Origin of the sequence: Pseudomonas sp. NCIMB 10586 (assembly GCF_023127895.1) — a bacterium.
GTDB lineage: Bacteria > Pseudomonadota > Gammaproteobacteria > Pseudomonadales > Pseudomonadaceae > Aquipseudomonas > Aquipseudomonas synxantha_A.
This window is the reverse complement of the sequence record NZ_SPKQ01000042.1, coordinates 718421-766542: the sequence shown is the minus strand read 5'-3', so window position 1 is coordinate 766542 and position 48122 is coordinate 718421. Positions and strand designations below refer to the sequence as shown.

At 62.6% G+C, this 48122-nt stretch carries 26 protein-coding genes and 2 pseudogenes (1 of these 28 cut by a window edge); 15 read left to right on the top strand and 13 right to left on the bottom strand.

The window, feature by feature from the left end:
* The 4 genes from E4P01_RS18925 to E4P01_RS18910 form a co-directional block, all read left to right on the top strand.
* Positions 1–673: RHS repeat-associated core domain-containing protein (locus tag E4P01_RS18925; protein WP_248130106.1), on the top strand; the 673-nt coding region annotated here is incomplete at its 5' end.
* A 2-nt stretch (positions 674–675) separates the two neighbouring features.
* Positions 676–1032: a hypothetical protein gene (locus E4P01_RS18920; RefSeq protein WP_216091596.1), complete on the top strand. Its 357-nt coding sequence runs from the start codon at positions 676–678 to the stop codon at positions 1030–1032.
* 44 nt (positions 1033–1076) lie between these two features.
* Positions 1077–1361 (top strand): hypothetical protein, encoded by a 285-nt coding sequence (locus tag E4P01_RS18915; protein WP_187432797.1) that lies wholly within the window; start codon positions 1077–1079, stop codon positions 1359–1361.
* Positions 1355–1771: a hypothetical protein gene (locus tag E4P01_RS18910; protein WP_057703179.1), complete on the top strand. Its 417-nt coding sequence runs from the start codon at positions 1355–1357 to the stop codon at positions 1769–1771. Before E4P01_RS18915 ends, E4P01_RS18910 begins: the two co-directional genes overlap by 7 nt.
* Positions 1772–1926: 155 nt before the next feature.
* On the opposite strand, the gene E4P01_RS18905 is transcribed toward E4P01_RS18910, so the two are convergent.
* The 3 genes from E4P01_RS18905 to E4P01_RS18895 all read right to left on the bottom strand — a co-directional run bounded on the left by E4P01_RS18905 (position 1927) and on the right by E4P01_RS18895 (position 4974).
* A complete protein-coding gene (locus E4P01_RS18905; RefSeq protein ID WP_078821560.1) occupies positions 1927–3156 on the bottom strand; it encodes a M20/M25/M40 family metallo-hydrolase in 1230 nt (409 codons plus the stop codon).
* A 46-nt stretch (positions 3157–3202) separates the two neighbouring features.
* Positions 3203–4261 (bottom strand): diguanylate cyclase, encoded by a 1059-nt coding sequence (locus tag E4P01_RS18900; RefSeq protein ID WP_216091597.1) that lies wholly within the window; start codon positions 4259–4261, stop codon positions 3203–3205.
* Between the two features lie 80 nt (positions 4262–4341).
* Positions 4342–4974: a LysE family translocator gene (locus E4P01_RS18895; protein ID WP_078821562.1), complete on the bottom strand. Its 633-nt coding sequence runs from the start codon at positions 4972–4974 to the stop codon at positions 4342–4344.
* Positions 4975–5146: 172 nt separating this feature from the next.
* Between E4P01_RS18895 and E4P01_RS18890 the strand changes: the two genes are divergently transcribed.
* Both E4P01_RS18890 and E4P01_RS28300 read left to right on the top strand, forming a co-directional pair.
* Entirely contained in the window at positions 5147–6583 is a 1437-nt protein-coding gene (locus E4P01_RS18890) for a PLP-dependent aminotransferase family protein (RefSeq protein WP_216091598.1), read from the top strand.
* Positions 6574–6678: pseudogene (locus E4P01_RS28300) on the top strand (outer membrane lipoprotein carrier protein LolA); the annotation flags it as partial. The gene E4P01_RS18890 and the pseudogene E4P01_RS28300, both read left to right, overlap by 10 nt.
* Before the next feature lie 29 nt (positions 6679–6707).
* On the opposite strand, the gene E4P01_RS18885 reads toward E4P01_RS28300, so the two are convergent.
* Positions 6708–7178, bottom strand: a complete 471-nt coding sequence (locus E4P01_RS18885; protein WP_005788981.1) for an Lrp/AsnC family transcriptional regulator — start codon at positions 7176–7178, stop codon at positions 6708–6710.
* Between the two features lie 123 nt (positions 7179–7301).
* Here E4P01_RS18885 and E4P01_RS18880 point away from each other — a divergent pair, with 123 nt between their 5' ends.
* Entirely contained in the window at positions 7302–8546 is a 1245-nt protein-coding gene (locus E4P01_RS18880; protein ID WP_032880742.1) for a methionine gamma-lyase, read from the top strand.
* 228 nt (positions 8547–8774) lie between these two features.
* Positions 8775–9446, top strand: coding sequence for a helix-turn-helix transcriptional regulator (locus tag E4P01_RS18875; protein WP_177327439.1), 672 nt, complete (start codon positions 8775–8777; stop codon positions 9444–9446).
* 131 nt (positions 9447–9577) lie between these two features.
* Here the strand turns inward: E4P01_RS18875 and E4P01_RS18870 are convergent, their stop codons facing one another.
* From E4P01_RS18870 to E4P01_RS18855, 4 genes are all read right to left on the bottom strand, one after another.
* A complete protein-coding gene (locus tag E4P01_RS18870) occupies positions 9578–11536 on the bottom strand; it encodes a MacB family efflux pump subunit (RefSeq protein WP_032880741.1) in 1959 nt (652 codons plus the stop codon).
* A 3-nt stretch (positions 11537–11539) separates the two neighbouring features.
* A complete protein-coding gene (macA, locus tag E4P01_RS18865) occupies positions 11540–12691 on the bottom strand; it encodes a macrolide transporter subunit MacA (protein WP_005788987.1) in 1152 nt (383 codons plus the stop codon).
* An 885-nt stretch (positions 12692–13576) separates the two neighbouring features.
* Positions 13577–24904: a non-ribosomal peptide synthetase gene (locus tag E4P01_RS18860; protein ID WP_216091599.1), complete on the bottom strand. Its 11328-nt coding sequence runs from the start codon at positions 24902–24904 to the stop codon at positions 13577–13579.
* The gene (locus tag E4P01_RS18855; RefSeq protein ID WP_216091600.1) at positions 24901–37818 is read right to left on the bottom strand and encodes a non-ribosomal peptide synthetase; all 12918 of its coding nucleotides are present in this window, start codon (positions 37816–37818) and stop codon (positions 24901–24903) included. Before E4P01_RS18855 ends, E4P01_RS18860 begins: the two co-directional genes overlap by 4 nt.
* Positions 37819–38507: 689 nt before the next feature.
* On the opposite strand from E4P01_RS18855, the gene E4P01_RS18850 reads away from it, so the two are divergent.
* From E4P01_RS18850 to E4P01_RS18830, 5 genes and pseudogenes are all read left to right on the top strand, one after another.
* Positions 38508–38759, top strand: a complete 252-nt coding sequence (locus tag E4P01_RS18850; protein ID WP_078821567.1) for a DUF3077 domain-containing protein — start codon at positions 38508–38510, stop codon at positions 38757–38759.
* A 263-nt stretch (positions 38760–39022) separates the two neighbouring features.
* Positions 39023–39967 carry an aliphatic sulfonate ABC transporter substrate-binding protein gene (locus E4P01_RS18845; RefSeq protein WP_078821726.1) on the top strand — a complete coding sequence of 315 codons (945 nt, stop codon included), beginning with the start codon at positions 39023–39025 and terminating at the stop codon, positions 39965–39967.
* A gap of 65 nt (positions 39968–40032) precedes the next feature.
* Positions 40033–40116 (top strand): annotated as a pseudogene (locus E4P01_RS18840) (hypothetical protein); the annotation flags it as partial.
* Positions 40117–40160: 44 nt separating this feature from the next.
* The gene (locus tag E4P01_RS18835) at positions 40161–41156 is read left to right on the top strand and encodes a helix-turn-helix domain-containing protein (protein WP_216091601.1); all 996 of its coding nucleotides are present in this window, start codon (positions 40161–40163) and stop codon (positions 41154–41156) included.
* Between the two features lie 112 nt (positions 41157–41268).
* The gene (locus E4P01_RS18830; protein ID WP_216091602.1) at positions 41269–42468 is read left to right on the top strand and encodes an NAD(P)/FAD-dependent oxidoreductase; all 1200 of its coding nucleotides are present in this window, start codon (positions 41269–41271) and stop codon (positions 42466–42468) included.
* A 124-nt stretch (positions 42469–42592) separates the two neighbouring features.
* On the opposite strand, the gene E4P01_RS18825 is transcribed toward E4P01_RS18830, so the two are convergent.
* From E4P01_RS18825 to E4P01_RS18815, 3 genes are all read right to left on the bottom strand, one after another.
* The gene (locus E4P01_RS18825) at positions 42593–43774 is read right to left on the bottom strand and encodes a sugar transporter (protein WP_216091603.1); all 1182 of its coding nucleotides are present in this window, start codon (positions 43772–43774) and stop codon (positions 42593–42595) included.
* Positions 43775–43886: 112 nt separating this feature from the next.
* Entirely contained in the window at positions 43887–44249 is a 363-nt protein-coding gene (locus E4P01_RS18820; RefSeq protein WP_216091604.1) for a type 1 fimbrial protein, read from the bottom strand.
* An 86-nt stretch (positions 44250–44335) separates the two neighbouring features.
* The gene (locus tag E4P01_RS18815) at positions 44336–45334 is read right to left on the bottom strand and encodes a bile acid:sodium symporter family protein (protein WP_005789002.1); all 999 of its coding nucleotides are present in this window, start codon (positions 45332–45334) and stop codon (positions 44336–44338) included.
* Between the two features lie 85 nt (positions 45335–45419).
* Here E4P01_RS18815 and E4P01_RS18810 point away from each other — a divergent pair, with 85 nt between their 5' ends.
* The gene (locus E4P01_RS18810; protein WP_216091605.1) at positions 45420–46208 is read left to right on the top strand and encodes a helix-turn-helix transcriptional regulator; all 789 of its coding nucleotides are present in this window, start codon (positions 45420–45422) and stop codon (positions 46206–46208) included.
* 92 nt (positions 46209–46300) lie between these two features.
* On the top strand, positions 46301–46732 hold the full coding sequence (locus E4P01_RS18805; protein ID WP_216091606.1) for a hypothetical protein: 432 nt from the start codon (positions 46301–46303) through the stop codon (positions 46730–46732).
* Positions 46733–46761: 29 nt separating this feature from the next.
* Here the strand turns inward: E4P01_RS18805 and E4P01_RS18800 are convergent, their stop codons facing one another.
* Together E4P01_RS18800 and E4P01_RS18795 are read right to left on the bottom strand one after the other, a co-directional pair.
* Positions 46762–47880, bottom strand: a complete 1119-nt coding sequence (locus E4P01_RS18800) for a carboxylate-amine ligase (protein ID WP_216091607.1) — start codon at positions 47878–47880, stop codon at positions 46762–46764.
* A 6-nt stretch (positions 47881–47886) separates the two neighbouring features.
* Positions 47887–48122, bottom strand: partial view of a class I SAM-dependent methyltransferase gene (locus E4P01_RS18795; RefSeq protein ID WP_216091608.1) — the 3' portion only. 709 nt of this gene lie beyond the right edge of the window; 236 of the gene's 945 nt are visible here — the last part of the coding sequence; its start codon lies off the right edge, out of view; its stop codon occupies positions 47887–47889.

Below are 48122 nucleotides of genomic sequence, written 5' to 3'. Positions count from 1 at the left end.
TCGCTACTACAATCCGGATGTTGGTCGTTACCTGACGCCGGATCCGGTGAAGCTGGCGGGTGGGATCAATGGTTTCCAGTACGTGCCCAATCCGACGGGATGGGTAGATCCGCTAGGCTTGAATACATGCCCAGGTGCTGACGGGTGTAAACCCAGCACCAGTGCTCCAAACCCTGCGGAGAGTGTTAACCACGGAGAGCCTGCCTTACCGCAACTGACCCGCGCGCAGCGGCAGGCGAGAATTGATGAGCTAGCCGAGGCAAACGCCTACAGACGTTTGAAAGAGATCGAACAAGCATTCCCAAGAGCACATTTTTTGGAGAAGCACGGCGCGCAGACAACCCCCGACTCCCAACTCGAAAGAGTAAGATCAGGTAAAAACCCAACAACAGAAGAAATCGAAAGATACATTGGTGGAAGAAAAGATGGTGAACCCAAAATACCTACTGCAGCCACTAGATATTTCAGCCACCGGGACCAACTCAACGCCATTTATCGCGCACAACTTATATTTAAATATACAAATCTACAAACATCTCGCAGACCAATGCACATGGGAAAAATAATTGGAGAAGGATATAAAAAAAATAATTTTGAATACGGAAGACAAAGCAAAGCTATTGTAATACTTGATAATGATGGCAATCCGATTACTGCGTACACGGAATTCTAAACATGAAGCTCAGACCAGAACTATCAACACTCAGAAGCCTACTATTCACCTACAGCATTGAAAACTACGACGACCCTGAAAGAGAGCGCTTCATCGCTTCAAAAAATGTCAACAACGAAACAGAACTCGCCGAGCTTTTTGAAAAATTGACTAAACCAGAATTTCTATCATATAAGCCTGAAATCCAACAATGGCATATCGACACACTTCACTACTATTTAAATACAGATGAAAACTTTGATTCTGTTTTTTATCTTTTCGACACCTATTTTGATGACGAAATAATTGATCACCGGCAATTCATGGCTGTGCTGTTACGCTGCTTACAGCACTACAAGATAGAGTCCGATGCGAGCTAACGACCCTAAACAAATAAACAACCCCCAGTAAAAGGAAAAACCCAATGCAGCTAAGCACACAATTTAAAAGTCATCGAGCGCAATTCGCTGTATTAAATGAGGCGACCACAAGAGCGGAACGCAATCTACCGCCTTTTACCGGGGAAGATTACTACGGCAACCCAATTGTCCGAATCGAAATGCAGGGTTGCGGAAGAGGATATATACCAAACCCTACTGATCGGAACAATCCAATCCTTGATGAAAATATCGATGCAGCGATCGCGAAATTCGATCGCGAAACCAAAGAACTTTATACCGTATTTCCTGTGAGCAATGACCAATGCTGAAACACCCTTTTCTAGATATCCCTTACGCACCGAAACTTCGCCATTTACTCAGCCCGTTCGATATTTATGATCGCGAAGAGACTGTAGGTGAAGAGCTTGCATGTTACGACATCAATCTTGACACAGATAGAGAGCGGCTGATCAAAAAATACATAATTGAGAAATCTTCAGATCTAAGCTATCGACATCGCAAGGTCTTATGCGACAAATTGGGGGCTGCACTTAGCGACGAAACTTATAATTTTTCGCACTTATTGAGACAGGCTCCCGGCTATTACTGCACCCTGCCTTGGGGATGGAGTGACATGGACAATCCAAAAGGCTTTTTCGAAGAAATTTATAGATTAGCTAATGAGTGGTGGAAAGAAGACCTCCAAAAAGCCAGCCTCGAAGACCCTGCCACATGGTGACCCGAGTCTTGGATACACTGAATATCCAATGTGGGAGGGGGCTTGCTCCCGATAGCAGTGGGTCAGCCAATGCATATGCAAGCTGATCCACCGCCATCGGGAGCAAGCCCCCTCCCACATTTGAATCTCCTCAGTACGGCAATCCAACGCTCCGATCAGCGCTTGGCCAGCTCCATAATCATCCGGCTCAACAGATAAACCCGCGGCACCACGCTCTCCACCTCGGCATATTCCTCCGCCGTGTGGATATTGCCCCCCACAATCCCAAACCCATCCAACGTCGGCGTCCCTACCCCGGCCGACAAGCTGGCATCTGCCGCGCCGCCACTGCCTTCGATGGTCAATTTGCGCCCCAGCTCGCCATAAATACCTTGGGCGATCGCCACCAACTTATCCGATTCGGCCGTTTGCGGCATTGGTGGCAAACCACGTTGCAGGCTGGTTTTCACTTCTGTGTCGGGGATCAACTTGTTGGCTGATACCCGCGCCAGATCCTTCTCGATTCGATCGAACTCTTCCGGCACCGCCGCACGTACGTCGGCCTTGGCAGTGGCCTGGTCGGGGATAACGTTAGTGCGGTCACCGGATTTGAGCACGGTGAAGTTGATGGTGGTCTTCTTCTCCTCATCGCCGAGCTTGCCCAGTTGCAGGATCTGGTGCGCGGCCTCCATGGCGGCGTTGCGTCCCAGTTCCGGGGCGACGCCGGCGTGGGCGGACTTGCCTTTGACTTCGACCACCGCGGTCGCGCTGCCTTTGCGCCATACCACCAGGCCGTCCGCTGGGCGGCCGGGTTCCAGGTTGAGGGTCACGTCATGGCCCTTGGCGGTTTTACGGATCAGTTCCGAGGCAGCCTCAGAGCCGGTTTCTTCGCTGGCGTCGAGCAGGAAGGTGATCTGTGCGTAGTCCTTGAAGCCCTGGTTTTTCAGGACTTTCAGCGCGTAGATGCCGGCGACGATGCCGCCCTTGTCATCCATCACGCCGGGACCATAGGCACGACCATCCTTGATGTGGAACGGGCGCTCGGCGGCCGAGCCTTCCTTGAAGACAGTGTCCATGTGCGCCATCAGCAGGATCCTGGCCTTGCCGGTGCCTTTGAGGGTGGCAACCACGTGGCTGTTATTGGCCGCCTTGTCCGGTACCAATTCAATGCTGAACCCCAATTGCTTCAACTCATCCACGGCGATGTCACGCACTTGGGTCAGGCCCGGCTCGTAACCTGACCCCGAGTCGATATTTACCAGGCGCTCCAACAGCTTCAGGGCCTGGGCCTTGTACTGCTCGGCATCCGCCTGGATCTGCTTGTGAGGTTCGGCGCTGTAGGCCGGCATGACGAAGGACAACGCCAGGGTGGCGGCCAGCAGGGTACGCGGGAAAGTGAAGAGCATGGAGCGATCCTTTTTTGTTGGAATGGGCTCCCCACACCCTATCTCACTAGACCGACCGCAACCAACCCTCCTGCACGGCGTTTACCCGGTTGCGCCCGCTGCTCTTGGCTTCGTACAACGCCTGGTCGGCATCGTTGAGCCAACCGATGGAGTCAGCGTGGGTCGGCTGGTACGGCGCCAGGCCGATACTCAAGCTGACGCGCAATGCCGGGTCCTGGGCATAGGCCAAGGCGTTGAAGCGATCGCGCAAGGCCTCCATCACTTCGGTGGCGCGATTGAGGGGCATGTCCGGCAGGATCACGCAGAACTCATCGCCGCCATAACGCCCGGCCAGATCGGTGGCGCGCAGGTTCTGTCGCAGCACTTTGCTCAATTGGCGCAGAACGATATCGCCGGTCACATGGCCGTAGGTGTCGTTGATAGTCTTGAAGTGGTCGATATCAATCAGCGCGATGGCGGCGCCCGCCTGGTTTCGGCGGCAGCGTTGGAACTCGATGTCCAGGTGGTCTTTCCAGGCACCGTGGTTGAGCAGGCCGGACAAGCTGTCGGTGCGGCTCAAGGCCAACAGCTCACGCTTGTGCCGGGCCAGGGTCACGGCCTGGCGGTAGCAGATCCAGCCCAGCACCAGGGGATACAGCATCAGGATCGGCAGGCAGGCATACAACTGGGCCTGGGTGGTCACGGCGATAAAACCAGGCGCAAAAATCAGCAGCGCCGCGCCCAGCCCCAGCGCCTGCGCCGCCCACCCCGCCAGCATAAAGCGCGTGCCACCGATGGCCACGTTGTTCATGGTCATCATCGACAGGGTGGTGACGCTGGGCAGTGGGTTGAAGTGCATCGCGCCGACCCAAAACCCGCCGCAAAAAGAATCGAACAACAGGCTACGGCGCTCACTGCGCAGGGTATGGGCTGCACGCAAAGACAACTGAAAAGCCACATGCGGCCACACAAAAGCGTTGATCAGCATCCAGGCCCACACCCAAAGGGAAGGTCTCAGCGGATACATGGCAAACACCACGCAGATGAAGCCGAGGCTCAGCCCCAGAAGACGAGATTTGTACAAGCGCGAAGCAAGCGGAAGTCCCTTTCCTCCTACGGCTGGCATGGTGGGGTGCAATCCTGAGTGAGTGCCTGGAGTCTAACAGGGTAACGTCAAATCGCCACTACTGCTTACACGCTAATCCTTCAGTGTGAAAAGCCACGCGCCAGCATCCATGCAACGCCCAACAGCAGCACTGCGGTGACCCGCTGCAACAACACCCGCCGATTGGGGTTTTCCAGTACATGCTTGATGCGCTGGCCGAAATAGCAATACAGGCACCCGCTGGCAAATTGCAGCAACAGGAAGGTCGCCCCGAGGATGGCGATGTCCGCCGCCGAACTGTGCTCCCCCGCGCCAGCAAACTGCGGGAACACCGCGCTGAACATGATGATGGTCTTGGGGTTGGAAAACCCGGTCAATAGCCCTTTGCCAAACAGGCTGCGCGAGCCTTCCACGGCGCCCGCGCTGTTGATCGACACGCCGCTGTTGGTCCACTGCTTGTAGGCCAGGTAGAGAATATAGGCTACCCCGACAAACTGGATGGTCTGGGTAATGGCAAGGTTGCCCTTGATCAGTTCCGAGAAACCGACGGCAAAAATCAGCATGGAAATCAGGTACGACACACTGGCGCCGATCTGCGCCGGGATCGAACTGCGCAGGCCGTCCTTCAAGCCCAGGCTCAGCAACAGCAGGGTCATGGGGCCGGGGCTGAAGGTCATGGTGGTGCAAAACAGCAGGAAGTAGAGAAACGAAGACAGGGTTAATGCACTTGTCATGGCCGCGGACCTTGAATGGAGAGAAACACGCCTCAAGCGCCCGCCCCAGGGCGGCCTTGGCGGTCTGGTTACGGCGCAGTCTAGGGCAGCGGCATTGCACAAGGCAGGTAAAGTGATGCCTAATTCGGCCTGACTTCACCGGTAAAATTACCGGCAAACACAAGGACCCGTCATGTTTGTATCCGCCATCGCTTTTGTGGAGGGCACCCCCAAGGTCCAGCAGATCGTCGAGGCGTTCAGCCAGGCCATCGAGAACGGCGAATGGGCGCCGGGCAGCAAGTTGCCGTCGGTACGGGAATTGACCCAGACCCTGGGCGTGAGCAAGTTCACCCTCAATGAGGCGCTGGACCGCCTGCGCGGGCGCCATTTGCTCACCTCCAGCCAGGGCCGTGGCTACTTCGTGGCGATGGACAGCGCCCGGCCGGCAACGGCGACCTGGGTCGACTTGCTGCCCCAGGACCTGCTCAGCATATTGCGTCGCCCGCTGGTCACCGCCAGTGGCGAACTGCGCCCCGGCGGTGGGCACTTGCCGGAGGAATGGCTCAATGGCGAAGCGATTCGCCAGGCCATGCGCAGTGTGGTGCGTGCGCCAACGCTGCGCATCGCAGGCTTGGGCACGCCAGCCGGGCTGCTGCCGTTGCGCCAGGCGCTGCAACAGAAACTGCACGGTGAAGGTTTGTCGGTGCCCGTAGAACAGATCATCACCACGCCCAACACTGTGCAGGGCCTGGACATGCTTATGCGCCTGCTGGCCCGACCTGGCGACACGGTGTTGCTCGACGCGCCGTGCTACTTCAACTTCCACGCCAACCTGGCGCTGCATGGGGTCAAGGTCGTTACCATTGAGCGCCGCCCCGACGGTTTCGATTTCGCGGCCCTCGAACAGTTGCTGGCCGAACACCGCCCCAGCCTTTACCTGACCACCAGCGTTTTGCATAACCCCACCGGGCATACCTTCAGCCCCAGCCAAGCGTTTCGCCTGCTGCAACTGACCCAGAAATACCACTGCCATATCGTCGAGGATGATCTTTATGGTGACCTGCACCCCAACCCTCCCCCGCGCCTGGCTGCCGTCGCCGGGCTCGATCAGGTTACCTACTTGTCAGGGTTCTCCAAGATCCTCAGCGCCAACACCCGGGTCAGCTACGTCGTGGCCGCGCCGCAACTGGCCGCCAACCTCACCAATATGAAGTTGATGAGCGGCGGCGTAACCTCCGAACTGTTCGAACAGATCGTCTACCGTATGCTCACCGAAGGCAGTTATGCCAAGCATCGCAAGCGCATGGTGCAACGCCTGATGGAGGCCGGTGGACGCATCGAACAATGGCTCAAGCGCTGCGGCTGCGAACTGCCGATGGCCTATGAAGGCGGAATGTTTATCTGGGCGCGTCTGCCGAAGGGGGTGAACGGCGAATTGCTGGCCCAGGAAGCGTTGAAACGCAGCATGGTGCTGGCGCCCGGTGGGCTGTTTGGCTACGACCCGGCCCATCGCGACTCGATGCGCTTCAATGTGGCCCACAGTGATGAGCCACGGGTGCAGCGGGTGTTTGAGGCGTTGTTGCATGAAGTGGCGCAGAGCAATGCCCATGCCGGGCGCGAATCCCTGTAGGAGCGGGCTTGCCCGCGAAGGTCGTCAACGATGACGCGGGTTTACAGCCCAAGCGCGGCGCTCTCAGGTTTTTCGCGAGCAAGCTTGCTCCTACAGAAAAGCCAATTGAGGTGTTTTGAGCCGTTCACCCCGGCAACGGAATTACCCGCAACGGCCGCACCGACTTGTACGAAAAGCTCGAATAGATTTCCTTGACGCAGGGCAAGGTCTGCAAGACTTCGCGGGCAAACTCGCCGAACGATTCCAGGTCCTTGGCCACCACTTCCAGCAAAAAATCATAGCGGCCCGACACGTTATGGCACGCCACGATTTCCGGAATCTCCAACAGGCGCTGCTCGAACGCGCGGGCGATTTCCTGGGTGTGGCTGTCCATCATGATGCTGACAAACGCGGTCACCCCATAGCCCAGCGCCTTGGGCGAGAGGATCGCCTGGTAGCCGCTGATCACCCCGCTTTCCTCCAGGGTGCGCACCCGGCGCCAGCAGGGTGAGGTCGTCAAGGCGACCCGCTCGGCCAGTTCGGCCACGGTCAGGCGGGCGTTGCCCTGCAATGCGTTTAAAAGGGCTTTGTCGGTGCGGTCCAGCTTGATGGGCATAACGTGCCTCTAATCATTATTTTTATCGGTGTTTGATTCACAAACGCGGGTTTTTCCAGCAGTTTTTGCAAGGTTCGTCCGTGGTTATGAGCATAGCATTGTAGGAAATAAGGAGCGCCCGACATGACCAATAAACACCACACCTGCGGCTTTTCCACCCGTGCCATTCACCACGGCTATGACCCCAAGGACCACCACGGCGCGCTCGTACCGCCGATTTACCTGTCGGCCACCTTCGCCTTCCCCACGGTTGAATACGGCGCCGCGTGCTTTGCCGGCGAAGCCAGCGGCCACTTCTACACGCGCATTTCCAACCCGACCCTGGCGCTGCTGGAATCACGCATGGCCACCCTGGAAAACGGTGAAGCGGCGGTGGCCTTCAGCTCCGGCATGGGCGCGATTGCCGCGACGTTCTGGACCCTGCTACGCCCGGGCGACGAGGTGATCGTCAGCCAGACCCTGTATGGCTGCACCTTCGCTCTGTTGCACCACGGCATCGGCGAATTCGGCATCAAGGTGCGGCATGTTGACCTGACCGACCTGGCCGCCCTGCAAGCGGCCTTGTCCCCGGCGACCCGCATGATCTACTGCGAAACCCCGGCCAACCCCAACCTGCGCCTGATCGACATCGCCGCCGTGGCCAGGCTTGCCCATCAACAGCCGAATGTCACCCTGGTGGTCGACAACACCTACTGCACGCCCTACCTGCAACGGCCCCTGGAACTGGGTGCCGATGTGGTGGTGCACTCGGCCACCAAATACCTCAGCGGCCATGGCGACATCACCGCAGGCATTGCGGTGAGCAACCAGGCGCTGGCACAGCGCATTCGCCTGCAAGGGCTCAAGGACCTGACCGGCGCGGTGATGTCGCCCCAGGACGCGTCGTTGCTGATGCGCGGCCTCAAGACCCTGGCCCTGCGCATGGACCGCCATTGCAGCAATGCCCAGGCGCTGGCCGAAGCCTTACAGGCGCACCCGGCCGTGGAGAGTGTGATCTACCCCGGGCTGCGGTCCTTCCCACAGTACGAACTGGCGACCCGGCAAATGAAACTGCCCGGCGGCATGATTGCCTTTGAACTCAAGGGCGGGATCGAGACGGGGCGGCGCTTTATGAACGCACTGCAACTGTTCACCCGTGCGGTCAGCCTGGGGGATGCCGAATCGTTGGCGCAACATCCGGCGAGCATGACCCACTCCACCTATACCCCCGAGCAACTTGCGCAGCACGGTATCAGCGAGGGCCTGGTGCGTTTGTCGGTGGGGCTTGAAGACGTCGCCGACCTGTTGGCGGATGTGCATCAGGCCCTGGCCAAGTGCGGCCGCAACACGGTGCGTCAGGCCGCGACAGCGCCCTCTGCTGTGAGATAGCGCCTACACGTAAAGTGTTTTTTATCCTGGCGGTGGTCGGACGGATCCGACTACCGTTATGCGTTTTTAATCTGAATTTTATCGATTGGATCCCCCTGCCTTTGCCAGCCTGTACTAGCATGGTGGCGGCGGGAAGGATTATCCGTGCAGGTTATTCATAGCGGTTACCTTGTTGACTCCCGCCGCTATAACGCCCAATACCTGTACCCGAAACTCATGGACGAATTGATGAACTCACACCTGTTCCCACATATAGGCAAGGTCATCGCCAGCACCGGCAGCCGCCATTTCCCACGTATGCTGCATGACCTCATCCTCACCCAACTGGCCGTGGACGCCACCCATATCACCCAGCTGCAGGTCAACAGCGAAGGCCACAGCCGCCGCAAGATCAGCCCGGTCTACACCGACTCGGTGGCAACCCTGGGGGCCGAGCAACCCGCCGCACAATTGCACCTCACCCGACACAAGGACGATGTGCGCTACGTGCTGTCGGTGTACCGCTCGCACCCCTCGCAGAGTTTTTCTGCCCAAGAGCGCAGCATGTTGCAGGACTTCTCCACGCTGTTGCTGCCCATGGTGGAAAAACACATCACCGCGATTCAGCCTGGCCGTCAGGACAGCCCACCGGCGGTGCCACAGCACCAGGGCATCGAAACCCTGCGCCGACGCATCCAGGAGCGCCTGGTGCAATCGGGGCTGACCCTGTCCAACCGTGAACTGCAAGTGTGCGTGGGCCTGCTGGCCGGGCGCACCGCACCGGAGCTGGCCGAACAACTGGCATTGAAGGTCAACACCATCGAAAGCTACCTCAAGCGCGCGGCGATCAAGCTGGGGATCAGTGGGCGGCATTCGTTGTTGCGGTGGATGTACTCGACCCAAGACAGCACCCGTTTCTAGGCGCACGCAGATCAAACTGTGGGAGGGGGCTTGCTCCCGATAGCGGTGTATCAGCCATTACATCTTTGACTGAAAAATTGCTATCGGGAGCAAGCCCCCTCCCACATGGGGTCCTCATTGGCAGATAGGGATCAGTCCCTTGCCAATGCCTCTATCGGGTCCAACCGCGCCGCATTTCGCGCCGGCACAAAACCGAACACAATGCCGATCAGTGTCGAGCAGGCAAACGCGGTAATGATCGAGCCCACCGAAAACACCATTTCCCACTCCTTCACAAACAGCGAAAACAGATAACCGATGGCGTAGGACAACGAGATCCCGATGATCCCGCCGATCAAACACACCATCACCGCCTCCACCAGAAACTGCTGGCGAATATCCGACTGGCGCGCCCCCACCGCCATGCGGATACCAATCTCGCGGGTGCGCTCGGTGACCGACACCAGCATGATATTCATCACGCCAATGCCTCCCACCAGCAATGAAATCACCGCAATCAACGACAACAGCAGCGCCAGGGAACGGCTGGTTTTTTGCACCGTCTGCATGATGCTGTCGAGGTTGTTGGTGAAGAAGTCCTTGGTGCCGTGACGTTGCAGCATCAGCTTGTTGACGTTGTCTTCCACCACCTTGCTCGGCTGGCCGTCTTTGATGCGCACGGTGATGCTGTCCAGATGACGCTGGCCCAACAGGCGCCCCGCCGCCGTCTCATACGGCACCCACACGTTCAGCGCCTTGCTGGCGGCGAACATGTTCTTGTTGTCCGCCGTCACGCCGATCACCGTACACGGCAGGTTGCCCACCAGGATCACCTGGCCCAGCGGGTCGATGTTCGGCCCGAACAGCCGCTGGCGGGTGTTGTGGTCGATCACCACCACCTGGGCCTGGCGTCGCGCATCGCTTTCACTGAAGGCAATGCCGGCTTCCAGCTTGAGGCCCTTGACCTTGAAGTAGCGATCACTGACGCCGTTGACCTGGGCATCCACATCGATGTTGCCAAAGCGCAGCAACAGGTTGCGGCCCACCACCGGCGTGGCGCTGTCGACGTAATACAGCTGGTTCAGCGCGTCCACATCCGAGGGCATCAGCGTCTGGATCGCCGAGGCGCGACTGTCACCAAAGCTGGTGCCGGAAAAGATATCGATGGTGTTGCTGCCGATCGCCTGGATGTCCTTGAGCACATAGCGCTTGGCGCCTTCGCCGATGGCCGAGATCGACACCACCGAGGTGATCCCGATCACAATGCCGAGCATGGTCAGCAAGGTGCGCATGCGGTGCGAAATCAGCGCCACCCAGGCCATGTTGAAGGCTTCCTTGAATAGCCCCAGGCTCGCCACCAGGCGCCGCGCTCCGCTGCGCCTGGGCTCGATCGGCGCTTCGCTGGGCAGCTCCAGGTCAACGCTGTCATTGACCTTGTCGCTGACGATCTCACCGTCACACACCTCGACAATGCGCTGGGCATTCGCGGCGACCTTGGGGTCGTGGGTGACGATGATCACCGTGTGCCCGGCCGCGTGCAGCTCTGCGAGGATACGCATCACTTCCTTGCCGCTGTGGGTGTCGAGGGCGCCGGTGGGTTCGTCGGCGAGGATCACTTCGCCGCCGTTCATCAGGGCCCGCGCGATACTCACGCGCTGTTGTTGCCCGCCGGACAGCTGGCTGGGCCGGTGGGAGATATGACTCGCCAGGCCCAACCGCTGGAGCAACTCCCGCGCACGACTGTGACGCTGGCTTTCAGGAGTACCGGCATAAATCGCTGGCATTTCCACGTTGTGCAAGGCGCTCAGGTGAGCAAGCAAATGGTAGCGCTGGAAGATAAAGCCGAAGTAATCACGGCGCAGCTCAGCCAGTTGCTCATCGCCCAGGGAGCGGGTTTCGATGCCATTGATCTTGTAGCTGCCGGCGGTGGCGTAATCCAGGCCGCCAAGGATATTCATCAGGGTCGATTTGCCCGAGCCCGAGGCGCCGATGATCGCCAGCATTTCCCCGGCATGAATCGTCAGGTCGATGCCTTTGAGCGCGATGAATTCACGCTCGCCGGCCATAAAACTACGGGTGATGCCCTTGAGTTCCAACAGAGGCTGAGTCATGGATCAGCTCCCTGCCACGGCGGGTGTGGCGTCGCCGATTACCACCTTGTCGCCCTCGGCCAGGCCATCCAGAATCTGCACTTTGACGTTGTTATTGATGCCGGTCCTGACGTTGCGCTCTACCGCTTTGCCCTTGGCATCCAGCACCCGCACCGGGTAACTGCCGTCGGCATTGCGTGCTCCCAGCGCCGCCACCGGCACCATCAACGCGGCCTCGGCGGTGTCGAGCACAATGCGCACCTGTGCGGTCATGGCGATGCGCAGGCGGTGGTCAGGGTTGGGCACGTCGAACAGCGCGTTATAGAACACCGCGGTGTTCTGCTTGGGGGTGCCGGCGGTCTGGGTTTCGAGGAAGTTCTGCGGGGCTGGTTCAGTGCCGCGCAGTTTGGCGTAATAGCGTTTGTCCGCCTCGCCGAGGATGGTGAAGTACACCTGCTGGCCGGGGCTGATATGAATCACATCCGCTTCCGAGACCTGGGCCTTGACGGTCATGGTGTCCAAGTCCGCCAGCTTGAGCAGTACCGGTGCGAGCTGGCTGGCGATCACGGTCTGGCCTTCCTGGGTGACGATGCCCACTACGTCGCCGTCGATGGGCGCGTTGATGCGAGTGTAGGCCAGGTTGACCTTGGCGGTGTCGATCTGGATGTGTGCGCTTTTGATCTGTGCGTCCAGGGACAGCAGGTTGGCCTGCTGCACCTGGAAGCTTGATTCGGCGTCTTCGAAATCCTGGCGTGACACCGATTCGTCGGCCTGCAGACCCTTGTAGCGTTCATAGACAGACTTGGCCTGCTTGAGCTGCGCGGCGGTTGCGCGGCGTTGGGCCTGGAGGTTTTCTTCGTCGACCTGGGCTTTGCGCAGGGTGTTCTGCAGGATCAGCGGGTCGATTTCGGCTAGCCACTGGCCCTTTTTTACCTTGTCGCCGACTTTGACTTTCAACGATTTGAGCTGGCCGGAGACTTGGGCGCCGACGTCGACCTGCTTGATGCCTTCGAGCAGGCCGGTGGCCAATACTGCGTTTTCGATATCGCCGCGTTCGGTGGTGGCGGTGAGGTATTGGGGGGCGTCGGCGGGGGCCTTTACGGTGTAGATGATCAGGCCGATGGCGACGGCCAATGCTGCCAGGAGGCCGATTTTGCGGAATTTAGACGTTTGCATGGTTGGCTTCTTGATTGAGTACAGATCCGTTGGCCGGGTAGACGCGGCATCGGGTTGCAAAAGCAGAGTGAGGTTTCATTGACTTGCACAGCTTAAAAATGTGGGAGGGGGCTTGCTCCCGATGGCGGCCTGACAGCCGACCAGGATGTTGGATCAGAACGAGTACATATCCGTTATTTAGGTAACGGCCACTATTGGTTCCGCTCTTACAGCGGCTCACTTTTGAAAAGCGCAAAAGTAAGTAAAACGCTCTTGCCCCACCACTCGGCACCTCGCTCAGGCTCGGTGTGCCCGTAATCCGCCATGGATTTGGGGGGCCGCCGCCACGCGCCATCCATGGCGCGGGGCGGCTAAACCGGCATCCCTGCCGGTTTACCCCCCAAATCCCTGTCGAATTCCGGCCAGCGTGGTTTAACGGGGCGCCTAAGATCAAAAACAGATCAAGATCAAGATCAAGGGCGGCTCGCTTCGCATCGTGGTTACCGGGGGCAAGCGCCCTCCCACATTTCTTGCGGTACTCGGCCTCACAAACCGGTCGGCTATAAGGCCGCCGCGCTGTGCTTTTGATCTGGCATCGCCCCGTTAAACCACGCTGGCCGAACGCGGACTTTGGAGCGTGGGTAACCCGGCAGGACGCCGGGTTAGCCGCGCTGGGCCATGGATGGCCCATCGCGGCGGCCCACGCTCCAAAGTTCGCGTTCGGGCACACCGAGCCTAGGCGAGGTGCCGAGTGGTGGGGCGAAGGCCTTTTGGTTACTTTTGGGCCTTTCCAAAAGTGAGCCGCTGTAAGAGCGGAACCATAAGTGGCCGTTACCAAAGGAACGGATATGTACTCCGACAAACCGTTATAGGAAGCGAGCCCCCATTTGGATCGGTGTACAAGCATCAAGACACCACCTCCCCAACCCCAACCCTTTCCAACCACCACTTGGCCAAACCCGAAACATTCGGCACCTTGAGCAAGGTGAAGTGATTACCCCCGCCATACCAAACCTCCAACCCAGTCCCCTGCCCCTTCCACCCCTCAACCATCAACCCCTGCTCACGCTGGTTCCCCGCCGCATCCAAGGCCGGATCCTGCGCCAGCACCAGGCGCACCACCCCGTCATACCGCGCCTGCGGCCGATAAACCGTGCGCAACGCCGCCGCATAAGTACGCGCAGGCCCATCCATTGCATCCACGGCAGCACGCGCCGGCAGTAAGCCAACGCCGATCATCCCCATATGCAGCCACTGTCGCTGCGCCACCTCATCGCGCCCGGCGAAGTCCACCGGATCAATCCCCAGCGACTTCCCAGCCGCCAACTGCATCGCCTCGATCAACCGCAACAGCGCCGCCGTCGAGGTATAGGGCTTGCCATCACGCCCCGGCGCCTCACTGTCGATCACTGTCAAAGAGCCCACCTCGCGCCCCATCGCCTGCAAGCGCAGGGCCATTTCCAGCGCGACCCAGCCGCCAAACGAATGCCCGACCAGATGCACCGGCCCGTTCGGGCACTCCTGCTCCAACGCCGTGAGATAACACCGCGCCGCCACTTCCACCTGGCTATGGGGCACCGCCTCGCCATCCAACCCACGGGGCTGCAGGCCATACAGCGGCCAATCACGTCCCAGGGCGTCGCTCAAGCCCACGAAACCGGTCACGCTGTCACCTGCTCCCGGCACGCAGAACACCGGGGCATAGCCGGCGCGCCCAGTCTGGATGCGCAACAACGGCTGATGGGCCGCGCAACTCACCGGCGTACTCGTCGCCAGCGCCTCGGTCATCGCTCGGCCCAGGCCCTGGATATGCGGCGCCTGCATCATGCTCTGGTGATCCCCAGGCACGTGCACCTGGCGCAGTTGCCCGGGCGCCAAAGCCGTGTCCCAGCCCAACGCCATACTGCGTTGCGACAGTTCGGTGGGGCGCTGCTCGGCGCTGAACAGGTGCACCGGAATCGGCAACGGGAACAGGCTGTAGTGGGCCAGGGCGTGCCCGTGCCCGACTTCGCGCTGAAGAAAACTCAATAGGTCCGCGTCCGACGCCGCCGCCATTTGCGCGTATAGCAAACCTTGATCGCGACAGCGTTGCAGCAGATCCGCAAAGTCCAACTGTCCAATCCGCGCCTCCAGTTGTTCAAGGCTTGCCAGCTCATTTACACCTCCCTGCGCTTTCCAATAAGCCGTGCATTGCAGCAACAGGTGCCGCTTGAATGCATCCGGCCCGCTCCAGCGTGCTTTGCCCTGGTCAGTCAGGCGCGGCACATAGCTGTCGATCAAACCGAGGAAGGCCACGCTTTCATCCAGCCCCAGCAGTTGCATGGCGATTTCATAGGCCAGCACCCCACCAAAGGACCAGCCCGCTACCCGATAGGGACCGTGGGGCTGAATCTCGCGGATCAGCCCGACCATGCGCGCCGCCAGGCCTTCCATGCTGTTCAGGTGGGCCTCGCCCAGCGCCAGCCCCGGCAGGCCGTAGATCGGATAATCACCCGGCAGGTGCTGGCCCAGCGCCGGGAAATACACGTCCATGCCGCTGAACTCATGCACCAGAAACAACGGTGCCTGCGCCCCGCTGCTGCGCACGGTAATCACGCGGGTGTCGGGCAGTACATCATCCCCGCGCTGACGCAGCATCGCCGCGACGCCGGCCACGCTGGCATGTTGGAACAGCTCGGCCAACGACACCGGCAAACCGGCCTCGTCCAGCAGGTTGACCAGGCGAATCGCCAACAACGAATGCCCGCCCAGTTCAAAGAAGCTGTCATGCCGCCCCACTTGTTCGAGTTTCAACACCTCGGCCCAGCGTTGCGCCAACGTCTGCTCCAGGGCGTCGGCCGGCGTTTCGAACGTGCGGCTGGTCGAGGCGTCCCAGGCAGGCACCGGCAAGGCGTTACGGTCGATCTTGCCGTTGGCGGTCAACGGCAATTGCTCCAGCGCGACGTAGGCGGACGGCACCATGTACTCGGGCAAGTGCGCGTGCAGGTAAGCCCGCACCGACTCGACAGCAACGGGTTCGCCCGCCCAGGTGAAATAGGCCACCAGGCGTTTGTCCCCCGGAACTTCTTCACGGGCCAGCACCACGGCATCCTGGATGCCTGCGAACGTCGCCAGTCGCGCCTGGATTTCACCCAGCTCAACACGAAAACCTCGAATCTTCACCTGGTCGTCATTACGCCCGATGCACTCCAGCAGACCGTCGGCCGTCCAGCGCCCGAGATCGCCCGTACGGTAAAGCAAGGCGCCTGGGTTGAACGGGTCCTGCACAAACTTTTCAGCCGTCAGCTCGGGGCGATTCAAATAGCCCAAGGCGACGCCATCGCCGCCAATGCAGATTTCACCGACGATACCCAGCGGTACCGGCTGCTGCTGCGCATCGAGCACATACACTTGGGTGTTGGAGATCGGCCGCCCCACCGGCACGCTGTCGGCATCATCGGCAATCGTGTGCACTTCGCAGGTGGTGGCGTAAGTGGTGGTTTCGGTCGGCCCATAGCAATGCACCAGGCGCAACGCGGGTGCCTGCGCCAACAGCGTGCGGAACGCCGCCGGATCGGCCCGCTCCCCGCCGCACAAAAGGATGCGCAAGCCAGCCAGGGCCTGGGGAATCAATTGCACGTATTGGTTGAACAGCGCGGTGGTGACAAACAGCACCGTCACGCCCTGCAACGCCTGGGCGAAAGCGCTCGGATCGAGCAAGGTGGCGTGGTCAATCACCTGCACCTGGCCGCCATTGAGCAGTGGCCCCCACACGTCCATGGTGCTTGCATCGAACGCTGGGTTCGACGCAAAGGCCACGCGGTCGGCGGCATTGAAATCGGCATAGCCGTTGTTGAGCACTAGGCGCGTAATGCCGCGATGGGACACCAGCACGCCCTTGGGCTGGCCGGTGGAGCCGGAGGTGTACATGATGTACGCCACGCTGTCCGAGGGTTGCGACAGGTCCGGGTTGTGGCTCGGTTGCGGGGCGAGACCAAGCGTGTCCAGGTCCAGGCGACGCACCCCGCTCTCTATGACGCAATCGCTGCGAGTCAGCAACCAGGCCGCGCCACAGTCTTGCAGCATGAACCCCTGGCGTTCAGCCGGTGCATTCACGTCCAACGGCACATACGCGGCGGCGCATTTGAGGATGGCCAATTGGCTGACCAGTAACTCCAGCGAACGCGGCAGCAGGATCGCCAGGTGATCGCCAGGGCGCACACCCAGGCCGAGCAGGTGATGGGCCAAGCGGTTGGCGCGGGTATTGAGTTCGCCGTAGCTCACCCGCCGCTCGTTGTGCACCAGCGCCACCGCGTCGGGACGCGCCATGGCCTGGGCTTCGAACAGGCGCTGCACCGTGTGCTCACGCGCGAATGTACGGGCAGTGGCGTTGAAGTGCTCAAGCACCCGTTGGCGTTCGACCTGCGGCAGAATCGGCAAGCGGTTGATGGCGATATCGCGATGACCTTCCAGGGCCTGCACCACCTGCGCCAGCGCGATTTCCAGGTAGTCGCACAAGCGCCGGGCGCCCTGCCCCATGACGGTCAGGCTGAACCCTTCACCGAGGTCATCCACGCTGATCGCCACGCCGTAGTGCGTGTGCTCCTCGGCCTTGAACAACTCGATCCCCTGCCACGCCTCGGCCACGCCACCGGCCTGGGGTGCGCTGTGACGATAGTTGAACAATACGCTGAACAACGGCGTCGCCACCGGCACACCACTGCAACGCTGGGCCAACGCCAGGGGCGCATGTTCATGACCGAGCAGCTGAGTCAGGCGCCCATGGGTGGTACGCAGTGCCGTCAGCACTGAGTGTTCCCCCAGGTCGACCCGCAGCGGCAAGGTATTGATAAATACGCCCATGGCCCGCTCGGCGCCTTCGCCGCCTTGCAGGCGGCCGAGCATCACCGTACCGAACACCACCTGCTCGCGGGCGCAAACCTTGCCCAGTACGTGAGCCCAGGCCAAATGCATCACGCTGGCCGCACTGACCCCCGCCTGGCGGGCCTGGCTGCGCAGGCGTCGACTCAGCGACAGGTCGAGACCCACGCGTACGTTTTCCACGGCCCCCAGATTGGGCACCTCGGTGGGTTCGTCGACCTCACCGAGCATCTCGCGGAAAAACGTCTCGTGATCCTCAGCGCCCAAACGGGTCTGGGCCACGTAGTTGCGATACGGCACGGGCGCGGCCAGGGTGTCCTGAGTGCCCAGCAGAAACGCCTGCAGCTCGTGTTGCAGGATATCCAGGGCAACGTGGTCCATCACCAGGTGATGAAACAGCAACGTCGCGACCACCCGTTGCGATTGCTCGGCGTACACCAACCGCATCAGCGGCGCCTGGCCAAGGTCCAGGCGTGACGGCAGCGGACCGCTCTCAACACTTAGCCGGGCGTGGCGCCACACCACCTGCACCGGTTCTTCCAGGCCCTCCCAATGCAAGGATGAACGCAGGATGTCATGACGCTGGATCACCGCCTGCAATGCGCTGGCGAAGGCCTCCAGGCGTGCGCGACTGTCAAAGGCAAACTGCGCCTGTAACACATAGGCGTCATCACCTTGCGCAGCGCGATGCTGATACAGGATGCCGGCCTGCAACGGCGCCAGCGGGTAGATATCCTGCACATTCGCCGCACCGCCGGGGATGCTGGCGACGATGCGCTCGATGGCTGCTTGATCCAGGCTGACCAGCGCCAGCATGTCTGGCGTGATGCGCGCGCAATCGGCCGCAATGCCATTGGCCGGCACCGCCACTTCACGCCCGCTACCCAAAGCTGCCGCCAGGGCAGCCAAGGTCGGTTGACCAAACAGCACTTTCACGTCCGCCGACAAGCCCAGGCCGCGCATACGCCCGATCAGGCTGACCGCCAGCAACGAGTGGCCGCCCAGTTCGAAGAAGTTGTCGTGTCGGCCCACGCGTTCCACGTTGAGCAACTCGGCCCACAGCGCGGCCAAGGTGATTTCCGTGTCGCCCAGCGGCGCCTCGTACTCGCGCACCACCAACGCCTCCACGCCCGGTGCCGGCAATGCCTTGCGGTCGAGTTTGCCATTGGGGCTCAGCGGCAGCGCCTCCAGGTGCACGAAGCTGGCCGGCACCATGAACTCCGGCAGGTGCAGCAGCAAATGGGCGCGCAGGCTTTCAATTTCACTCGGCACGCCGGTGTAGTAAGCGATCAGGCGCTGCTCGCGGGCAATCACGGCGGCTTCCTGGACCGCCGGATGCTCGGTCAGGCGTGCCTGGATTTCGCCCAGCTCGATGCGCAGGCCACGGATCTTGACCTGGTCATCATTGCGCCCCAGGTACTCGATGTTGCCATCCGGCAAGTAGCGCCCGACGTCACCGGTGCGGTACATGCGCCCAGGGGCAAACGGGTCATCGAGGAAACGCTCGGCGGTCAGTTCGGCACGGTTGAGGTAACCCCGTGCGACTTGCACCCCCGCGATAAACAATTCGCCCACCACGCCCAACGGCACAGGCTGCAACTGCCCGTCCAGCACGTACATGCGCGTGTTGGCGATTGGCTTGCCGATGGGGGTGTTGTCGGGCACGTCAAAGCCTGCGCAGTGCCAGGCAGTGACATCCACCGCCGCTTCGGTGGGCCCATAGAGATTATGCAACTGGCTGCCCGGCAACTGTTGTTTGAAGCGGCGTACCAGGCTGCCCGGCAAGGCTTCGCCGCTGCACATCACCCGCACCAGCCCGCCCGCCTGGCTGACGTCACCGTGGGCGAGGAAGACATCAAGCATCGACGGCACGAAGTGCAAAGTCGTGACCCCTTCGGCTGCGATTACCTGGCACAGGTACTCAGGGTCTTTATGCCCATCCGGGCGCGCCATCACCAGGCGTGCGCCGGTGAACAGCGGCCAGAAGAATTCCCACACCGACACATCGAAACTGAACGGGGTTTTCTGCAACACCGTATCGCCTCCCGTGAGCCGGTATTCGTCCTGCATCCACAGCAGGCGGTTGACCACCCCGGGGTGTTCGTTGATCACGCCTTTGGGCTGGCCGGTGGAGCCGGAGGTGTAGATCACATAGGCGGCCACCCCGGCCACCGCTGGGTTGGTGATGGGCTGGTGCTGCCAGGTGGGCTGGTCCAGATCGACCACCGGCACCTCGCCCAGCAGCCCAAGGGTGCTGCCCTGGGCCAGTACCACCGCTGGCGCGCTGTCGTGCAGCATGTAGGCGATACGCTCCGGCGGGTACGCCGGGTCCAGCGGCACATAGGCGGCGCCGGCCTTGAGGATCGCGTACAGGCCAATGACCATGTCCAGGCCACGCTCCACGCAGATCGCCACCCGCGCCTGCGGCTGCACGCCGAGGGCTTGCAGGTGGTGGGCCAGTTGGTTGGCGCGAGCGTTCAGTTCGGCGTAGGTCAGTTGCTGCTCGCCGGCCTTTGCCGCCACGGCCTGCGGCGTGCGCAGTACCTGCGCTTCGAACATCCCGTGCAGGGTCTGGTCGAGCTGGTAGTCCACAGTGGTAGCGTTGAAATCCACCAGCAACTGCTTGCGCTCACGCTCATCCACCAGCGGCACATGCGCAAGCACCGCCTGGTCGTTAGCGACCATGGCCTGCAACACGCGGGTGAAGTAGCCGAGGTAACGCCGTATCGTCGATTCATCGAACAGCGCCACGGCATATTCCAGCGCGCCGAGAATACTGCCCTGCACTTCCCCCAGGTTCAGCGACAGGTCGAACTTGGCGAAATGGCTGTTTTCGACAATGCCTTCCAGGGCCAGGTCGCCCAACGCCAGGGTCGGCGCGCTGCTGTCCTGCCAGCTCAGCAGGGTCTGAAACAGCGGGCTATGGGCCAGGCTGCGCGGCGGCCGGGTGATTTCCACCACCTGTTCGAACGGCAAATCCTGATGGGCTTGGGCCGCCAGTGTCAGCGCCTTGACCCGAGCCAGCAGGGCCTCGGTGCTCAACTCGCCCGAGGTGTCGATGCGCAGCGCCAGGGTGTTGACGAACAAACCGATCAGCCCTTCCACCTCGGTGCGCGTGCGGTTGGCCACCGGCGTGCCGATCACCAGCTCCGGCTGTCCGGACAAGCGCGCCAGCAACGAAGCCCAGGCGCTCATCAAGGTCATATAGAGGGTGGTGCCATGGCGCTGGCTCAAGGCCTTGAGCCCGGCAGTAAGGCGTTCATCCAGGCGCACTTCGACGCTGCTGCCGGCGTAGTCCTGCTGCGCCGGGCGCGGGCGGTCGGTGGGCAGGGTCAGCAACGCCGGCGCGCCGGCCAGGGTCTGCTGCCAATAGGTGCTTTGGCGGTGCAACACTTCGCCGCTCAACCACAGGCGTTGCCACACAGCAAAGTCGGCGTACTGGATCGGCAAGGGCGGCAGCGGGTCGGATTGGCCGTGGCTGAAGGCTTGGTACAGCGCCATCAGTTCACGGGTCAGCACGCCCATGGACCAGCCATCGGAGACGATATGGTGCAGGGTCAGCAGCAGCACATGGTGATCGTCGGCCATCACCACCAGGCGACCGCGCAGCAACGGGCCACGCTCCAGGTCGAAGGGCGCCGAGGCTTCGCCGTGGATCAGCGCGTCCAGCGCCTGTTGCGGTTGCGCGTGGCGACGCAAGTCTTGCACCTGCAGCGGTAACACCTCCTCGGCCGGCACGATCAGCACCTGGGCCTGGTCGCCGTGTTGGGCAAAGCGGCTGCGCAGGGTTTCATGCCGCGCCACGATCCGCGCCAGCGCCCGTTGCAGTGCCTGCACATGCAACTGCCCGCGCAAACGCAGGCCGATAGGAATGTTGTAGGCGGTGTTGGCGCCCTCCATCAACGCCAGGAACCACAGGCGCTGCTGGGCAAACGACAGCGGCATCTCTTCATCACGATTGGCCGGCAGGATATCCGGCAAGGTGCTGCGCCCGGCCTGGGCCAGCAGTTCAGCGACCGCTGCCAGTTCGGCGTTGGCGAACAGGTCGCCCAGCGCCAACTCGACCCCCAGCCGCTGGCGGACCTGGGAGACCATGCGCATCGCCAGCAGCGAGTGCCCGCCCAACTCAAAGAAATGGTCACGCCGCCCGACCCGTTCCACTTGCAACACCTCGGCCCAGATCTGCGCCAGCACGGTTTCGATCTCGCCCTGGGGCGCTGCGTATTCGCGGGTAAACACTGCGGCCATGTCCGGCACTGGCAAAGCCTTGCGGTCGAGCTTGCCATTGGTGGTCAGCGGCAGCGCGTCGAGCTTCATGAAGGCGACCGGGACCATGTAGTCCGGCAACTGCGCCACCAGGTGAGCGCGGATTTCGCCTACCGTCAGCGCGTCAAGTTGCGGGTTTTCGGTGAAGTAGGCCACCAGGCGCTCTTCACGCACCAGCACCACCGCTTCCAGGATGCCAGGCAATTGGTTGAGCCGGGTTTCGATTTCGCCCAGTTCGATGCGCACGCCACGGATTTTGACCTGGTCATCGTTGCGCCCCAGGTAGTCGAGCGTGCCATCGGGCAACCAGCGCACCAGGTCGCCGGTGCGGTACATGCGCCCGGGGTTGAATGGGTCGCGCAGGAAGCGCTCGGCGGTCAGTTCCGGGCGGTTCAGGTAACCTCGCGCCACGCCCTTGCCGCCTACGTACAACTCCCCCGCCACCCCCAGTGGCACCGGGCGTTGATGTTCATCGAGCACGTAGACGGTGACATTGGCGATGGGCTTGCCGATATGCAACGGCTGGCCCGCCTCGACCTTGCCCGACGTGGCGACCACCGTGGCTTCGGTGGGGCCATAGTTGTTGATCAATTCAAAGCGCTGCGCCCGGCCGAACTGGCGCAGGCGATCGCCACCGACCAGCAGGGTGCGCAAGGTCGGGTGCTCGATAGTCTGGCTGAACGCGTACTCGGCCACCGGCGTGGGCAGGAAGCTTACGTCCAAAGGCTGTGCGCACCACCAGGCCAGCAGCGCGTCGATATCTTCAGCACCGTCATGGGCCGGCGGCAGGTGCAGGGTGGCGCCCACACACAGCGCCGGCCAGACCTCCCAGGCCATCGCATCAAAGCCGAAACCGGCAACACTGGCGGTATGCCGCCCGGCGCGCAGGTCAAAAGCGCTGCAATGCCAGTCCACCAGGTTGGCGACGGTGTGGTGCTCCACCATCACACCTTTGGGCAAGCCGGTAGAACCCGAGGTGTAGATCACATACGCGAGGTTCGTCGGGCCGACAGCGACCTTGGGGTTGCTCGCCGAGTGATGCTGCCAGGTGAAGCGATCGAGGTTGATCACCGGCACCTCGAGCTCGGGCAAACGAGCCAGCAACGCGTGTTGGGTGAGCACCGCCACCGGGGCACTGTCGCTGAGCAAGTAGCTCAAACGCTCGGCCGGGTGGGACGGGTCTACCGGCACATAACCGGCACCCGCCTTGAGGATCGCCAGCAGCCCAGCCAGGGTGTCGAGCCCGCGCCGCGCCACAATGGCCACGCGATCATCGGGCCGAACCCCCAGCGCCAGCAGATGATGGGCCAGCAGGTTGGCTTGCTGGTTGAGTTCGACGTAGGTCAGTTGCCGCCCTTCGTGCACGGCGGCGATGGCGTCCGGCGTGAGCGCAGCCTGGGCTTCGATACGCCCGTGCAAGGTGGTGCCTTGCGGGAACACGGCCTGGGTGGCGTTGAACTGTTGCAACAGCAGGCGCTGTTCGGCGGCGGGCACTACCGAAAGTTGGTCAAGCGCAGTGTGCGGCGCCTGCTCCAGCGCGGTAACCAGGTTTTCCAGCGCGGTGTGCAGGTAGGCGCAGACGCGGTGGGGGTCGACCTGGGTGCTGGCCAGCAAACTCAGGCCGAAGCCTTCGCCCAGGTCGTCCACACTCAGGGTCAACGGGTAGTTGGTGCGTTCCTCGGCGCGCAGTGCGGTAATGCCGTGCCAGGCCGACACTGCCTCGGCACTGGCGGCGGGAGCGCTGTGACGGTAATTGAGCAGCGCACTGAACAGCGGCGTCGGGGCGATCACGCCGCTGCAACGCTGGGCCAATGCCAGGGCCGCGTGCTCATGGCGCAGCAGCGTGGTCAAACGTGCGTGGGTGGCCTTGACCCCGCTGCGTACATCCTGGGCGTCGATATCCACACGAAACGGCAAGGTGTTGATGAAGATCCCCAAGGCGCGGTCAGTCGCATGGCTGCCTTGCATACGCCCCATCAACACGGTGCCGAACACCACCTGCGCCTTGCCGGCCAACACCGCCAGTACCTGGGCCCAGCCCAGATGGAACAGGCTGGCGGCGCTCACCCCCAGTTGCCGGGCCTGCACGCGTATACGCTGCGCCAGCTGCGGCGCCAATGGCAGGCTGACCTCGGCAATGGCGCGAGCATCGCCCTGCACATCCTGCAGCCCGAACGGCAAGGTCGGCTCGACGATATCGCCGAGCATCTGCCGGAAGAAACTTTCATGCTCCTGCTCGCTGATGCCCAGCCGCGCCTGTGCCACGTAGTTGCGAAACGGTACGGCCTGGCCGAGGGCCGCGCCCTGCCCCAACAGACACGCCTGCATTTCATGGCATACCACTTCCAAGGCGCTGTGATCCATCGCCATATGGTGGAACAGCAAGGTAGCGACGATGCGCTGGTGGGTCCGGTCTTCAGCATGTACCAGGCGCAACAACGGTGCCTGGGTCACGTCGAGGCGATAATGACGGGCATTGAATAGGTCATGCAGCTGTGCGGCGATATCGCCGTCGGCCGGGTCGAGCATCAAAGCTTGCACCGGCAGGCGCGCCTGACGCCACACCACTTGCGAAGGTTGCGCCAGGCCATCCCAGACCACCCCGGTGCGTAAAATGTCGTGGCGGTCCATCACGCTTTGCAGCGCCTGGGCAAACGCCTCGAAGCGCTCCAGGCTGTCAAACGCGAACTGCGACTGCATCACGTAGGGGTCGCCCTGCTCGGCGCTGGCATGGTGAAACAGAATGCCTTCCTGCAATGGCGCCAACGGATAGATGTCCTGGATATTCGCCACACCGCCCTGCACGGTGGCGATGATGCGCTCGATCTCGTCCTGGCTCAGGGTCGAGAGGGTCAGCATGTCGGGGGTGATGCGCTCGGCGTTGGCGGGAATGCCATTGGCCGGTACGGCCACTTCGCCAACCTTGGCAGCCGAGTACTCACCGGCCTTGATCAGCTCGATCAGCGCCGGTTTGTGCTCGCGCAAGGCGGCCAATATTGCCGGGTCGCTCAAGGCTTGCCGGTTGCCGTTCACCGACAACTGTTCGCCCTTGAGCGCCAGTTGCACGTCCTTGGTTTTCAGGGTTGCCAGCAGCTCGAGGATGTTCACAGGACGATCTCCATTCGTTCGGTCATTGCGGCGTAGCCGGCCAGGGTCGGTTGTTCGAACAACGCTCGCACATCGGCTTCCATGCCTTCCTGGCGCAGGCGCCCGATCAAGCTCACAGCGAGCAGCGAGTGCCCGCCCAGTTCAAAGAAATTGTCATGCCGGCCTACCCGCTCCACCTTGAGCAGCTCGGACCACAACCGGGCCAGCAGGATTTCGGTATCGCCTTCGGGAGCTTCGTACTCACGCACCGTCAGTGCGTCCATACCCGGTGCGGGTAACGCTTTGCGGTCGAGCTTGCCGTTGGGGCTCAGGGGCATGACGGGCAGGTGCACGAACAGCGCGGGCACCATAAAGTCCGGCAGGTGCTGCAACAGCTGGGCGCGCAGGCCGTCGATGTCGCTTGGCAGGCCAGTGTAATAGGCGACCAGGCGCTCATCACGAACCACCACCACCGCGTCGTTGACCGCCGAATGCTCGATCAGCCGCGCCTGGATTTCCCCCAGCTCGATGCGCAGACCACGGATTTTCACCTGGTCATCGTTGCGCCCCAGGTATTCGATATTGCCGTCCGGCAAGTAGCGGCCCAGGTCACCGGTGCGGTACATCCGGCCAGGCGCAAACGGGTCATCGAGGAAGCGCTCGGCGGTCAGCTGCGCACGGTTCAGATAACCCCGCGCCACTTGCACGCCAGCGATGAACAGCTCACCGACCACGCCCAGGGGCACCGGCTGCAACTGCCCGTCCAGCACGTACATGCGCGTGTTGGCAATCGGCTTGCCGATGGGGGTGTTGTCCGGCACGTCCGGGCGGGCGCAGTTCCAGGCCGTCACGTCCACCGCCGCTTCCGTGGGGCCATATAAGTTGTACAAACCAATGCCCGGCAACTGCTGCTTGAACCGACGCACCAGGCTGCCCGGCAGCGCCTCGCCGCTGCACATCACGCGCACCAACCCGGCCGCCTGGCTCACATCGCCATGGGCCAGAAACACGTCAAGCATCGACGGCACAAAGTGCAGGGTGGTGATGTTTTCTGCCTCGATTACTTCGCACAGGTACGCAGGGTCTTTGTGCCCACCCGGGCGCGCCATCACCAGGCGTGCGCCGGTAAACAGCGGCCAGAAGAACTCCCACACCGACACGTCGAAGCTGAACGGGGTTTTCTGCAAGACCGTGTCGTGGGCCTTGAGGCCATAGGCGTCCTGCATCCACAACAGACGGTTGACCACCCCGGCGTGTTCATTGATCACGCCTTTGGGCTGGCCGGTGGAACCGGAGGTGTAGATCACGTAGGCCGTGTGCCGGGCAGTGAGGCCCGCGACCTGCGGGTTGACGCAAGGCTGCTGGTGCCAGGTGCTGTGGTCGACGTCGATCACGGCCACGTCGCCCAGCAAGGCACGAGTGGCGGCTTGCGCCAGCACCACCACCGGCGCGCTATCTTGCAGCATGTAGGCGATGCGCTCTTGCGGGTAGGCCGGGTCCAGCGGCACATAACCGCCACCGGCCTTGAGGATGGCGAACAGGCCGATCACCATGTCCAGGCCACGCTCCAGGCAAATGCCTACCCGTGAGTCCGGCTGCACGCCCCTTTCACGCAGGTGATGGGCCAGGCGGTTGGCGTGCTCATTGAGCTGTTGGTAACTCAGTTGCTGTTCGCCGGCCTTTACCGCCACGGCGTGCGGCGTGCGCAGAACCTGGGCCTCGAACATCCCGTGCAGGGTCTGGTCGAGGTTGTAGTTGACCTCGGTGGCATTGAACCGCACCAGCAGCTGTTGCCGCTCTTCTGGTCCCAGGATCGACAGGCGATTGATCGCCTGCTGGGGTGCCTGCTCAAGGGCCTCGACCAGCGCGGACAAGGCGTTGTGCATATAACCGCAGAGCCGTTGCGCATCCACCTGGGCCAAGGCCGTGAACGCGTAACCATCACCCAGGTCATCCACGTTCAGGGTCAACGGGTAATTGGTGCGCCCGTCATTGACCAGGGTCTGCATACCTTCCCACGCCAAGTGCGCGTCCGCCGAACGGGTGGCGGCGCCGCGATGGCGATAGTTGAGCATCGAACTGAACAACGGCGCCGGTGCCGCCACGCCGCTGCAACGTTGGGCCAGGGCCAGCGAGGCGTGCTCATGGCCGAGCAATTGCGTGAGGCGCGCATGGGTGGCCCGCACGGCGGCGCGGGCGCCCTGGTCATTGATGTCCAGGCGCAGCGGCAAGGTATTGATAAACACGCCCAGGGCCCGATCAGCACCCTCGCCACCTTGCAGACGGCCAACCAGCACGGTTCCGAATACCACCGTGTGGCGTGCCGATACCGCGGCCAGCACCTGCGCCCAGGCCAGATGAAACAGGCTGGCGCCGCTGACGCCCAACAGCCGCGCCTGGCTGCGCAGGCGCCGGTTCAGTGAGTTGTCCAGTTGCAGGGTATGTTCTTCAATCGCACTGCCGTCGCCGCGTACATCCTGCCAACCGAATGGCAGCGTCGGTTCATCCACATCGCCGAGCATTTGACGGAAGAAGGCTTCGTGCTCCTGCTCGCTGACACCCAGGCGCGCCTGGGCCACATAGTTGCGATACGGCATCGGCGCGGTGGTTGGCGCGGCGTGGCCGAGCAGGTAACCCTGCATTTCCCGCAGCACCACGTCGAACGCGGTATGGTCCAGGGCGATATGGTGGTAGAGCAACACCGCCACCACGCGTTGGTTGGCCGGGTCCTGGGCATATATCAGGCGGATCAACGGCGCCTGGCTGATATCCAGGCGATGATGCCGCGCATCGAAACGCTCATGCAGGCCGGCAAGCACGTCGCCGTGCAAATGCAGCTCCTGAACGCTCAACGCCGCCTTGCGCCACACCACTTGCAACGGTTGCGCCAGCCCCTCCCACACCACCCCGGTGCGCAGAATGTCATGGCGGTCGATCACCTGTTGCAGCGCCTGGGCGAAGGTTTGCAGACGCTCGACACTGTCAAACGCCAGGTGCGATTGCAGCAGGTACGGGTCGCCCTGCGCGGCCGTGAGGTAGTGGTAGAAAATGCCTTCCTGCAACGGCGCCAGCGGGTAGATGTCCTGCACGTTGGCAGCGCCGCCTGGCACCTGGGCGACTACCTGATCAATCGCGCACTGGTCGAGGGTCACCAGCGCCAGCATGTCGGGGGTGATACGTTGGCACTCGGCACTGATCCGGTTGGCCGGTACTTGCACCTCGCGACCACTGCCAACAGCAGCGGCCAGCGCGGCGAGGGTTGGCTGACTGAACAGCACGCGCACATCGGCGCTGAGGCCAACCTGGCGCATACGCTCGATCAGGCTGACGGCCAGCAATGAATGGCCGCCCAGTTCGAAGAAATGGTCATGACGGCCCACCTGCTCCACTTGCAGCACCTCGGCCCAGATACGCGCCAGGGTGGTTTCGACCTCGCCCTGGGGGGCCTGGTACTCGCGGCTGAGCACGGCGGCCTGATCGGGATCGGGCAGTGCCTTGCGGTCCAGCTTGCCGTTGGCGGTCAGGGGCAACACATCGAGGCGCATGTAGGCGACTGGCACCAGCGCATCGGGAAGCTGCGCCTGCAATTGCGCGCGCAAGGTCTCGATGGGGAGTGCACGTTGCTCGGTGAACCAGGCCAGCAGCCGGCCTTCGCGCACCAGCACCACCGCTTCGCGAATGCCGTCCAGCGCGGCCAGGCGGCTTTCGATTTCGCCCAGCTCAACCCGCACACCACGCAGTTTGACCTGGTCATCGTTGCGGCCCAGATACTCCAGATTGCCGTCGGGCAACCAGCGCACCAGGTCGCCGGTGCGGTACATGCGCCCCGGGCTGAACGGGTTTTGCAGGAAGCGTTCGGCAGTCAAGTCCGGGCGATTCAAGTAACCCCGTGCCACACCGCTGCCGCCTACATACAGCTCACCGGCCACACCGACCGGCACCGGGCGCAACTGCGCATCCAGCACATAGCTGCCGGCATTGGCGATGGGTCGACCAATATGCAACGCCTGCCCGGCCCGCACGCGACCGGAGGTGGCAACCACCGTGGCCTCGGTGGGGCCATAGTTGTTGATCACGGCAAAGCGCCGTTCCTGGGTGAACTGGCGCAGGCGATCGCCGCCAATCAGCAGGATGCGCAAGGTGGGGTGTTGCAGATGTTGGCTGAACGCGTACTCGGCTACCGGCGTGGGCAAAAAGCTCACGTCCAGCGGCTGCGCCCGCCACCAGGCCAGCAATTCATCGATGTTTTCATTGCCCACTTCGGCGGGCGGCAGGTGCAGGGTCGCACCGACGCACAAGGCCGGCCAGACTTCCCAGGCCATCGCGTCAAAACCAAACCCGGCCACACTGCTGGTGTGACTCGCAGCAGCCAGGCCAAAGGCTTCAGAGTGCCAATGCACCAGGTTCTCCACGTTGTGGTGTTCCACCATCACGCCCTTGGGCTGGCCGGTGGAGCCTGAGGTGTAGATGACATAGGCCAGGTGCGCAGGCGTCAGTGCGGGCAACTGTGGATTGTTGACGGGCAGGTGCTGCCAGTCGGGGTCATGCAAGTCGACCAGCGTGATCGTGTCCAGCAGGTCACGGGTACTGGCCTCAGCGAGTACTGCCACCGGGGCGCTGTCCTGCAACAAATAAGCGATGCGTTCGGCGGGATACGCCGGGTCAATCGGCACATAGCCGGCGCCGGCCTTGAGAATGCCCAATAGCCCCACCAGCATCTGCGGGCCACGACGGCAGCACAGCGCCACGCGGTCATCCGGTTGCACGCCGAGTGCCAACAGGTGATGGGCCAGTTGGTTGGCACGCTGATTGAGCTGCTGATAGGTCAGCGCCTTGCCGCCCTGCTGCACGGCAATGGCGTGGGGTTGGCGCTCAGCCTGTACCTCAAATGCGCCGTGCACGGTGTGGCCACGGGGGAAATCCTGGGCCGTGGCATTGAATTCGCGCAGCAGGGTTTCATACTCCGCCGCGGGCAGGATCGGCAAACGATTGAGTGCCGTGTCCGGCGTGCACTCCAAGGCTGTGAGCAACTGCGCCACAGCGTTGTGCATGTAGTCGCACAGGCGTTGCGCACCGATCTGTGGCACCGCCAGCACGCTCAGCCCGAAGCCGTCGCCCAGGTCATCCACGCTCAGGGTCAATGGGTAATTACTGCGCTCCTCACCGCCCAGCAGCTGCACGCCCTCCCAGATGCCGTGGCCGTCGCGGGCCATCTCGGCGGGGTTGCTGTGACGGTAATTGAGCAAGGCACTGAACAATGGCGTGCTGGTCGGCACACCGCTGCAACGCTGAGCCAGGGCCAGCGAGGCATGTTCATGCCCGAGCACAGCGCTCAGGCGTGCATGGGTAGCCTTGACCGCCGCTGACGCCCCGGCGGCAACATCGACCCGCAGCGGCAAGGTGTTGATAAACATCCCCAGCGCGCGGTCTGCACCTTCACCGGCTTGCATACGGCCCATCAGCACCGTGCCGAACACCACGTCATCGCGGCCCGACACCAGCCCCACGACCTGGGCCCAGGCCAGGTGCATCAGGCTCGCGGCGCTCACACCCAACTGTCGCGCCTGCTGGCGGACCCGCTGCGCCAGCGCGGCGTCCAATGGCAGCCCGGCCTCCTCGATGGCACGGCCATCGCCCTGCACATCCTGCAAACCAAACGGCAAGGTTGGTTCATCCACATCGGCGAGCATGTCGCGAAAGAACTGCTCATGCTCGGCCACACTGACGCCCAGGCGCGCCTGGGCCACATAGTTGCGAAATGGCGCGGCAGCGGGCAAGTCCTGGGCCTGGTTGAACATGAAGGCGCGCATTTCCTGGCCGACCACCTCCATGGCTGTGTGGTCCAGCGCCAGGTGGTGAAACAGCAGGATCGCCGCAACACGGTTGTGCGTCGGGTCCTGGGCATAGACCATGCGCAGCAACGGCGCCTGGGTGATGTCCAGCCGATAGTGCCGGGCATCGAAGCGAGCGTGCAGTTGTTCGATGATGCCGCCGTCGGCCGGGTCCAGATGAACCTCCTGCACCCCCAGTTGCGCCTTGCGCCACACCACTTGCACCGGGCTGTCCAGGCCCTCCCAGACTACGCCCGTGCGCAGGATATCGTGGCGGGCAACCACCTGTTGCAGCGCCGCCATGAACCCGTGCAAGCGGTCGAGATTGTCGAACGCCATGCGCGATTGCAGCAAGTACGGGTCGCCCTGTTCGGCGCTGAGGTGGTGGTAGAGAATGCCTTCCTGCAACGGCGCCAGCGGGTAGATGTCCTGCACATTCTCCGCGCCACCCGGCACGCTGGCGACGATACGCTCGATGGCATCCGGAGTGAGCTGCACCAGGCTCAGCATGGACGGTGTGATCTGTGTGCAACCGGCCGGGATGCCATTGGCCGGCACCACGATTTCGCGACCACTGCCCACCGCCGCCGCCAACGCTGCCAGGCTCGGCTGGTTGAACAGCACGCGCACATCGGCACTGAGGCCCACTTGGCGCATACGTTCGATCAAGCTCACCGCCAGCAGCGAATGCCCGCCCAACTCGAAGAAATGATCGTGACGCCCGACGCGTTCGAGCTTGAGCACGTCTTGCCAGATCTGCGCCAGTAGGGTTTCCACCTCGCCTTGCGGGGCTTCGTAGCCACGACTGAGCAAGGCCGACGGGTCCGGTGCCGGCAAGGCTTTGCGGTCGAGCTTGCCATTGTTGGTCAGGGGCAGACTGGCCAGCGGCATATAGGCCGACGGCAGCATATAGTCCGGCAACTGCCCTTGCAGGTAGGCGTGGACCAGCTCAATGCCCAGGTCTGCCCCGGCCCAGGTGAAGTAGGCGACCAGGCGCTTTTCACCTGGCATATCTTCCCTGGCCAACACGGCGACGTCCTGGATGCCCGGGCAACTGGCCAGGCGCGCCTCGATCTCACCCAGCTCGATACGAAAGCCACGGATTTTCACCTGGTCGTCGTTGCGACCCAGGCATTCGAGCAAGCCGTCTTGCGTCCAGCGCCCGAGGTCGCCGGTGCGGTACAGCAAGGCGCCCGGGTTGAAGGGGTCCTGCACAAACTTTTCAGCCGTCAGCTCGGGGCGATTCAAATAGCCCAGGGCGACGCCATCGCCGCCGATGCAGATTTCACCGGTGATGCCCAGCGGCACCGGTTGCATCTGTGCATCGAGCACATAGATCTGTGTATTGGAAATGGGCCGCCCCACCGGCACGCTGTCGGTATCCGTACCGACCTCGCGCACTTCGTGGGTGGTGGCGTAGGTGGTGGTTTCGGTCGGCCCGTAGCAATGCACCAGGCGCAGCGCCGGTGCACGCGCCAACAGGCTGCGAAATGCCGCCGGGTCAGCACGCTCACCGCCGCACAGCAGGATGCGCAAACCGGCCAACGCCTCGGGGATCAATTGCACGTACTGGTTGAACAGTGCGGTGGTCACGAACAACACCGTCGCGCCCTTAAGCTCGACGCCGAACGCCAACGGGTCGAGCAAGGTGGCATGGTCGATCACCTGCACTTGCCCACCATTGAGCAATGCGCCCCACACATCCATGGTGCTCGCATCGAACGCCGGGTTGGAGGCGAAGGCCACGCGGTCGCTGGCGTTGAAGTCGGCATAGCCATTATTGATGACCAGGCGCGTGATACCGCGATGGGGCACCAGCACGCCCTTGGGCTGGCCGGTGGAGCCGGAGGTGTACATGATGTACGCCACGTCCTGCGCAGACCGGGCCAGCCCCGGGTTGTCCGCCGGCAGGTCGGCCAGGTCCAGTTCGGCAAGGTTGTCCAGCACCTGGCGGGCGCCGCTGTCCTGCACCATGAAGGTTCGACGTTCGAGCGGCGCGTTGACATCCAGCGGTACGTACACCGCCGCACACTTGAGCACCGCCAACTGGCTGACGACCAGGTCGATGGAGCGCGGCAGCGCCAGGGCCACCGCCTCACCTGGCCGCACGCCACGGCCAATCAAATGATGGGCCAGGCGATTGGCACGGCGATTGAGGTCACGGTAGCTCAGCGACAGCGGGCCATGCACCACCGCCACGGCTTCAGGCCGGGCCAGTGCCTGGGCTTCGAACAGTTGAGCGACGGTGAGCTGCGACGGGTATTCCCGGGCGCTGGCATTGAAGTCTTCAAGCAATAAGCGCCGCTCGGCGGGCGGCACAATCGACACCTTGTGCAGGGCGGTGGTGGGCGCGTGTTGCAGCGCGCTCACCACATGGCGCAACGCGGTGAGCATGTACTCACCCACACGTTGCACATCCAGATGGGCGACACCCTGCACCGTCAGGGCAAACCCCGTGCCCAGGTCATCGACGTTGAGTACCAGCGGGTAGTTGCTGCGCTCTTCGGAGCTGAGGATCTGGATACCGAACGCGGCAAAGGGGTTGTCCCCCGGCGCGTCATCGGGTGCGCTGTGCCGGTAGTTGAGCAAGGTGCTGAACAACGGCAACGAACCCGGCACGCCGCTGCAGCGCTGGGCCAGGGACAGCGCGGCGTGTTCATGCGCGAGCAACTGCGCCAGACGCGCATGGGTGGCGCGTACGCCGGCTTGCACGCCGACGCTGCCGAGGCTGACCCGCAGCGGCAAGGTATTGATGAACATCCCCAGCGCGCGGTCAGCGCCCTCGCCGCCCTGCATACGCCCCAGCAAGACCGTCCCGAACACCACGTCCTGCTGGCCCGATACCTGGCCCAGCACCTGGGCCCATGCCAGATGCACCAGGCTCGCCGTGCTGACGCCCAGTTGCCGCGCCTGTTCGCGCAGGGCCAGGCTGAGGGCCGGTTCCAGCGGCAGATGGGCCTCATGGATGCCGCTGCCGTCGCCGTTCACATCCTGCAAGCCGAAGGCCAGGGTGGGCTCGTCGATATCGCCGAGCATCTGGCTGAAGAAGGCCTCGTGCTGCGCCTGGCTCAGGCCCAGCCGCGCCTGGGCCACGTAGTTGCGGTACTGCACCGCATCAGGCAGTTGCACGCGGTTGCCGTGCAGGCTGGCGCTCATTTCTTCGACCAGCACTTGCAGCGCCGTGTGATCGAGCAGGATATGGTGCAGCAGCAGGATGCCGACCAAGCCGTCCGCCTCTTCAGCGTAGGCCAGGCGCATCAGCGAAGCGCGAGACAGATCCAGGCGGTAGTGGCGAGGGTCAAAACGCTGTTGCAACTGCGCCAGGGCATCGGCGCCCTGGGTGTCCAAGCGCTCAACGGCCAGCGGCGCCTGGCGCAACACCACTTGCACCGGTTCCTCCAGGCCCTCCCAGAGAATCGCAGTGCGCAGGATATCGTTGCGTTCGATGACGCTGTGCAGCGCCTGAATAAAGCCATCCACCGCGCCCTGGTCGTTAAAACGCAACTGCACCTGCAACACGTAGGGGTCGCCCTCGCTGGTTGCCAGGTGGTGGTAGAGAATACCGGCCTGCAACGGCGCGAGAGCGTAGATATCCTGCACGTTGGCCACGCCACCGGGCACGGCCTGGAGGATGTGATCGATGGCGGCCTGGTCCAGCTCGACCAAGGGCAGCATGTCCGGCGTGATGTGCTCACTGTGTTCCTGGATCAGATTGGCCGGGACCTGCACCTCATGGTGCCCGCCCACCGCCGCTGCGAGGGCTGCCAGGGTCGGCTGGCCGAACAGCACGCGTACATCGGCACTCAGCTCTACCTGGCGCATGCGTTCGATCAGCTTGACCGCCAGCAGCGAATGCCCACCCAACTCGAAGAAGTTGTCATCACGCCCCACCCGGTCTAGCTTGAGCAGGTCCTGCCAGATCATCGCAATGGCGTTTTCCACCGCACCTTGGGGCGCGGCATAACTGCGCCGGGCCAACGCCTCGGCATCGGGTGCCGGCAAGGCTTTGCGGTCGAGCTTGCCGTTGGTGGTCAGGGGGAACGCCTCCAGGCGCACGAAGGCGCTGGGCACCATATGTTCGGCAAGGCTCTGCAGCAAGTGATCGCGCAAGGCGGCAACGCTGGGCTCACCCTCGGTGATCACGTAGGCCACCAGGCGCTTGTCACCCGGCTCATCCTCACGGGCGATCACCACCGCATCGCGCACGCCGTGGGCGGTGGCCAGGTGCGCCTGGATTTCGCCCAGCTCGATACGGAAACCGCGGATCTTGACCTGGTCATCGTTACGCCCCAGGTACTCGACACTGCCGTCGGCCAGCAGGCGGCCGAGGTCACCGGTCTTGTACATGCGCAGGCCGGTGGCTGGGTCCGCGAGGAAGCGTTCGGCGTTGAGTGCCTCGCGGTTCAGGTAACCGCGCGCCACCCCGGCGCCGCCCACGTACAGCTCGCCCACCACACCGTATGGCAACGGCTCGTGTTGTTCATCCAACACATACAGCTGCAAGTCGGGGATGCGTACGCCAATCGGGCTGACGCCCACCAGTTGGGCATCCGCCGCCTCCAGCGCACGATAGGTCACGTGCACGGTGGTTTCGGTAATACCGTACATGTTTACCAGCTGCGTACCGGCATTCACCGCCCGCGCATACCATGGCTTGAGCATGGCCGGTTCAAGGGCCTCACCGCCAAAGATCACCTGCCGCAACGAATGCGCCTGGGTGCTGTGACCCTGGGCCGCGATCAATTGGCGGAACGCGCTCGGCGTCTGGTTGAGGATGCTCACTTCGGCCTCGCAGAGCAGCGTGTAGCACTCATCCGGCGAGCGGCTGACCAGTTGCGGCACGATCAGCAACTGGCCGCCGTGCATCAGCGCGCCCCAGATTTCCCACACAGAAAAATCGAATGCGAAGGAGTGGAACAGTGCCCATACATCGTGCGGATTGAACCCGAACCAGTGTTGGGTGGCACTAAACAGGCGCGCCACCTGGCGGTGCTCGATCATTACCCCCTTGGGTTGGCCGGTGGAACCGGAGGTGTAAATCACATAGGCCAGATTGGCCGGGCTCAGGTGCAGCCGTGGATCGGTGATGGGCAACTGGCCCAGGCTGTCGAGGTCAAGCTGCGCCAGTTCGCCTACCCGGTGACGAGTGCCGGCCTGTACCAGCACAACCACCGGTTGACTGTCGGCCAGGGTGTAGGCAATGCGTTCCTGCGGGTAAGCCGGGTCTATCGGCACGTAGCCGGCACCGGCCTTGAGGATACCGAGCAGGCCGATGATCATCTGCGGGCCGCGCTCCACGCAGATCGCCACGCGGCTGTCAGGCTCCACGCCCTGGGCCAGCAGTGCATGCGCGACCTGGTTGGCGCGTTCGTTGAGTTGACGATAGGTGAGGCGCTGCTGCTCAAAGCGCACGGCAATGGCTTCAGGCTGGGCGGCGGCGTGGGTTTCGACTTGCTGGTGGATCAACGCGGTATCGGCGTAGTGCGTGGGGCTGTGGTTCAAGGTATGCAGCAGGGCGTGGCGTTCAGCGTCGGGCAGGATGTTCAGGCCGCAGAGCGGCCTGTCCGGTCGCTGCTCAAGGGCGTCGGCCAGGCTTTGCAGCGCGGTGTGCAGATAGCCGGCAACCCGCTGTGCACCGATGGCCGCATCCACCATCACCGTCAGCGCGAAGTCTTGCCCCAGATCGTCGACGTTGACCGTCAGCGGGTAGTTGGTGCGCTCTTCGGCGCCCAGGACCTGGATGCCTTCGGCAACCTCGATCACGGCGGCCATGTCGGTGGCCGCACTATGGCGATAGTTGAGGATCGCGCTGAACAACGGTGTGGGTGCTGCCACCCCGCTGCAGCGCTGGGCCAGTGCCAGGGACGCATGTTCGTGATCGAGCAGGCGCGTAAGACGCTCGTGGGTGACTTGCACCGCAGCGCGCACGCTTTGCGCGCCAACATCAACCCGCAACGGCAAGGTGTTGATGAACATGCCCAAGGCCCGCTCACCGCCCTCGCCTGCGCCCATGCGACCGAGCATCACGGTGCCGAACACCACCGCCTCGCGACCGGAAACCACGCCCAACACCCGCGCCAACGCCAGGTGCATCAGGCTCGCCACACTCACCCCCAACGGCCGCGCCACACTGCGCAGGCGACGACCAAGGGCGCTATCGACGGGAATGCGCGCTTCATCAATGCCCTGACCATCGCCCTGCACATCTTGCAGGCCGAACGGCAGCGTCGGTTCATCGATATCGGCGAGCATGTCGCGAAAGAACGCCTCATGGGCCTGTTCGCTCACACCCTGGCGCACTTGGGCGATGTAGCTGCGAAACGCCACCGGCGTGCCCGCTTGCGCGTGCTCACCGGCCAAGTACAGCTGGATTTCATGGCGCACCACATCCAGGGCGGTGTGATCGAGAATGGTGTGGTGGAACAACAGCATCGCCACCACACGCTGGTTGGCCGGGTCCTCGGCGAACACCAGACGCAGCAGCGGCGCCTGGCCAAGGTCCATGCGATAGGCGCGGGCGTCATAGCGCGCGAGCAATTGAGCGAGACGGTCGCCGCCATCAAAATGCGCTTCTTCACACGCCAGCTGCGCCTTGCGCCACACCACTTGCAGCGGCTCGTCGAGGCGCTCCCATGCCATGGAGGTGCGCAGGATATCGTGGCGGTCAATCACCCATTGCAGCGCCTCGGCAAAGGTTTGCAGGCGTGCACGGCTGTCGAACACAAACTGCGCGTGCAGCACGTAGGGGTCGCCCTGCGCGGCAGAAAGATGGTGGTAAAGCATGCCTTCCTGGAGCGGCGCCAGGGGGTAGATATCTTGCACATTCGCCGCGCCGCCGGGGATGGACGCGACGATACGGTCGATGGCCGGCTGGTCGAGGTTGACCAGCGCCAGCATGTCCGGGGTGATGCGATAAGCCGGGCTCAGCCAGTCACCGCCATGCTCGGCGACCAGGGCCAGCAACTGGGGTTTATGCGCGATCAATTGATCCCAGAGCGCGTCATCCAACGCCTCGTCATCGCCCAGGACGATCAGGTCGCCTTCTTCAGTTTGCAGACGGATCGCATGGGTGGAGATCGCTGCCAGTAAGTCGCTGAACTGCATGGGGTAACCTGCCTGATAAGTCACGGTTTAAGAGAATGTCCGTATTCAGTTTTGCCGCTAGGCGCGGCGCCCTTGAAAAACAACGGGCGCAGCCGGGGGCCTGGAGGGGCTTCCGGCAGGCTTGAAAAATTAAGGGATTTGCGCGGTGGGGGGTGACATGGGAAGCGGGGACACGTGTCGGGTGGGAGGGTTCCCGTGTTTGCTCGCGGCTCTTCAACTTTGCTGAGTTTTACCAGTACTGCGGCGATGATCGCCCAGGTCACACCTGTGGGAGGGGGCTTGCTCCCGATGGCGGTGGGTCAGTCAATTAATCCATATCTGACCCACCGCCATCGGGAGCAAGCCCCCTCCCACATTTTGGCCTGTGTCGCCTGTTTGACATGCATTGTTAAAGGCCAGCAATCCATATCCCTTTAATTTGCAGGACGTTTCCTAGACAATCCTTCGGCCTTGCGCCTGCTCAACCCGCTGGCTAGCCTTCGCTTCGTCGCTGCATATCAGCGATCGGGTGTGAGATCCCGTGTATTTGCAGGCGCCATGCGCTACAACCGTCTATGGCGGCTATGTGCGGGCAGACTTCGGTCTGGCCGGGTCCTGCTTTCCGGTATCTCACCCCGCACATAGCTGCCACCTTTTGACGTGTGAGATCGGCAAAAGAATGGCTCCCAATCCAAGCAGGAGCTTCATCCATGAGCAAAGTCGTCCCCGACCCACCCTATCCCGTTTTTGTTGCCCACGAAGACCTGAGCTTCGAAGACGCGATCGCCAGCATTTCCTCGCTGCTACGCTGCGCCACCACCACCGCCACCGAAACCGCCGAGGGCCTCAAAGGCAGCCAACGCGACATGGCCTGCTCCACCGCCCACTTGATCGACATGGCCCGCACCCTCGCCGACCGCGCACTGGATTGCCTGCAACCCAAACCCACCAACATCCCATAACTTTTGTGGGAGGAGGCTTGCTCCCGATAGCGGCAGGTCAGCCAATTAATCCATATCTGACACACCGCCATCGGGAGCAAGCCCCCTCCCACATTTGGCCTGTGTCGCCTCAACGAATGATTGCTCACGGCCCGATTTGGTTGATGCACATTCAGTCAACGGACAATGCCTCAAGTGTCCTTAAGCTCAGATCGAAAGAGTATTTATCAATCGGTTTTCAGAACTTTATGCTTCGGCTCATTCCGTTGAATATCGAGCCGCTCATGACCCTCCGCCGCCCGCTTGCTGCTGTATTAGGATTGCTGGTTTTCTCCATCACCGTGAGCGCCGACGCCCAGGAGACCCTGCGCATCGGCTATCAGAAATCCTCGACCCTGATCACCCTGCTGAAAACCCGGGGCACCCTGGAAAAAGCCCTCAACGCCAACCACATCGACGTCAGCTGGCATGAGTTTCCCAGCGGCCTGCCATTGCTGGAGGCGCTGAACGTTGGCAACGTGGATATCAGCGCCGACGTCGCCGACACGGTGCCGATCTTCGCCCAGGCAGCCGAGGCCCAACTCACCTACTTTGCCCAGGAAGCGCCCTCGCCTGCGGCCCAGGCCATCGTGGTGCGCAAGGACTCGCCGATCCAGCAATTGGCGGACCTAAAAGGCAAGAAAATCGCGGTAACCAAGGCCGCCGGCGCCCACTATTTACTCATCGCCGCGCTGAACAAGGCCGGCCTGGCGTTCACTGATATCCAGCCGGCGTACCTCTCGCCAGCTGACGGTCGCGCCGCCTTCGAAAACAACAAGGTGGATGCCTGGGTCACCTGGGAGCCCTTCCTCACCAGCGTGCAGCGGCAACTGCAGACCCGCACCCTGGCAGACGGTGCCGGGCTTGCCAGCTACAAGCGTTATTACCTGACCGGCACGCCTTACGCCAAGGCCCATCCTGAAGTGCTGAGGGTGGTGTTTGCAGAACTGGAAAAAACCGGCCAATGGGTGAAAGCGCATCCGCAGGAGGCGGCAACAGTGCTCGGGCCGTTATGGGGTAACCTGGACGCTGCGACGGTGGAAGCCGCCAACGCGCACCGCAGCTATCAGGTGCAGCCGGTGACGCTGGAACAGTTGGGTGAGCAGCAGAAAATTGCCGATGCGTTCTTCAAGGCTGGCCTGCTGCCCAACGAGGTAAATGCCAAGGCGGTGCAGACCTGGCAGCCCTAGGTAAACAAGGCGTGCGGGAAGTGGTACAAAAGCAGTCCTTGCCACTTTCCTGGAGGCCACCGCTCATGACGTCCAAGCTCGAACAACTCAAGCAATTCACCACCGTGGTCTGCGACACCGGCGGCCTGGAAGCCATCAGCCGTCTGCAGTTTGCGCGGGGTCAGGAGAAACTGGAAACGCTGCTGGCCGACGCATGACCGCTATCAACCCGCTGGGTCAACCCCGCACGCTGGTGTTCCTGGCTTACCCTCAGATGGGCTTGCTCGACCTGACCGGCGCGCAAACGGTGTTCTGGGCCGCGACCAAGGCCATGGCCGAACGCGGTTTGCACGGCTACGTTGTACACAACGCCAGCCTGGCGGGTGGCCTGATGCCGACCGCCGAAGGCTTGAGCGTCGACACCGTGGCGCTGGCACAGTTGGCCCCTGGCGCTATCGATACGCTGGTGGTGCCCGGTGCGCCCGCCATCGAGCAAGCCATGGCGGATAACACTGCGCTGGTGGACTGGCTGCGCAATGCCTCCGGCCAGGCTCGGCGTACTGCCTCGGTATGCAGCGGCACCTTTTTGCTGGCCCAGGCCGGCTTGCTTGAGGGGCGCCGCGCGGCGACGCATTGGGCCATGTGCGAGCTGCTCAGACAACGCTTCCCGAGCATCGAAGTGGATGTGGATGCGATATTCGTGCAGCAAGGCACGGTATGGACCTCCGCCGGTGTGAGTGCCGGGATCGACCTGGCCCTTGCACTGGTGGAAGCCGATTGCGGGCGCGAGGTAGCGCTGCGAGTGGCGCGCGAATTGGTGGTGTTCCTCAAGCGCCCCGGCGGCCAGGCGCAGTTCAGCCAGGTGCTGCAAGCGCAAACCGCCGACAGCGCCGGCTTCGATGCCCTGCACGTGTGGATCAGCGACAACCTAAGCGACAGCGACCTCAGCGTGGAACGCCTGGCTGCGCAAAGCCATATGAGCCCGCGTAACTTTGCCCGGGTCTATAAACAGAAAACCGGTCGCACCCCGGCCAAGGCCATTGAATTGTTTCGCATCGAAGCGGCGCGGCGGATGCTCGAAGATTCCCAACGCAGCATCGACCAGATCGCCCGGCTGTGCGGGTTCGGCGACGAAGAGCGTATGCGCTGCACCTTCCACCGGCATCTGGCCATCGCACCTCGCGACTACCGCGAGCGCTTTTCTCGCTAGGCCGGTTAAAAGTGGCAGTGATTCAGGGTTATCTGTCCTTTCTGACAAGCCGTACGGCTTTTACAGTGATCCGGCAATGCCTTGCGGCTTACCTGGTCTCTGGAGCAACCCCATGAAACAACACATTCTCATCATTGGCGCCGGCTTCGGTGGCGTGTGGAGCGCCCTGAGCGCGGCCCGCCTGCTGGACAAACACGACCGCAACGATGTGCACATCAGCTTGCTCGCCCCGCAGGCGCAACTGCGTCTTCGCCCACGTTTTTATGAGCCCGACGTGCACGCCATGCAGGCGCCGCTCGGCCCGCTGTTGAGCGCAGTGGGCGTGACCTTTGTACAAGGCGCTGCCGACAGCATCGACGCCAACGCCAGGCAAGTGACTTACCGCAACGCAGCGGACACCCCGGCCACCCTCAGCTACGACCGCTTGGTGCTTGCTGCCGGCAGCCGCTTGAATCGCCCGGGCATGGACGGCATCCAGCACGTATTCGACGTGGACCAGATCGAAGACGCCACGCGACTTGAAGCGCATATCAAGGCCCTGAAAAACCAGCCCGACAGCCCGGCCCGCAACACCGTGGTCATCGCCGGCGGTGGTTTTACCGGAATCGAGACCGCCACCGAAATGCCTGCTCGACTGCGCGCGGCGCTGGGGGATGCTGCCGATATTCGCGTGGTGGTGGTAGACCGGGGCCCGCAGATAGCGGCGTCCATGGGGGATGGCATTCGCCCGGCGATCATCGAGGCCAGCCAGGCGCTTGGGCTTGAATGGGTACTGAACACCTCGGTCGCCTCGGTGGACGCCGACGGCGTGACTCTGGCGGATGGGCAGCGGATTGCGTCCAGCACCGTGATCTGGACCATTGGTTTTCGCGCCAACCCGTTGACCGAGCAGATCGATGGTATCTGCGATCCTCAGGGTCGCCTGCACGTGGACGCCACTCTCAGGGTCAAGGGTCAGCCTGCCGTCTACGCCGCCGGGGACGTGGCCTATGCCGCCACCGACGACCTGGGCAACTTCGCCGCCATGTCCTGCCAGCACGCCATCGCGCTGGGCCGCTACGCCGGTAACAACGTCGCCGCCGACTTGATCGGTGTGGCACCAATGGCCTACAGCCAACCCAAATACGTGACCTGCCTCGACCTCGGCGCCTGGGGCGCGGTGTACACCGAAGGCTGGGACCGTCAGCTTAAGCTGGTGGGCCAGGAAGCCAAGGCGCTCAAGCAACAGATCAACAGCGTGTGGATCTACCCACCCGCGGCGGATCGAGCGGTGGCGCTGGCGGCGGCGGATCCATTGATTCCGGTGGCGTAAGTGTGGGAGGGGGCTTGCTCCCGATGGCGGTGAGTCAGTCACTGATGTGTTGACTGACACTCCCGCATCGGGAGCAAGCCTCCTCCCACATTTAGTCTGTGGTCACCCGCTGGATACTGGTCGATCAGCTCGGCACACCCGTCCCAAACCGCCGAATCGCCAGGCAATACCCCACCAACGCCAGCGCCGCCAGCAACCCGCCCGCCGCGCCGATCCAGGCGAAGCCGAAGTGGCTGCCGACCCAACTGCCCATCAACGCGCCACCACCGATGCCAATGTTGTAGATACCGGAGAACATCGCCATGGCCACGTCGGTAGCGTCCGTTGCAAGCACCAGCACTTTGGACTGCATGGCCAGGCCAAAGCCCATGATTGCCATGCCCCAGAAAATGCTCAGCACCACCAGGTAAGACTCGGCGCCGCTCAACGGCAGCATCAGCGCCAGGCACGCAGCGAGGATGAACACTGCGCCGATCACGAACAGGTGCGGGTTGAAGCGGTGCACCAGGCTGAACAACAACGAGCCGATAATGCCGGCCCCCCCGAACACCAAGAGGATCAACGTCACCGCACTGCCACCCAGCCCGGCGACGCCTTCGACGAAGGGTTCGATGTAGCTGTAAGCGGTAAATTGCGCGGTGACGGTCATCGCGGTCAGCACGTAGAGCGCCACCAGTGCAGGGCGCTTGAACAGCAGCGGCAGGCTACGCAGGGAGCCGGAGTTCTGGCTCGGCAACGGCGGCAGGGTGCGCGCCAGCCAGAACACCAGGGCCGCAGCGAACGCGGCGATCACCAGAAACGTGGTACGCCAGCCCATGGCCTCGCCAAGCAGGCGGCCTAAGGGGATGCCCAGCACCATCGCCAGGGAAGTGCCCGTGGCCAACAAACCAAGGGCTTGCACCTGCTTGCCCTCCGGCGCCAGGCGCACGGCCAGCGAGGCAGTGATCGACCAGAACAGGGCATGGGCCAAGGCGATGCCGACGCGACTGACCATCAGCAGGCCGAAGCTGGTGGCGACGCTGGAGAGGATATGGCTGGCGATAAACAGGCCGAACAGTACGATCAGCAGCTTGCGCCGTTCGACGTTGCGGGTCAGCAGCATCACCGGCAGCGAGGTCAGGGACACGATCCACGCATAGATGGTGAGCATCAGACCGACGCTGGCCACGGGCATGTCGAAGCTGGCACCGATGGCGCTGAGCAACCCGACAGGTACGAATTCGGTGGTATTGAACACAAACGCGGCCAGCGCCAGGGCGATGACCGGTTGCCAATTGGCTTGGGGGGTTGCGGCTGAAAGGCTCATTGACGGGCGGGGTACTCTGGCGATGATCAAGCGGCCACCCAGGACAAGCGCCGCCGCCGAGCATTCTATAGGTTTCTCGCGCGGCTGTTGATGCGGATCGTCGCCCGATGGCTTATGGCGACGTCATGGTAATGATGTAGTTGCCGGACTCAATGGGCTTGCCGGCGGCGTCTACCAGCAGATAGCGCTGGTCGTAATAGCGCCCCTCGCCGCTGTCTGCCACCAGCCGCACATGGGCCGCATTGACGCTGGCCACCGGCGCCACATGGCGCACCTCGAAGCGGCTGCCGCGACTGGCCCTGGCACAGCCGCGCAGTTCCATCACCGACCCGCTGCGCGCATTTGTCGCACACCCCGGCTCGACGATGGCGCCAGTGAACCTGATGGTGCCCTGCCCCAGTGTCTGTGCCGCGCCACAGGTGCTTGCCCATAAGCACAAAAGACCTATCACTGCCGAAAAACGATTAACGTTCATACCGACACTCCTTCTTGGGTTAGTAAGAGGTTAGTCGGCGGCGCGGCAGTTCACTTGAATTTATTTGCCTGGGAATTAGAGGTGGATCACGGATCCACCTGCCCCATCAACTCAGGGATGCTTTCCGGTCGCTGGGCATATCGCTGAGCCAGCGCCGCGCACACCATCAGTTGGATCTGGTGAAACAGCATCAACGGTAAAATCAGCACGCCCATGCTCGCCCCGGCGAACAGCACCTGGGCCATAGGGACGCCGGTGGCCAGGCTTTTCTTGGAGCCGCAGAACAGGATGGTGATGCGGTCTTCCTGGCTGAAACCGAATGCCTTACCCAACAACGCGGACGCTACCAGCACCAACGCGAGCAATACGCAGCAGGCAACTACCAGACCGCCCAGTTGCCACAGCGGGATCTGATGCCAGATGCCCTCATTGACCGCTTCGCTGAATGCGCCGTAGACCACCAGCAGGATCGAGCCCTGGTCGACAAATTTCAGCCAGGCTTTATTGCGCCCGACCCAGTCGCCGATCCAGCGGCGGGCGATTTGCCCGGCAATGAATGGCAGCAGCAACTGCACGCTGATCTTCAGGATCGCGTCGACGGTGGAGCCGCCATCGCCGTGTACGTTCAGCAGCAGCGCCACCAGCAGCGGGGTCAGGAAGATACCGAACAGGCTGGAAGCCGCCGCACTGCAAATCGCCGCCGGGATATTGCCGCGGGCCAGGGACGTGAAGGCAATCGCTGATTGCACAGTGGCCGGCAACGCGCACAGATAGAGCATGCCCATGTACAGCTCAGTGCCGATCAGCGGCGACAGCACCGGCTTGAGCGCCAGGCCCAGCAACGGGAACAGCACAAAGGTCAGGCTGAACACCAACAGATGCAGGCGCCAGTGGCCGGCGCCGGCGACGATGGCCTGGCGCGACAGCTTGGCGCCGTGCAGGAAAAACAGCAGCGCGATGGCCAGGTTGGTCACCCAGCCGAAGGCCACGGCGGTCTGGCCGCTGGCCGGCAGCAACGAGGCGAGAATCACCGTGGCGATCAGGGTCAGGGTGAAGTTGTCGGGCAGAAAGCGCGGGCGGGTCATAAGCAAATCTTCCAGGGGTTGCCAAGAGCGTCCCGGCGACTCTAACGTAACGATCCTTTACCGACTAACGCCAATGAGCCAGTAAATGCCGCCAAAAGGACATGAAAAAACCGTGCGGCGCAGTGTGCCCGGGCTTTCCAGCCTGCCACGGCCGGTGTATGGGCGTACCGAGTCCTTGCCCAATCGGGCGCTGACAAGACGGCACAGCCACCCGTGGGTACAGTTGTCCTACGCGATTTCCGGGGTGCTGGAGATCCACACCAGCGTCGGCCGTTTCGTCGCGCCCCCGCAGCGCGCCGTCTGGATTCCGGCAGGCATGCCCCATCGGGTGTTCCGTTCGCCCCATACCGAAATGCGCAGCTTGTACCTCGATTGCAGCGTCACCGCCTGGGCGGCCGAACGGTGTCAGGTGCTGGAAGTGAGCAGTTTGTTGCGCGAGTTGATCCGTAATTTCAGCCAAGTGCCGGTGGAATATGCTGAAGATGGGCCGGATGGGCGCCTGGCCCAGGTGCTGCTCGACCAGCTCGCCGCCGCGCCCCAGGTGGATTTGATGCTGCCGCTGCCTCACGACCCACGGCTGCGGCAGATTTACCGCAGCTTGAACCTGCACCCCGAGCAGCAGACCACCTTGGGCGAGTGGAGCCGCAAACTGGGGGTCAGCGAAAAGACCCTGAGTCGGGTGTTCCTGAGTGACACCGGGCTGACGTTTCGCGCGTGGCGCCAGCGCCTGCGACTGCTAAGCGCCCTGCCCGCCCTGGAACAAGGCGAGCGGGTGACGGATGTGGCATTGGGGTGTGGCTATGAATCGACCTCAGCGTTTATCAATGCATTTCGTCAGCAGTTCGATTCCACCCCCGGTGAGTTCTTCCGCTGACCCTCCCACGACGCAAATAATCCCCAAACCCACGCTCGGCTGGTATTGTGCCGCGCTTTGAAACACAGCAACCGACTGCGAGGAAATGGACGTTGAACACTGACGAAAAAATGACCGGGGACCTGTTCGAGGTCGATAAGCGCCTGTCACTCAAGCCCGTGGTGGACTTCAACGCCTACCTGCGCAGCGCCTTCGGCGATGGCCCTTGCACGTGCGTGCGTTGCGCTGCCAGTGGCGGTGACGAAAGCGGCTATGAGTTCCAGCACGCCTTCACTTTCGACGCCAAGCCAGTGCATCGCCGTTTCGCTTCGACGGCGGGCAGCGATGTGTTGATGGCGTTGAAAAAGGCATGGCTGTCGTACACCAAGGCCGAGTTGCCGCTCAGTGGCGTGCTGGTGCTGGACACGGTCAAGGAGTTTGTCGAGCCGCAGTTGCACAAGCGCCTGGCGCCGTTGTTCGTGGCCAGTGGCTTGGTCAAGGATGTGGACGGCGAGTTGCGTATTCAGCCGCAAGCCATGGCCTGACACATCAAAATGCGCCTGTGCGCAGCCCATCAATGGTCGCCTCGACTCTGGGCGAGCAAATGGTCGACCACACTGCCCAGGCTGCCCACCTCATCGGCACCGTCGGCGCGGGCCTGGGCGTACCAACGCAACTGTTCGGTGGCACTGTTACCGCGCCGCAGCAGCGCTTGCAGCGTATCGAACAGCCGCGGCTCGCCCATGGCCTCTGCGGTGGCACCGAACGTCTGGCGCGCGCAGTGCAACCACTGTTCGGCGCTGCCCATGGCGCCTGTGTCGTCCAACGCAAAGTGACCGCCCGCGCCGTAGCGTTTGGCCTGCCAGCGATTTTCCTTGAGCAGCCAGCGCGTTTGCGCACAGAACCCGGCGCCGGGTCGCTCAAGGCCGCAGGCATGGGTGACCATGACGCGAAACAGCGTGGCCAGGGCCAGGGCATCCGCCAACCGCGGGCAGGCGTCGGTCATGCGCAGTTCGAGGGTTGGGTAACGCGCCGCCGGGCGGATGCCCCACCAGCCATTGCCATCGGCCTTGATTGCACCCATCCGATGCAGCAACGCGAGGTAGCGCAGGTATTCGTTCCAGTCGGCGAAATGTTCCGGCACGCCCATGCGCGGCCATTCATCACAAGCGGCCTGGCGGTAGCTCATAAAGCCGCTGGGCGCGCCATCCCACAATGGCGAGGAGCAACTGAGCAGCAACAGCAGCGGCAGCCACGGTGACACCTGGTTCATCACGGCGATGCGGTCATGGGTGTGCGGCACCTGCACATGCACATGCAGCCCGCACAACACGCTGCGCCGCGCTACATACTGAATATCGTCGAACAACTGCTGGAAATGGGCTTGGTCAGTAGGCCGCTGTTCGCGCCAGTCGGCCAACGGATGGCTGCCGGCACACACCACGCCGAGGCCAAATTCACCCAGGCGCTGCGTCAGATTGCGGCGCACTGTCGCCAGGTAATCCGCGGCTTCAGCGCTGGCACTGAATACCGGTGACGCGACCTCGATCTGGCCCTGGAACATTTCATACGCAAAGCCCGCGCCGATCGCCTCACGACACGCCGCCAGCACCGCTGTCGAAGGCTCGCCGAGCATCCGGCGAGTGTGCAGATCGGTGATGAAGTATTCTTCTTCGATGCCGAAAGTGAGCATCGAGGGTCAACGCATTCGGGTAACGGTGAGCGCAACCACCGCGATGCGCTCCACACGTTCATAGCCAGGTTTTTCCAGCTCCTCGCCAAAGACATCAGGATCCAGTTCGCGGTAGGTCCAGCCGTAGGCATCACTGCCCAGCAACGGCTTGACCGCGTCAAGGAAAGGATCGCCACCCGCCACCATCGCCACTCCGGTATACAGCAACAGGCTGCCGCCCAGAGCCAGGCGTGCGAGGGACT

Coding starts and splice junctions, on each gene's coding strand:
- E4P01_RS18905 (WP_078821560.1), bottom strand. CDS start 3,156: ATGCTCTTCACTTTCCCGCGTACCCTGCTGGCCGCCACCCTGGCGTTG.
- E4P01_RS18820 (WP_216091604.1), bottom strand. CDS start 44,249: ATGAACGTTAATCGTTTTTCGGCAGTGATAGGTCTTTTGTGCTTATGG.
- E4P01_RS18855 (WP_216091600.1), bottom strand. CDS start 37,818: ATGCAGTTCAGCGACTTACTGGCAGCGATCTCCACCCATGCGATCCGT.
- E4P01_RS18825 (WP_216091603.1), bottom strand. CDS start 43,774: ATGAGCCTTTCAGCCGCAACCCCCCAAGCCAATTGGCAACCGGTCATC.
- macA (WP_005788987.1), bottom strand. CDS start 12,691: ATGCAAACGTCTAAATTCCGCAAAATCGGCCTCCTGGCAGCATTGGCC.
- E4P01_RS18915 (WP_187432797.1), top strand. CDS start 1,077: ATGCAGCTAAGCACACAATTTAAAAGTCATCGAGCGCAATTCGCTGTA.
- E4P01_RS18875 (WP_177327439.1), top strand. CDS start 8,775: ATGAACTCACACCTGTTCCCACATATAGGCAAGGTCATCGCCAGCACC.
- E4P01_RS18870 (WP_032880741.1), bottom strand. CDS start 11,536: ATGACTCAGCCTCTGTTGGAACTCAAGGGCATCACCCGTAGTTTTATG.
- E4P01_RS18885 (WP_005788981.1), bottom strand. CDS start 7,178: ATGCCCATCAAGCTGGACCGCACCGACAAAGCCCTTTTAAACGCATTG.
- E4P01_RS18900 (WP_216091597.1), bottom strand. CDS start 4,261: ATGCCAGCCGTAGGAGGAAAGGGACTTCCGCTTGCTTCGCGCTTGTAC.
- E4P01_RS18810 (WP_216091605.1), top strand. CDS start 45,420: ATGCCGCCAAAAGGACATGAAAAAACCGTGCGGCGCAGTGTGCCCGGG.
- E4P01_RS18815 (WP_005789002.1), bottom strand. CDS start 45,334: ATGACCCGCCCGCGCTTTCTGCCCGACAACTTCACCCTGACCCTGATC.
- E4P01_RS18835 (WP_216091601.1), top strand. CDS start 40,161: ATGACCGCTATCAACCCGCTGGGTCAACCCCGCACGCTGGTGTTCCTG.
- E4P01_RS18910 (WP_057703179.1), top strand. CDS start 1,355: ATGCTGAAACACCCTTTTCTAGATATCCCTTACGCACCGAAACTTCGC.
- E4P01_RS18845 (WP_078821726.1), top strand. CDS start 39,023: ATGACCCTCCGCCGCCCGCTTGCTGCTGTATTAGGATTGCTGGTTTTC.
- E4P01_RS18880 (WP_032880742.1), top strand. CDS start 7,302: ATGACCAATAAACACCACACCTGCGGCTTTTCCACCCGTGCCATTCAC.
- E4P01_RS18850 (WP_078821567.1), top strand. CDS start 38,508: ATGAGCAAAGTCGTCCCCGACCCACCCTATCCCGTTTTTGTTGCCCAC.
- E4P01_RS18895 (WP_078821562.1), bottom strand. CDS start 4,974: ATGACAAGTGCATTAACCCTGTCTTCGTTTCTCTACTTCCTGCTGTTT.
- E4P01_RS18800 (WP_216091607.1), bottom strand. CDS start 47,880: ATGCTCACTTTCGGCATCGAAGAAGAATACTTCATCACCGATCTGCAC.
- E4P01_RS18890 (WP_216091598.1), top strand. CDS start 5,147: ATGTTTGTATCCGCCATCGCTTTTGTGGAGGGCACCCCCAAGGTCCAG.
- E4P01_RS18920 (WP_216091596.1), top strand. CDS start 676: ATGAAGCTCAGACCAGAACTATCAACACTCAGAAGCCTACTATTCACC.
- E4P01_RS18830 (WP_216091602.1), top strand. CDS start 41,269: ATGAAACAACACATTCTCATCATTGGCGCCGGCTTCGGTGGCGTGTGG.